General features: G+C 40.0%; 55 protein-coding genes, 4 tRNA genes, 2 pseudogenes, 1 riboswitch and 1 other annotated feature. Of the genes and pseudogenes, 48 read left to right on the top strand and 13 right to left on the bottom strand.

All coding sequences use genetic code 11. The features are described 5' to 3' along the window. Nucleotides 1–112 precede the first annotated feature (112 nt). From dnaB to MHB41_RS18630, 5 genes are all read left to right on the top strand, one after another. Nucleotides 113–1,477 (top strand): replicative DNA helicase, encoded by a 1,365-nt coding sequence (gene dnaB / locus MHB41_RS18650; protein ID WP_003214779.1) that lies wholly within the window; start codon nt 113–115, stop codon nt 1,475–1,477. A gap of 129 nt (nt 1,478–1,606) precedes the next feature. Beyond that, nucleotides 1,607–2,020, top strand: coding sequence for a VOC family protein (locus MHB41_RS18645; protein WP_065215020.1), 414 nt, complete (start codon nt 1,607–1,609; stop codon nt 2,018–2,020). Between the two features lie 255 nt (nt 2,021–2,275). Further along, a complete protein-coding gene (locus tag MHB41_RS18640; RefSeq protein WP_024424032.1) occupies nt 2,276–3,565 on the top strand; it encodes an adenylosuccinate synthase in 1,290 nt (429 codons plus the stop codon). Nucleotides 3,566–3,702: 137 nt separating this feature from the next. Beyond that, the gene (locus MHB41_RS18635) at nt 3,703–4,836 is read left to right on the top strand and encodes a DUF418 domain-containing protein (RefSeq protein ID WP_144496500.1); all 1,134 of its coding nucleotides are present in this window, start codon (nt 3,703–3,705) and stop codon (nt 4,834–4,836) included. Between the two features lie 13 nt (nt 4,837–4,849). Next, nucleotides 4,850–5,059 (top strand): hypothetical protein, encoded by a 210-nt coding sequence (locus MHB41_RS18630; protein WP_024427623.1) that lies wholly within the window; start codon nt 4,850–4,852, stop codon nt 5,057–5,059. Nucleotides 5,060–5,087: 28 nt separating this feature from the next. Here the strand turns inward: MHB41_RS18630 and MHB41_RS18625 are convergent, their stop codons facing one another. Further along, a complete protein-coding gene (locus tag MHB41_RS18625) occupies nt 5,088–5,612 on the bottom strand; it encodes a peroxiredoxin family protein (protein ID WP_120208928.1) in 525 nt (174 codons plus the stop codon). A 343-nt stretch (nt 5,613–5,955) separates the two neighbouring features. On the opposite strand from MHB41_RS18625, the gene MHB41_RS18620 reads away from it, so the two are divergent. The 11 genes from MHB41_RS18620 (at nt 5,956) to MHB41_RS18570 (ending at nt 14,091) form a co-directional block, all read left to right on the top strand. After that, nucleotides 5,956–6,031, top strand: a tRNA-Lys gene (locus tag MHB41_RS18620). Nucleotides 6,032–6,037: 6 nt separating this feature from the next. Next, nucleotides 6,038–6,109: transfer RNA gene (locus MHB41_RS18615), tRNA-Glu, on the top strand. Nucleotides 6,110–6,191: 82 nt separating this feature from the next. Further along, nucleotides 6,192–6,268: transfer RNA gene (locus MHB41_RS18610), tRNA-Asp, on the top strand. A gap of 27 nt (nt 6,269–6,295) precedes the next feature. Further along, nucleotides 6,296–6,368: transfer RNA gene (locus MHB41_RS18605), tRNA-Phe, on the top strand. A gap of 347 nt (nt 6,369–6,715) precedes the next feature. Then, nucleotides 6,716–7,423 (top strand): response regulator YycF, encoded by a 708-nt coding sequence (gene yycF / locus MHB41_RS18600; RefSeq protein ID WP_024424030.1) that lies wholly within the window; start codon nt 6,716–6,718, stop codon nt 7,421–7,423. Nucleotides 7,424–7,430: 7 nt separating this feature from the next. Then, a complete protein-coding gene (gene walK, locus MHB41_RS18595) occupies nt 7,431–9,269 on the top strand; it encodes a cell wall metabolism sensor histidine kinase WalK (protein ID WP_024424029.1) in 1,839 nt (612 codons plus the stop codon). Next, nucleotides 9,259–10,638, top strand: coding sequence for a two-component system activity regulator YycH (gene yycH, locus MHB41_RS18590; RefSeq protein ID WP_340899602.1), 1,380 nt, complete (start codon nt 9,259–9,261; stop codon nt 10,636–10,638). Before walK ends, yycH begins: the two co-directional genes overlap by 11 nt. Beyond that, complete coding sequence (gene yycI / locus MHB41_RS18585; RefSeq protein ID WP_046312602.1) at nt 10,625–11,488, top strand: two-component system regulatory protein YycI; 864 nt, start codon at nt 10,625–10,627, stop codon at nt 11,486–11,488. Before yycH ends, yycI begins: the two co-directional genes overlap by 14 nt. A 6-nt stretch (nt 11,489–11,494) precedes the next feature. After that, nucleotides 11,495–12,289: an MBL fold metallo-hydrolase gene (locus tag MHB41_RS18580; RefSeq protein ID WP_034283589.1), complete on the top strand. Its 795-nt coding sequence runs from the start codon at nt 11,495–11,497 to the stop codon at nt 12,287–12,289. Nucleotides 12,290–12,370: 81 nt separating this feature from the next. Further along, on the top strand, nt 12,371–13,558 hold the full coding sequence (locus MHB41_RS18575; protein WP_251232337.1) for a trypsin-like peptidase domain-containing protein: 1,188 nt from the start codon (nt 12,371–12,373) through the stop codon (nt 13,556–13,558). Nucleotides 13,559–13,626: 68 nt separating this feature from the next. Beyond that, nucleotides 13,627–14,091 (top strand): GNAT family N-acetyltransferase, encoded by a 465-nt coding sequence (locus tag MHB41_RS18570; protein WP_197173051.1) that lies wholly within the window; start codon nt 13,627–13,629, stop codon nt 14,089–14,091. A 39-nt stretch (nt 14,092–14,130) separates the two neighbouring features. On the opposite strand, the gene MHB41_RS18565 is transcribed toward MHB41_RS18570, so the two are convergent. Together MHB41_RS18565 and MHB41_RS18560 are read right to left on the bottom strand one after the other, a co-directional pair. Further along, on the bottom strand, nt 14,131–15,012 hold the full coding sequence (locus MHB41_RS18565) for an ABC transporter ATP-binding protein (RefSeq protein ID WP_101677481.1): 882 nt from the start codon (nt 15,010–15,012) through the stop codon (nt 14,131–14,133). Further along, complete coding sequence (locus tag MHB41_RS18560) at nt 15,013–15,702, bottom strand: ABC transporter permease subunit (RefSeq protein WP_025093692.1); 690 nt, start codon at nt 15,700–15,702, stop codon at nt 15,013–15,015. Nucleotides 15,703–15,894: 192 nt separating this feature from the next. Next, nucleotides 15,895–16,165, top strand: a binding site (T-box leader). A 110-nt stretch (nt 16,166–16,275) separates the two neighbouring features. Between MHB41_RS18560 and MHB41_RS18555 the strand changes: the two genes are divergently transcribed. The 20 genes from MHB41_RS18555 to MHB41_RS18460 all read left to right on the top strand — a co-directional run bounded on the left by MHB41_RS18555 (nt 16,276) and on the right by MHB41_RS18460 (nt 34,875). Then, nucleotides 16,276–17,136, top strand: a complete 861-nt coding sequence (locus tag MHB41_RS18555) for an S-adenosyl-l-methionine hydroxide adenosyltransferase family protein (protein WP_024427616.1) — start codon at nt 16,276–16,278, stop codon at nt 17,134–17,136. Nucleotides 17,137–17,150: 14 nt separating this feature from the next. Next, nucleotides 17,151–17,708 carry an ECF-type riboflavin transporter substrate-binding protein gene (locus MHB41_RS18550; protein WP_024424020.1) on the top strand — a complete coding sequence of 186 codons (558 nt, stop codon included), beginning with the start codon at nt 17,151–17,153 and terminating at the stop codon, nt 17,706–17,708. Between the two features lie 19 nt (nt 17,709–17,727). Next, a complete protein-coding gene (locus MHB41_RS18545) occupies nt 17,728–19,443 on the top strand; it encodes an ABC transporter ATP-binding protein (protein WP_340899611.1) in 1,716 nt (571 codons plus the stop codon). After that, the gene (locus MHB41_RS18540; protein WP_007497370.1) at nt 19,434–20,261 is read left to right on the top strand and encodes an energy-coupling factor transporter transmembrane component T; all 828 of its coding nucleotides are present in this window, start codon (nt 19,434–19,436) and stop codon (nt 20,259–20,261) included. The genes MHB41_RS18545 and MHB41_RS18540 overlap by 10 nt, the downstream gene beginning before the upstream one ends. A gap of 164 nt (nt 20,262–20,425) precedes the next feature. Further along, nucleotides 20,426–20,596, top strand: coding sequence for a CxxH/CxxC protein (locus MHB41_RS18535; protein ID WP_065215011.1), 171 nt, complete (start codon nt 20,426–20,428; stop codon nt 20,594–20,596). Between the two features lie 80 nt (nt 20,597–20,676). Continuing rightward, entirely contained in the window at nt 20,677–21,156 is a 480-nt protein-coding gene (gene rlmH / locus MHB41_RS18530) for a 23S rRNA (pseudouridine(1915)-N(3))-methyltransferase RlmH (RefSeq protein ID WP_111927717.1), read from the top strand. A gap of 31 nt (nt 21,157–21,187) precedes the next feature. Next, nucleotides 21,188–22,282: a hypothetical protein gene (locus MHB41_RS18525; protein WP_340899615.1), complete on the top strand. Its 1,095-nt coding sequence runs from the start codon at nt 21,188–21,190 to the stop codon at nt 22,280–22,282. A 338-nt stretch (nt 22,283–22,620) separates the two neighbouring features. Continuing rightward, nucleotides 22,621–25,107: a BsuBI/PstI family type II restriction endonuclease gene (locus tag MHB41_RS18520; protein ID WP_340899616.1), complete on the top strand. Its 2,487-nt coding sequence runs from the start codon at nt 22,621–22,623 to the stop codon at nt 25,105–25,107. A gap of 11 nt (nt 25,108–25,118) precedes the next feature. Then, nucleotides 25,119–26,219: a DUF262 domain-containing protein gene (locus tag MHB41_RS18515; RefSeq protein ID WP_340899617.1), complete on the top strand. Its 1,101-nt coding sequence runs from the start codon at nt 25,119–25,121 to the stop codon at nt 26,217–26,219. Then, on the top strand, nt 26,220–26,882 hold the full coding sequence (locus MHB41_RS18510) for an MAE_28990/MAE_18760 family HEPN-like nuclease (RefSeq protein ID WP_340899618.1): 663 nt from the start codon (nt 26,220–26,222) through the stop codon (nt 26,880–26,882). Nucleotides 26,883–27,045: 163 nt separating this feature from the next. Continuing rightward, nucleotides 27,046–27,531, top strand: coding sequence for a hypothetical protein (locus MHB41_RS18505; RefSeq protein WP_340899621.1), 486 nt, complete (start codon nt 27,046–27,048; stop codon nt 27,529–27,531). A 611-nt stretch (nt 27,532–28,142) separates the two neighbouring features. After that, nucleotides 28,143–28,445 (top strand): metalloregulator ArsR/SmtB family transcription factor, encoded by a 303-nt coding sequence (locus MHB41_RS18500; protein ID WP_098677238.1) that lies wholly within the window; start codon nt 28,143–28,145, stop codon nt 28,443–28,445. 137 nt (nt 28,446–28,582) lie between these two features. Continuing rightward, nucleotides 28,583–29,749 (top strand): MFS transporter, encoded by a 1,167-nt coding sequence (locus MHB41_RS18495; protein WP_025093702.1) that lies wholly within the window; start codon nt 28,583–28,585, stop codon nt 29,747–29,749. 66 nt (nt 29,750–29,815) lie between these two features. Then, nucleotides 29,816–30,664 (top strand): MBL fold metallo-hydrolase, encoded by an 849-nt coding sequence (locus MHB41_RS18490; RefSeq protein WP_340899624.1) that lies wholly within the window; start codon nt 29,816–29,818, stop codon nt 30,662–30,664. 287 nt (nt 30,665–30,951) lie between these two features. Beyond that, complete coding sequence (locus tag MHB41_RS18485; protein WP_180951440.1) at nt 30,952–31,389, top strand: helix-turn-helix domain-containing protein; 438 nt, start codon at nt 30,952–30,954, stop codon at nt 31,387–31,389. Beyond that, nucleotides 31,386–32,120, top strand: coding sequence for an ABC transporter A family member (locus tag MHB41_RS18480; RefSeq protein ID WP_070326239.1), 735 nt, complete (start codon nt 31,386–31,388; stop codon nt 32,118–32,120). The genes MHB41_RS18485 and MHB41_RS18480 overlap by 4 nt, the downstream gene beginning before the upstream one ends. Continuing rightward, nucleotides 32,117–32,854 carry an ABC transporter permease gene (locus MHB41_RS18475; protein WP_101677493.1) on the top strand — a complete coding sequence of 246 codons (738 nt, stop codon included), beginning with the start codon at nt 32,117–32,119 and terminating at the stop codon, nt 32,852–32,854. The genes MHB41_RS18480 and MHB41_RS18475 overlap by 4 nt, the downstream gene beginning before the upstream one ends. A 103-nt stretch (nt 32,855–32,957) precedes the next feature. Then, complete coding sequence (locus tag MHB41_RS18470; RefSeq protein ID WP_101677494.1) at nt 32,958–33,467, top strand: LURP-one-related family protein; 510 nt, start codon at nt 32,958–32,960, stop codon at nt 33,465–33,467. Between the two features lie 16 nt (nt 33,468–33,483). Then, a complete protein-coding gene (locus MHB41_RS18465) occupies nt 33,484–33,990 on the top strand; it encodes a hypothetical protein (RefSeq protein WP_101677495.1) in 507 nt (168 codons plus the stop codon). Nucleotides 33,991–33,999: 9 nt separating this feature from the next. Then, nucleotides 34,000–34,875, top strand: coding sequence for a LysR family transcriptional regulator (locus MHB41_RS18460; protein WP_227001689.1), 876 nt, complete (start codon nt 34,000–34,002; stop codon nt 34,873–34,875). A 39-nt stretch (nt 34,876–34,914) separates the two neighbouring features. Here the strand turns inward: MHB41_RS18460 and MHB41_RS18455 are convergent. Beyond that, a pseudogene (locus MHB41_RS18455) lies at nt 34,915–35,801 on the bottom strand (PhzF family phenazine biosynthesis protein). A gap of 250 nt (nt 35,802–36,051) precedes the next feature. Between MHB41_RS18455 and MHB41_RS18450 the strand changes: the two are divergent. Next, nucleotides 36,052–36,570 (top strand): Imm64 family immunity protein, encoded by a 519-nt coding sequence (locus tag MHB41_RS18450; RefSeq protein ID WP_101677497.1) that lies wholly within the window; start codon nt 36,052–36,054, stop codon nt 36,568–36,570. Nucleotides 36,571–36,612: 42 nt separating this feature from the next. On the opposite strand, the gene MHB41_RS18445 is transcribed toward MHB41_RS18450, so the two are convergent. Continuing rightward, nucleotides 36,613–37,323: a GntR family transcriptional regulator gene (locus MHB41_RS18445; protein WP_041118390.1), complete on the bottom strand. Its 711-nt coding sequence runs from the start codon at nt 37,321–37,323 to the stop codon at nt 36,613–36,615. Between the two features lie 155 nt (nt 37,324–37,478). Here MHB41_RS18445 and MHB41_RS18440 point away from each other — a divergent pair, with 155 nt between their 5' ends. Next, a complete protein-coding gene (locus MHB41_RS18440; RefSeq protein WP_340899631.1) occupies nt 37,479–39,377 on the top strand; it encodes a beta-glucoside-specific PTS transporter subunit IIABC in 1,899 nt (632 codons plus the stop codon). 9 nt (nt 39,378–39,386) lie between these two features. Then, nucleotides 39,387–40,826, top strand: coding sequence for a 6-phospho-beta-glucosidase BglA (gene bglA, locus MHB41_RS18435; protein WP_139142196.1), 1,440 nt, complete (start codon nt 39,387–39,389; stop codon nt 40,824–40,826). A gap of 51 nt (nt 40,827–40,877) precedes the next feature. Here bglA and MHB41_RS18430 read toward each other — a convergent pair whose 3' ends face one another. Then, nucleotides 40,878–41,039, bottom strand: a complete 162-nt coding sequence (locus tag MHB41_RS18430) for a hypothetical protein (RefSeq protein ID WP_340899634.1) — start codon at nt 41,037–41,039, stop codon at nt 40,878–40,880. Nucleotides 41,040–41,199: 160 nt separating this feature from the next. On the opposite strand from MHB41_RS18430, the gene MHB41_RS18425 reads away from it, so the two are divergent. The 6 genes and pseudogenes from MHB41_RS18425 to MHB41_RS18400 all read left to right on the top strand — a co-directional run bounded on the left by MHB41_RS18425 (nt 41,200) and on the right by MHB41_RS18400 (nt 48,174). After that, entirely contained in the window at nt 41,200–42,435 is a 1,236-nt protein-coding gene (locus MHB41_RS18425; RefSeq protein ID WP_034283549.1) for a TerD family protein, read from the top strand. Nucleotides 42,436–42,599: 164 nt separating this feature from the next. After that, on the top strand, nt 42,600–44,318 hold the full coding sequence (locus MHB41_RS18420; protein WP_260983468.1) for a T7SS effector LXG polymorphic toxin: 1,719 nt from the start codon (nt 42,600–42,602) through the stop codon (nt 44,316–44,318). A 10-nt stretch (nt 44,319–44,328) separates the two neighbouring features. After that, nucleotides 44,329–44,658: a hypothetical protein gene (locus tag MHB41_RS18415; RefSeq protein WP_120208028.1), complete on the top strand. Its 330-nt coding sequence runs from the start codon at nt 44,329–44,331 to the stop codon at nt 44,656–44,658. A 333-nt stretch (nt 44,659–44,991) separates the two neighbouring features. Continuing rightward, nucleotides 44,992–45,531: pseudogene (locus MHB41_RS18410) on the top strand (DUF2247 family protein). A 21-nt stretch (nt 45,532–45,552) separates the two neighbouring features. Beyond that, nucleotides 45,553–46,218 carry a hypothetical protein gene (locus tag MHB41_RS18405; RefSeq protein ID WP_254001507.1) on the top strand — a complete coding sequence of 222 codons (666 nt, stop codon included), beginning with the start codon at nt 45,553–45,555 and terminating at the stop codon, nt 46,216–46,218. A gap of 762 nt (nt 46,219–46,980) precedes the next feature. Beyond that, nucleotides 46,981–48,174, top strand: a complete 1,194-nt coding sequence (locus tag MHB41_RS18400; RefSeq protein ID WP_034281432.1) for an MFS transporter — start codon at nt 46,981–46,983, stop codon at nt 48,172–48,174. 94 nt (nt 48,175–48,268) lie between these two features. On the opposite strand, the gene MHB41_RS18395 is transcribed toward MHB41_RS18400, so the two are convergent. The 3 genes from MHB41_RS18395 to MHB41_RS18385 all read right to left on the bottom strand — a co-directional run bounded on the left by MHB41_RS18395 (nt 48,269) and on the right by MHB41_RS18385 (nt 51,838). Further along, nucleotides 48,269–49,171, bottom strand: coding sequence for a shikimate dehydrogenase (locus MHB41_RS18395; RefSeq protein WP_046312639.1), 903 nt, complete (start codon nt 49,169–49,171; stop codon nt 48,269–48,271). Between the two features lie 18 nt (nt 49,172–49,189). Then, on the bottom strand, nt 49,190–50,371 hold the full coding sequence (locus MHB41_RS18390; RefSeq protein ID WP_034281431.1) for an MFS transporter: 1,182 nt from the start codon (nt 50,369–50,371) through the stop codon (nt 49,190–49,192). A 447-nt stretch (nt 50,372–50,818) separates the two neighbouring features. Then, nucleotides 50,819–51,838, bottom strand: a complete 1,020-nt coding sequence (locus MHB41_RS18385; RefSeq protein WP_101676620.1) for a LacI family DNA-binding transcriptional regulator — start codon at nt 51,836–51,838, stop codon at nt 50,819–50,821. Nucleotides 51,839–52,101: 263 nt separating this feature from the next. After that, nucleotides 52,102–52,181, top strand: a riboswitch (glycine riboswitch). A 164-nt stretch (nt 52,182–52,345) separates the two neighbouring features. Here MHB41_RS18385 and MHB41_RS18380 point away from each other — a divergent pair. Continuing rightward, nucleotides 52,346–53,692 carry an amino acid permease gene (locus tag MHB41_RS18380; protein WP_041105802.1) on the top strand — a complete coding sequence of 449 codons (1,347 nt, stop codon included), beginning with the start codon at nt 52,346–52,348 and terminating at the stop codon, nt 53,690–53,692. A 47-nt stretch (nt 53,693–53,739) separates the two neighbouring features. Here the strand turns inward: MHB41_RS18380 and MHB41_RS18375 are convergent, their stop codons facing one another. Then, nucleotides 53,740–54,420, bottom strand: coding sequence for a DUF3169 family protein (locus tag MHB41_RS18375; protein ID WP_101676619.1), 681 nt, complete (start codon nt 54,418–54,420; stop codon nt 53,740–53,742). Further along, a complete protein-coding gene (locus tag MHB41_RS18370; RefSeq protein WP_003215336.1) occupies nt 54,417–54,623 on the bottom strand; it encodes a helix-turn-helix transcriptional regulator in 207 nt (68 codons plus the stop codon). The genes MHB41_RS18375 and MHB41_RS18370 overlap by 4 nt, the downstream gene beginning before the upstream one ends. Nucleotides 54,624–54,793: 170 nt before the next feature. On the opposite strand from MHB41_RS18370, the gene MHB41_RS18365 reads away from it, so the two are divergent. Then, a complete protein-coding gene (locus tag MHB41_RS18365; protein WP_046312645.1) occupies nt 54,794–55,417 on the top strand; it encodes a CoA pyrophosphatase in 624 nt (207 codons plus the stop codon). Nucleotides 55,418–55,428: 11 nt separating this feature from the next. Here MHB41_RS18365 and MHB41_RS18360 read toward each other — a convergent pair whose 3' ends face one another. Together MHB41_RS18360 and MHB41_RS18355 are read right to left on the bottom strand one after the other, a co-directional pair. Continuing rightward, nucleotides 55,429–55,911: a DUF4188 domain-containing protein gene (locus MHB41_RS18360; RefSeq protein WP_061110314.1), complete on the bottom strand. Its 483-nt coding sequence runs from the start codon at nt 55,909–55,911 to the stop codon at nt 55,429–55,431. A 4-nt stretch (nt 55,912–55,915) separates the two neighbouring features. Then, the gene (locus MHB41_RS18355; protein ID WP_061110313.1) at nt 55,916–56,467 is read right to left on the bottom strand and encodes a PadR family transcriptional regulator; all 552 of its coding nucleotides are present in this window, start codon (nt 56,465–56,467) and stop codon (nt 55,916–55,918) included. Nucleotides 56,468–56,658: 191 nt separating this feature from the next. Here MHB41_RS18355 and MHB41_RS18350 point away from each other — a divergent pair, with 191 nt between their 5' ends. Then, the gene (locus tag MHB41_RS18350; protein ID WP_120208007.1) at nt 56,659–57,561 is read left to right on the top strand and encodes a hypothetical protein; all 903 of its coding nucleotides are present in this window, start codon (nt 56,659–56,661) and stop codon (nt 57,559–57,561) included. The last annotated feature ends 110 nt before the right edge of the window (nt 57,562–57,671 follow it).

The following is a 57,671-nucleotide window of genomic DNA, read 5'->3' as shown; positions in this document are numbered from 1 at the left end:
ACAAAATATCAACATGGTAATTTTGACTATAGTCAATGTTTTTCACTTTTTTATTGATGAAAATGTTAAAATGATGAGTAGCGTATTTTTTTATGAAAGGACGGTGCTTGGCATGACGGAACTTCTCGATGACCGGCTGCCGCCGCAAAATATAGAAGCCGAGCAGGCCGTATTAGGTGCTGTTTTTTTAGAACCATCTGCGCTAACGCTCGCTTCTGAGGTATTAATTCCAGAGGATTTCTATAGAATGTCGCATCAAAAGATTTACAATGCGATGCTTGTACTTGGCGATAGAGGAGAACCGGTCGATCTTGTCACGGTGACATCTGAGCTTGCCAATACAGATTTACTAGAAGAGGTAGGCGGGATTTCGTATTTAACCGACATTGCGAACTCTGTCCCAACTGCCGCAAACATTGAATACTATGCAAAAATTGTAGAAGAGAAATCCATTTTAAGACGTCTGATCCGAACGGCGACAACCATTGCACAAGATGGATACACGCGTGAGGATGAAGTAGAGGACCTGTTGAGCGATGCGGAAAAGACCATTATGGAAGTGGCGCAGCGTAAAAACTCAGGAGCCTTTCAAAACATTAAGGACGTGCTTGTTCAAACATACGATAATATTGAACAGCTTCATAACCGTAAAGGCGATATCACAGGGATTCCAACAGGTTTCTCTGAGCTTGACCGGATGACAGCTGGATTCCAGCGAAATGATTTAATCATTGTAGCGGCTCGTCCATCAGTAGGGAAAACCGCCTTCGCATTGAACATTGCCCAAAATGTCGCGACCAAAACGGACGAAAGTGTTGCTATCTTTAGTTTAGAGATGGGTGCTGAGCAGCTCGTTATGCGTATGCTTTGTGCAGAGGGGAATATCAATGCACAAAACCTAAGAACCGGTAATCTGACAGAAGAGGACTGGGGCAAGCTGACAATGGCGATGGGGTCGCTGTCAAACAGCGGAATTTTCATTGACGATACACCTGGAATCAGAGTAAGTGAAATTCGCTCGAAATGCCGCCGATTGAAGCAAGAAAATGGTCTTGGCATGATCTTGATTGACTACTTGCAGCTCATTCAAGGGAGCGGGCGATCAAGCGATAACCGTCAGCAGGAGGTTTCTGAAATCTCTAGGGCATTAAAATCGCTGGCAAGGGAGCTTGAAGTTCCGGTTATTGCCTTGTCTCAGCTTTCCCGTGGGGTAGAGCAGCGTCAGGACAAACGTCCGATGATGTCTGATATTCGTGAATCAGGAAGTATCGAGCAGGATGCCGATATCGTGGCATTCCTTTATCGTGATGATTACTATGACAAAGAATCAGAGAATAAAAACATTATCGAAATCATTATTGCCAAACAGCGTAACGGTCCAGTTGGTACAGTATCACTGGCGTTCGTCAAAGAATATAACAAATTCGTCAATCTGGAAAGAAGATTTGATGATGCGGGTGTTCCGCCCGGTGCTTAAAGCCCAGCTCAAGAAGCTGGGCTTTTTTGGTTGATCTACATCGAAAGAATGATTGAAAAAACAATCAAAATGAGGAGGAGAGAGAAAAAGAGAGAGCGTATACTAAAAGGAGAAAAGGAGTGAAGACTGATGAAATTTCAACAGTTTGAAGCCGCTCAATTACGTATCGCACGCCCAACTGTCAACATGAAAGAGGTTGTTTCCTTTTATGAAGAAGGCTTAGGGCTCAAACGAATAGGCTCATTTGATCGGCATGAAGGGTACGATGGTGTGATGCTCGGGCTGCCTCACCAGCATGTTCATTTAGAAATCACCAAACATGAAGAAGAAGACAGCCTGCCCGTCCCGCATCCAGAACAGCTGCTTGTTTTCTATATTCCAGATGCAGAAGAATTTCAGCAAATGAAAGAGAGATTGCTCTCATTTGGCGGACGCCATGTCACCTCTACGAATCCATACTGGGACCGGGGAGGAGCAACCATTGAAGACCCAGATGGGTATCGAGTTGTGCTGATGAACACAGATGGTATTACACCTGTTTAAAAAAGACGCCCATTGTTGGGGGTCTTTTTTATGTTGATGAACAGCTGGAAACGGTAAAAAGTTGTTTTTGCTCAAAATCTCCATTTTTAAGCACTGGAAAAGTGATTAAAGCGCTTTTCTTTATATTTAAAACGAACAAAATTTGATTTCGAGATATTAATGTTCGGATTTCGCGTTGACTTTTTCGTTGTGCATTGATAAAATAAATGTGTTTGAAAGAGATAACGTTTTGAAAGGTTAACGGAGGTGCACGATATGTCTTCAGTAGTCGTAGTAGGTACGCAGTGGGGTGACGAAGGGAAAGGGAAAATTACCGATTTCCTTTCAGAAAATGCAGAGGTGATTGCCCGTTATCAAGGGGGAAACAATGCAGGTCACACGATCAAATTTGATGGAGTGACATACAAGCTACACCTCATTCCATCCGGTATTTTTTATAAAGAGAAAACTTGTGTCATCGGTAATGGAATGGTGGTTGATCCTAAAGCGTTGGTCACTGAGCTTGCGTATCTTCACGAACGGAATGTGAGTACAGATAACCTCAGAATCAGCAATAGAGCCCATGTTATTCTGCCTTACCATTTAAAATTGGACGAGGTAGAAGAAGAGCGGAAAGGGGCTAATAAGATCGGTACGACGAAAAAAGGAATCGGACCAGCTTATATGGATAAAGCTGCCCGCGTTGGTATCCGTGTCGCAGATCTATTAGATCGTGAAGTATTTGAAGAGAAGCTTGCACGCAATCTAGAAGAGAAAAATCGTCTTTTAGAGAAAATGTATGACACAGAAGGCTTCAAGATTGAAGATATTTTAGACGAGTATTATGAATATGGCCAGCAAGTGAAAAAATATGTCGTAGACACATCTGTTGTTTTGAATGATGCACTAGATGAAGGCCGCCGCGTGCTATTTGAAGGAGCACAAGGGGTCATGCTTGATATCGATCAAGGGACATACCCATTTGTGACGTCATCTAACCCGGTAGCTGGAGGCGTGACGATTGGTTCTGGCGTAGGACCAACGAAAATTCAACATGTAGTCGGCGTGTCAAAAGCGTACACAACACGTGTTGGAGATGGCCCATTTCCGACAGAACTCCACGATGAAATTGGTGATCAAATTCGTGAGGTTGGCCGTGAATATGGTACGACAACTGGACGCCCGCGCCGTGTCGGCTGGTTTGACAGCGTTGTTGTCCGCCATGCACGCCGTGTGAGCGGAATTACAGATTTATCTCTTAACTCAATTGATGTACTAACAGGGATTGAAAAATTGAAAATCTGTGTCGCCTATAAATTGAATGGAGAAATCACAGAGGAATTCCCAGCAAGCCTAAATGAATTAGCGAAATGTGAGCCTGTCTACGAAGAAATGCCAGGATGGACAGAGGATATTACAGGTGTGAAGAACTTAAGTGAGCTGCCTGCAAATGCCCGCCATTATTTAGAGCGCATTTCACAATTAACAGGTATTCCACTTTCCATTTTCTCAGTCGGACCAGATCGTTCACAAACGAACGTTGTCCGCAGCGTGTACCGTCCATAAGAATAGATTGATGAAGCGCCAGTAAAATCTCGCATTTTGCTGGTGTTTTTTTGTTTAAATATTCCTTAATTTCACTAGAACGGACTTCCGGTCATTACCAAAATATGATAACTGTATAGGAGGGAAGGAGCGTTCTAGTGGAAAAAAGAATACGATTATTAGATATTTTACGAGGTTTTGCCATACTAGGCACCTTGGGAACGAACGTCTGGTTTTTTGCGTATGCAGGGGATACCTTTGCGACAGATCAGATTGCGGATGAATATGAAAATGGCAGTTTTCTAGAAAGTCTTGTCTCCATGTTCGTTTATGGAAAAATGCTCTCGCTGCTCACGATCATGTTTGGTGTTGGATTGGAGCTGAAATACCAGCAGGCAAAAAGGAAGGACATGCCTTGGCCGGGTACTTATTTGTGGATTCTTTTATTTTTATTTATCGAAGGCTTTGTCCATTTTACGCTTGTGATGGAATATGATGTGCTCATGAGCTATGCCGTTACGGGGCTGCTTGTGGCTTACATTGTACGGGGAGGAAGCAGGCGCATCAAAAAGGGCATGGTTTTCTCAGGTGTGATTCATCTGCTCGTGATGTCATGTCTGATGCTGTACTCCCTCTCTGAAATGGAGTCAGCGACTGATGATCAAAGCGGTGAAACGGCGCTGGAAGAGCAGCTGCCAGAGACATGGATCTCGCAGATTCAAGAACGGTTACAATACTTCTTCATGTATCGAGAAGAAGCGGTCTTTATTATTCCAATGAACACATTTCTGTTTTTATTGGGTGTGCGGATGATGAGAGCCGGTGTATTTTATGCAAATGAACGCGGGCAATCTCTCCGGAAAATATTGTTCCGAATCGGACTGTGGATTGGTCTGCCGCTGAATGCACTAGTTTTCGTATCGAACGATTTAGTGGAATTTGTGGTTCGCTACGCCTTTTCACCATTTCTCTCTATTTTCTATATAGCTGTCATTGCGAAGCTCCTCGCACGCAAGGAGTCTTGGTTCATGTGGACTTGGTTTGAATATGTAGGGAAAATGGCGCTTAGCTGCTACATCCTGCAAAATGTCATCTGTTCCATTCTTTTTTATAGCTGGGGATTGGGTCTTGGCGGTCAAATCAATGCGCCCCTTATTGTATTGGCATGGCTGTTGATTTCACTTCTGCAAATCGCGATTTCAGCAGTTTGCCTAAAGGTTTGGAGAATTGGACCAATGGAATATATCCGTTCACGGGCACTTCGCCGGGTGACGATGAAACAAGCTTCATAAAGGGGAGAGCACAATGTTTTTTAAAAAAATGACGAAAAGAGAACAAGCGAATGCACATAAAGCTGCTGTGCCGGCATTTGTCTTTTATCTTCTGGCATTAGGAGGGCATGCGCTGTACGCGTTTTTCCAAGGTGACAGACCACCGGTTACTTTTATCATTTTAATGGCGGGACTCCTTGTCTTTTTCTCCGCTGACTGGCTATTTAACAAAAAACGTTCATAAAAAAGCCCTCATCACGAGGGCTTTTCCCTTACTTCAGGCTTTTATATTGGCCTTTTAAATTTTTACGGATGTACTGAATGATTTTACGTAGTTCGTTGGCATGCGGTCTGCCAAACGGACTTGTTTGTCTTTGCTGATAGAGCACTTGACCTTTTTCATTTAATAAGAAATAGGCGGGTTCACCGTGCACCCCGTGGTCTTCATATGGGGCATCTTCCCCGTGATAGTGGACTTCATATGCTTTTAATGACGTGAGATCATGGTCATACATGATCGGGAAGGACAGTTCCTCTTTATCCGCAAATGCCTTCAAGTCATCAGGGTTATCCGTTGAAATCGCCATCAAGTGAATATCCTTGTCCTGAAAGTATGATTGCTGCTGTTCGAGTTCTTTTAATTCTTCGACACATACTGGGCACCAAGATCCTCTAAAGAAAACGATCAGGTGCCAGCTTTGATGCTCCTCTAAATGTTTGTCGAAATCAATGTGTTCGCCCTGTATTGTTGGAAGTGAAAAGTTGGGCATTTTATCTCCTAATTTGAATGAACTCATACTGTTTCCTCCTTTTTCAATGACAATGTCACTTGTTTCATGTATAGCCATTTTTGAGCGGCCTGAAACGTGTCTATGTGTTTGAGTAGGCAGAAGACATCCGAAAAGGGCTATCTAATGAAGGCGGTTGCAGAAGTGGGAGCTTTGATAGAAGATATTTCAATCCGACACTTTTTTTAAAAAAATGTCGAAAAACGTATTGCCATATGTATTTACTCTATGATATTATAAATCTCGTTGTTGCAAAGGTCTCTGAAACTTGTTAGGATGCGATGTTCCAGCTTTTTTAAAGCGATTGGTTTGGCGCAATACAGCTTCTTCAGATTCACTTTTCACAAGCCGAGAGCCATTAGCTCAGTTGGTAGAGCATCTGACTTTTAATCAGAGGGTCGAAGGTTCGAGTCCTTCATGGCTCACCATGTATTGGCCCGTTGGTCAAGCGGTTAAGACACCGCCCTTTCACGGCGGTAACACGGGTTCGAATCCCGTACGGGTCATTGATTTACTTTAGCGTTAAGCTAATTTTTTCCTCACTTGCTTGAAGGAGCACCACGATTGCTTTTTCGGGCAAGTTACTGAGGTCCGGTAGTTCAGTTGGTTAGAATGCCTGCCTGTCACGCAGGAGGTCGCGGGTTCGAGTCCCGTCCGGACCGCCATTTATACATATTCATCTTTTTGATGATGGCTCGGTAGCTCAGTTGGTAGAGCAACGGACTGAAAATCCGTGTGTCGGCGGTTCGATTCCGTCCCGAGCCACTTCCAAACGCATCTGCAATCGCAGGTGCGTTTTTATTATGAAAAGAAGGCATAAAAAGGGAGAAGCCGGACCTAGGTAGGGCCCGGCTCCATAAGAAGAAGACGTTACATCTATATAGACGTCTGGTGATTGGAAAAGTTTCAATAAAAAAGGAAAAAGTCATCAATTTTTTCGAGCGGCGCCTTCCTATCCAACGTTTACTAGAAAAGAAAGCCGTTATTATTTTTATCTTTGCCTCGTAAAACGTTATAATAGACAGTGAGCCTTTTTTTCATAAATGGAAAAGGTGTAATGATACATGCAAAATGGAATGACATAGATTCTAAAAATGCAGGAGGAAATCACAATGGAAAAAAAGATTCTTGTCGTAGATGATGAAAAACCGATTGCTGATATATTGGAATTTAATTTAAGGAAAGAGGGCTATGAGGTTCATTGTGCATATGATGGAAACGAAGCCCTTGAAATGGTAGAAGAAATCAAGCCGGACATTATTCTGCTCGACATTATGCTGCCGAATAAAGATGGTGTTGAAGTATGCCGTGAAGTGAGAAAGAAATATGATATGCCGATTATCATGCTGACAGCAAAAGACTCTGAAATTGATAAAGTCATCGGCCTTGAGCTTGGCGCAGATGATTATGTGACAAAGCCTTTCAGCACACGTGAGCTGCTTGCCCGCGTGAAAGCGAATTTGAGAAGACAAACCGCTGCTCCGCAGACGGAGGAAGAATCTGAATCAAATGATATTGAGGTTGGATCACTTGTTATTTATCCAGATGCGTATGTGGTGTCTAAGCGCGAGGAAACGATTGAATTGACGCACCGTGAGTTCGAACTGCTTCATTATTTAGCGAAACATATCGGACAAGTCATGACACGTGAGCACTTGCTGCAAACCGTATGGGGCTATGATTACTTCGGAGATGTCCGTACAGTAGACGTCACAGTCCGCCGTCTTCGTGAAAAGATTGAAGACAACCCTAGCCACCCGAGCTGGATCGTGACAAGACGAGGCGTCGGCTATTATTTAAGAAACCCAGAGCAGGACTAAGATTCTTATGAGTAAAGTAGGTTTTTTTCGCTCGATTCACTTCAAATTGACCTTGATTTACGTGCTGCTGATCATCGTTGCCATGCAGATCATTGGCGTGTACTTTGTGAAGCAGCTAGAGCAGTCCTTAATTAATTCATATGATAATTCCTTGAATCAGCGAATCTACTCGTTATCGTATTATCTAGAACAAGATTCATCGAAAAGCAAGGCAGAATTAAAAGAGGATGCTCAAAAGATATTAAACGATTTTAACAACAAAGATGAGTCTAATGAAATTTCTGAAGTCAGCTATATTGACGAAAGCAGAGAGGTGATTGCCTCTGTGAATAACGGTAGTCAGGAGATTGCCGGCAAGAAAATCACAGATCAAATCATTAGCAGGATTTTCGCAGTAGGCAAAGACTATGAAAAGAAATTCTATGACCCAGAATCAAACAAACGGGTGCGTATTTCTGCGACAGCCGTGAAAAATGAAAACCAAGAAACTGTCGGTGTGATTTATGTTGTGTCTTCGATGGAGAGCGTGTTTAACCAAATGCGAACCATTAACACCATTTTAGCGACTGGGACACTGATTGCACTTGGGACGACTGCTCTACTTGGTATCTTCATTTTTAGAACGATCACTCATCCTATTTCAGATATGAGAAAGCAGGCGATCGAGCTTGCCAAAGGGAACTTCTCCAGAAAGGTCCGGAAGTATGGACATGACGAGATTGGCCAGCTTGCGACAACCTTTAACCATCTGACGAGAGAGCTGGAGGAAGCTCAGCTGATGACGGAGGGGGAGCGGAAAAAGCTTTCTTCTGTTATTGCCTATATGACGGACGGTGTCATCGCAACGAATCAAAACGGTGCAATTATTCTATTAAACAGCCCTGCATTAGAGCTGTTAAATGTTTCACGTGAAACAGCACTAGAGATGCCGATCACGTCTTTGCTTGGCTTAGAGGAAACTCATACATTTGAAGATTTAGTCGAAAATCAAGATTCCATGCTGATAGAAATTGAGCGCGAAGATCAGCTGTCTGTATTGCGTGTGAATTTCTCCGTCATTCAGAAAGAGCATGGGAAAATTGATGGCTTAATTGCGGTCATTTATGACGTCACAGAGCAGGAGAAAATTGATGCGGAACGCCGTGAATTCGTCGCGAACGTATCGCATGAGCTGCGCACACCGCTGACGACGATGCGAAGCTATCTTGAGGCACTGGCTGAAGGTGCGATTGGTGATAAAGAGCTTGCGCCAAGATTTCTCAGTGTCACGCAAAATGAAACTGAGCGGATGATCCGGCTTGTCAATGACCTGCTGCAGCTGTCTAAGTTCGACAGCAAGGATTATCAATTCAACCGTGAGTGGACGAACTTTATCAGGTTTATCTCGCTCGTCATTGATCGTTTTGAAATGACGAAGGAGCAGCATGTCGATTTTATCCGCAACCTGCCGCAGCGTGAAGTATATGTGGAAATCGACCAAGATAAAATTACTCAGGTGCTCGATAATATCATTTCCAATGCCATGAAATACTCACCAGAGGGTGGACACATCACGTTTACCGTCGATCTGGATGAAGAGAAAGGCCTTGTGTTATTCAGCGTGAAAGATGAAGGAATCGGTATTCCGAAGAAGGATATGGATAAAATCTTTGAACGTTTTTATCGGGTAGATAAAGCAAGAACAAGAAAGCTTGGCGGAACCGGCCTCGGTCTTGCGATTGCAAAAGAAATGGTTCAGGCTCATGGCGGAGATATTTGGGCTGACAGCATTGAAGGAAAAGGGACAACGGTGACCTTTACCCTTCCGTACAATGAAGAACAAGAGGATGATTGGGATGAAGCGTGAGACCTTTAAAACCATAATATTGACAATCCTAATTGCGATCAGTCTTGTATTTACGTGGAATATCTGGATGTTCCAGCCCGTCATGCAGGATCAGGCAGATACCGGCACAAAGGTCGTGGAAACGAAGAAGATTTCAAGCGATGAGCCTAGAAGTCTCATTGATGTCGTGAAGCCGCGTGAGATGTTTATCCATTCAAATGGGGAGCATTTTAAAGTAGATCAAAAGGAACTCTTTCAAAACTTTTGGAATGATGTGAGCCTTTGGGATGTCAAAGAGATTAATGATGTGTCAGATCAATATTCCGAGCAGAAATTTAAGAATTTCTTCTATGGACGCGAAGGCCAAGGGAAGACATTGGATCTTGTCTTCAATGATCCGATTCCGATTGATATTTTCCAAGCGCTCTTTAAATGGCCGAACAAGTCCATTGAATACAACTCGTTTGATCGGATGATTGTGCCGTTCGCTCAGCAGGATAAGGCCAATAAGAAAGTGTATTTGGTCTCATACAGTAAGGAAACGGTGCTTGAGCTGACAATTGAGTCCGCCAATTACCGTAATCTAATGAACAGTATCGCAGCCGCTCAAAACGAGATGCCGCGCTATGATCTTTATACATTCTCAACGAATTCTAAACGAGATTTCCTTCTTCCGAGAAAGCAAAAGCAGCTTGAAGCGAAGATGTTCTTTATCGAAACGATTAAGACAAACAAGTTCAAAGATGCTTTGTTTACGGACCCGAGCCTTGTCGGTGAGGAATCTAATTTAAACCGGACGGTGTACACAGATGGCACAAGCCGCCTTGAAGCCAATCAAAAAGACCACCGCATTCAATATCAGCATCGCAATATCAATTCCAGCACTGTTTTCCAAACGGGGGATTTGATTAAGCGAAGTGTGAAATATTTCAATGATACGGGAAGCTTTACTGATGACTATCAATATTTTGGCATCAACAGCAACCAGCAGCTGTCCTTTAATATGTTTATGGACGGTCTGCCGATCGTGAACAGTACAAAGCATCCATTTGGGATGACCTCCCTTGAAGTACAATGGGCGAATGATGACATTTTGAATTACAAGCGCCCAAACTATATTCTTGGCAATAAAGCGAGTCAAAGTGAACAGGTCAAGCTGATGAACGGGACAGAGCTGAAGGACTTGATCATCAAGCAGACGAAATATGATGATCTGGAGAAAATTGAACAGATTTTCCCTGCATATCAAGCTGCTTCAACCCTATCAGATCAAGATCAAGCGATGTTTGTCTGGCTGGAGCCTGTATGGTGTATGAAGTATAACGGCAAAACCGTGATTCTATCGAATGATCTTTTGACAGAGGGGAGCGAGAATCATGGAGTGGAATAAGACCAAAACGATCTTTATCCTAGCCTTTCTCGTTCTCGATATCTTTCTAGGTTTTCAATACTTTGAAAAACGGTCAACCGATCATTTTGCGATTATCGAAAAAACGGATACGCTGGAAGAAATGAAGGCAGACGGGATCAAATATGGTAATCTATCAGATGAAGCGAAAATTGGATACCGCATTACAGCTGAAAAGAAGCAATATACAAAAAAGGATGTCGACGGATTAGCTGATCAAAAGGCGAAAAGCACATTCCCGAAAACAGAAAAAGATGATCCTGTCACGCTGCTTGAAATGACCTTCAACAAACCCGTTGCCTTGCCGAAAAAGGATATCAAAACAGCGGCGACGAACCTTGTGAACCAGCGTTTGCTGGATGGGAAGAATTATAAGCTGTGGAGTATAGATGAAGAGACAGGGAAAATCGTCTTTTTCCAAACGTATAAAGGGAAATACATCTTCCAAGAAGGCCTTGATGACACCGAAACCATCGGGCAAATCACCTTAAATCTCAACGATCAAAACGAAATCGTCTCATATGAGCAATCAATGGTGACATCGATTAATGAAGTGAGAAAAGAAACCCTTGTCCCGGCACTTGAAACCGTGAAGGACTTATATACGCAAAATATGCTGAGCCAAAACACGACCGTGAAAAAGGTAGAGCTTGGCTACTATACGCAATACCCGGGGGCAAGCACGCAAGTCATGGTACCTGTATGGCGGGTGGAGCTTGAAGGCGTATCAGCAGGTTCAAAGAAAAAGACAGAAGAAGAATATTTGATCAATGCCATTGATGGCTCAACACTTGATCATATAGAGAAAGATGACAAATCTTCAATGGAGTGAGAGAACATGAGCTTGCAGTTCAGTGTACTAGCGAGCGGAAGTACGGGGAACGCTTTTTATTTAGAAACAGACGAGCATGCCTTTTTGGTGGATGCTGGTTTAAGCGGCAAACAGATGGTCGAGCTGCTTAGCCAAATCGACCGCAAGCCTGAGGACTTGGACGGCATTTTTGTGACACACGAGCACTCCGATCATATTAAAGGGCTTGGTGTCATGGCAAGAAAGTACAAGCTTCCTGTCTATGCAAATGCGAAAACATGGAAGGCAATGGAGTCTCATATCGGAAAGATTGACACAGAGCAGAAATTCCATTTTGATATGGAGACCGTTCAATCCTTTGGCGGCCTTGATGTCGAGTCATTTGGCGTCTCACACGATGCGGCAGAGCCTATGTTTTACGTGTTCCATTATGGAGGGCGCAAACTTGCCCTCATGACAGATACAGGCTATGTGAGTGACCGCATGAAAGGCATTATTAAGTCAGCCAATACGTTTGTGTTTGAGAGCAATCATGATGTCGGGATGCTGCAAATGGGCCGCTACCCATGGAGCATTAAGCGCAGAATTCTGAGTGATGTCGGACATGTATCAAATGAAGATGCTGCTCTCGCGATGACAGATGTCATTGGAGATGCCACCTCACGCATTTATTTGGCTCACTTGAGTCAAGATAACAACATGAAGGATTTAGCCCGTATGGCGGTCCAGCAGACGCTTGAAATGAAGGGCTTTGTTGTGGGGGACGGCTTTGATTTATTTGATACGGACCCGAAAAAAGCAACCCCGCTTTGCGCCGTATGATTTTTATAATCGTATGATTAAGATAAGAGCTTCTTACCAACACTATATACATCATCTATTCACTGAAAGGAAGGAAACATAGTGGATTATCGCGATGTAGAGTGGAAGCCGAGACGAAGCAGAAAAGGATATTTTCTTTCTGGTTTGATCGGTGTATTGGTAGGAGCTTTTTTAATGGGGTTCTTTTTCCCCTATGTATCTGGACAGAGCGGCAGTCCCTTTGGATGGCAGCAGAACGGTGATGGACAAGCATCTCAGGGCCCTTTAAAAACTGTGAATGTAAACGTCAATGATGCAGTCACGAAAGTGGTGTCTAATATGTCAGATACGGTGGTCGGCGTCATTAATATCCAAAAGTCGAGCTTTTGGGAGGAAGGCGGAGAAGCAGGCAGCGGGTCAGGTGTGATTTATAAAAAAAAGGGTGACACGTTTTATATTGTCACAAACCATCACGTCATCAAAGGCGCCAACCAGCTTGAAGTGAGCCTCCATGACGGGACAAGAATTAGTGCCAATCTTGTCGGCAGCGATCAGCTCATGGATTTAGCAGTTCTCACTGTCAAAAGTAATAAAATTAAGAAAACGGCAGCCTTCGGTAACTCAGATCATGTGAAACCGGGTGAGCCAGTCATTGCCATTGGAAATCCATTAGGGCTTGAATTCGCAGGCTCTGTCACACAAGGAGTCATATCAGGCACAGAGCGTGCGATCCCTGTTGACTCAAATGGAGACGGACAGACGGATTGGAATGCAGAGGTACTGCAAACAGATGCCGCCATCAATCCTGGAAACAGCGGTGGTGCCTTGATCAATATGGATGGAAAGGTGATCGGCATCAACTCAATGAAGATTGCTGAATCAGAGGTAGAAGGAATCGGGCTGTCTATTCCAGCGAATCTGGTCATCCCTGTCATAGAGGATTTAGAGCGTTATGGAGAGGTAAAGCGTCCGTATCTTGGCGTCGGCATGAAATCATTAGCGGATATTGCGAGCTACCACTGGCAGGAAACGTTGAAACTGCCATCTAAGGTTACATCTGGGGTCGTTGTTATGAGTGTTGAGCCGTTATCTCCAGCAGGAAAAGCGAGACTAAAAGAGCTGGATGTCGTGACCTCCTTCGATGGTAAGAGTGTTCAAAATATCGTAGATCTTCGTAAGTATTTATATCAAAGGAAGGTCGGCGACAAGGTAAAGGTGCAATTTTACCGAAGCGGGAAGAAAAAGTCAGCAGAGATCAAACTTTCTCAAACCGACCGATATGGCGGCTAACCAGTTCCAGTAAGGGACTGGTTTTTTTGGCATGACTGACATATGATGAAGGAAAGGGGGCGGTACGATTGGTTACACTACAACGGATGTCACAAACTGATTACGATGTATTGATAGAGAAGGCCATTCAGCGGTACGCGGAAGAAAAGGTACTCGCAGGAACATGGAAGAAGGAAGAATCACTTGCGAACGCAGAAGAACAATTTGACAGGCTTCTTCCAGAAGGACTTCAGACAGAGCATCATGAGCTGTGGAATTTCTTAAACGAAGATGAAGCGATTGGCTGGGTTTGGCTTTGTTATGACCCGAATCACCCGCAACACGAAGGATTTATTTATAACTTTATTTTGTTTGAAGCTTATCGAGGAAAAGGCTTTGCAAAGCAGGCCATTGCTGCATTAGAGGAGCAGGCAAAGTCATTAGGTGTGCAAAAACTCTCGCTCCATGTCTTTGCTCACAATCAAATCGCCCGTTCGCTGTACGAGAAAACGGGATTTGCAGAAACCGGTATCTATATGAGTAAACCTTTATAAAAAAGAAGAAGTACCGTGCAGAAAGCGTACGGTACTTTTTTATGAGGACGTCATGGCATCCTGAGCCGTGACTCTGTATAAATCGACTTTACACTTCACGAAAGCGCGAATGATCGCTGGAACTTGAGCTTCTGAACGAATTAACAATGAGGTCTCGTCATCACTGATCACAAGATCTGTTCCGACAGTTTGTAGGTACTGCGTGAGAACAGGTTTCACCTCATCATCAATCCATGCATGCTTGAAGGTTGCACGTATGTTTGAGGATGTGATGGTTTTCTCTTGAGGATGAGTATGTGGGGACACTAATTTTCCTTCAGAAATGAACGCCGTTTTGGTACAAATACTATTGGTGAACCTTGGGCGGTCAGCTGTTAAAAAGACGGTTTTCCCTTCATCCTTTAATGTTTCAATGACCCGCTGAATGTGCAAGATCGAATCTGCATCAATATCGGCAAAAGGTTCGTCAAGTAAAATAAATTCCGGCTGATGGGCGATGGCCTGCGCCATTCCAAGCCGTTTCTTCATACCAGGTGTGAAGGCACCGACCTTCTCCTGATGATCATGATGTAAACCGACAAATTCGAGCAGTTCTTCATAATCACTCGTTCTCTGGCGTGTTCCAGTGATTTTTGATAAATAGGCAATATGCTCAAGAGCCGTAAGACCTTCATATAAATCCGTATATTCTGGCAGAACACCGATATGCTGTCTCACTTTTTTTAGCGAAGGCATATTCATCACTGTAAACGTACCAGAGGTAGGGCGGGAGATCCCGGTAATGATATTGAAAAACGTCGTCTTACCAGATCCCTTTGGTCCAATGAGACCGAAGATATCGCCCTGATTGACATCAAGATTAATATGATCTATTGCGACTTTTGTACGATATTTTTTTGTGAGCCCTTTTGTATGAAGCATCTACACATCCCTCCTTTGAAACAGCAGTGCAGTTCCAATGAGTAAGATAACGGTCAATGCCGTGTTCATTAGGACGTAGGTCAGCGGTTCACTCCAGCGCGCATAATAATAAGGCGTCATATATTGGAACCAATGAATCATTCGTTCTGAAGAAAGAACAGAAATCATACTGACGATTGGGAAAAGAAAGGAAAATAACATACCGACAAACATTGATTTCTGCGGTGTTGGAAAGAGCATGGACAAAAATAAAGCACATGAGATACCGACACTGATAAAGGTTAAGATTTTTAAGGCATCTGAGAACAGAAAACGGTGTGAAATCACCATATTCAGCACATATGTCGTCATAATACAGCTAAGCCAAAACAGCATCAGTCCAAGATATTTCCCGATGATAATGTTCAAACGGGTTGTTTTACTGACGAGAAAACGAATGGTTTTCAAATGAATTTCGCGGCTTAAAATATCATGAGACAACAAAAAAATAAGGAAGAAACCAAATAAAGACATCACCAGTTCATTCCCAATAGAATAAGGATCCTTTGCCAGTTCCCATTTTTCCTGATGAGCAGCGATAAACGGAAGACTTGAAACAAAAGTAGATAAAATGAAAATAATAACAATTGTTAAAATAGATTTTGTGCTTTTGAAGAGCTGCTTAAACTCATTCATACAGATGGTCCACACACGCTGTACCTCCCTTCACCTTTATTATACCCCTAGAAAAGAAAGACACCATATCTCGCTCTTTAACATTTGTTTAAATTTCATAAAAAGAAGACTCTTCCAGCACCAGTTGACTCATTTTTAAAAATGTTCAGAAAAATATCTTGATTTATCAAAAAACATCATGTATGATAGCTTTAATTCAAGATAACTATACAGGCAATGACGAGAGAAAGTACAATCATCAATTTTTCCACAGAGAGCTTCGGCAGCTGAAAAGAAGCAAAAATAATGATTCGAAAAATGGTCTCTGAGCCTCGTGCTGAACATATCTATGATATTAGTAGGTGACGACGAGAGTTGGTACTCGTTATCAAAACCACAGTATATGAGCCAGATTGGAGCTTTGTACTTGTAGAGGCTGTTTAGCGCGAGCAAACAGTAAATAAAGGTGGTACCACGAGACAAATACCTCGTCCTTATGATTCAAAGATAAGGATGGGGTATTTTTTATTGTCCACTTTTTTCATACAATTGTTCAAATGTTCCACGTGAAACACCACATCCATTTTTTCAAATGAAAGGGAGATTGACATGAGTGAACATGCATTGGTTTTACAATCAGATTTCGGCATTGATGATGGAGCTGTCAGTGCAATGTATGGAGTGGCAAATACGGTCAGCAGCAGCATCCGCATTTTCGATTTAACACACAATATTCCGCAGTATGACATTTGGGAGGCATCTTATCGTCTGCTTCAAACCGTCACATACTGGCCGGAAGAGACGGTATTCGTTTCCGTCGTTGACCCGGGCGTTGGATCAGAGAGAAAAAGTCTTGTCGTCAAAACGACAAGTTCACACTATATTATTACCCCAGATAACGGGACACTCACGCACGTTGCCCAGGATATTGGCATTGTGGAAGCCCGTTATTTAGATGAAACCATTAACCGGCTGCCAAAGTCGGGAAAATCACATACTTTCCATGGGAGAGATATTTACGCTTATACAGGGGCGAGGATTGCATCAGGTGTGATTTCTTTTGAAGAGGTTGGGCCAAAGGCGAATATTGATGATATTATCCATCTTCCAGTCGTACAGGCTTATGCGGAAGAAGATGTGATCACAGGGACGATTGATATTTTAGATGTGAGATTCGGAAACCTATGGACAAACATTCATCACACGCTATTTGAACAGCTTTCAATTAATTATGGGGATGCAATAGAAGTTACCATTGCCAACGGGCCGAAAAATGTGTATAAAAATATCATGACCTATGGACGATCTTTTGCCGACTTAAAGGTAGGCGAACCACTCGTATATGTCAATTCACTCGACCATTTAGGCGTGGCGATCAATCAAGGGTCATTTGCAAAGGCTTATAACATCGGTACAGGCACAGGCTGGCGCCTTTCGATTCGCAAAGCTCCGCGCATTATATACGAATAAGAGGAGGATACATCATGGCAGGAAAACAACTTTCAACGAAAACTGTCGTTGCCATTGGAATTGGCGCAGCCGTCTTTGTGATTCTAGGACGATTCGTCTCCATTCCAACTGGTATTCCGAATACACAAATTGAAACCTCATACGCATTCCTTGCATTAATGGCCGTGCTATTTGGTCCTGTTGCAGGCGCACTGATTGGTTTTATTGGCCATCTCATTAAAGATGCGACCACATTTGGCCCTTGGTGGAGCTGGATTATTGTATCGGGTGTGGTTGGTTTATTGATCGGCTTTATTTCTAACCGTTTAAAAGTAGAAGAGGGAGACTTCGGCTGGAAGAAAATCACGCTCTTTAACGCCGTACAAGCAGGTGCACAGGCATTAGGCTGGTTTATCATTGCTCCTGTACTCGACATTGTGATCTATGCAGAACCTGCGAACAAAGTGTTTGTTCAAGGCATTGTGGCAGGAATTTCAAACATCATCACAGTTGGTGTACTAGGAACCATCATCATTGCAGCTTATGCGAAAACGAGAAGCAAAAGCGGCAGCCTATCGAAAGAAACATCATGAAGCAAGGTGGAACACATAAATGAAGAAACCGATGATTCAATTCGAACATTTCGGATTCAAGTATCGCAGTCAGGCAGAACCAACATTAAAGGATATCAACCTGACCATCTATGAAGGAGAAAAAGTTCTCATCGCAGGCCCGTCTGGATCGGGAAAAAGCACACTAGCCCATTGTATCAATGGGCTAGTTCCTGCGTCTTATAAAGGTTCTATGGAAGGAAGTCTTCACATCGGCGGGAAAAATGCAGAGAAAGAGAACATTTTCTCCCTCTCACAGCTTGTCGGAACGGTGCTTCAGGACCCTGATGGACAATTCATCGGGCTGACCGTTGGAGAAGATATCGCGTTCACGCTTGAAAATGATCAAGTCACACGCGAAGAAATGAACACACGTGTCGAGGAAGCTGCCAGATTAACAGAGGTAGACGGCAAGCTGGCATCGTCCGTGCATGAGCTGTCAGGCGGACAAAAACAACGTGTCGCCATTGCGGGCGTACTTGTCAATGATGTCGACATTCTGCTGTTTGATGAACCACTTGCAAGCCTAGACCCCGCAACAGGTAAAGAAGTCATCGACCTCATTGATCGGCTGCAAAAACAAACGAAAAAAACCATCGTGATGGTTGAGCACCGATTAGAGGACGTCCTCTTCCGTCATGTGGACCGCATTATCGTTGTCAATGAAGGAACGATTGTAGCGGATATGACACCAGATGAATTGCTCGCCTCAAACGTATTAGAAGCGGCGTATTTACGTGAGCCTTTATATGTAAAGGCGATGAAATATGCAGGCATACCGGTCGCGCCAGGAGATCAAATCGCTGATTTACAGCGTCTCACCTTAGACGACGAGGCAAAAGAGAAAATCGAGCAATGGATGGAAGCATCTGAGCCATCAGTAGAGCAGATTGCAGCACAGGATTTACTAGAAGTGCGCGAGCTGTGCTTTGACTATCCAACAAGACCAAACACGCTGAGCAACATCTCTTTTACCGTCAAAAAAGGAGAAATGATCAGCATCGCAGGAGCCAATGGAGCAGGCAAGACAACATTGTCTAAGGTGCTTTGTGCATTTGAAAAGCCAACGAAAGGGTCAATTCTTTTAAATGGTGATGACATCACAGGAGATACGATCAAACAGCGCTCCGAACGAATCGGTGTTGTTATGCAAAACCCCAATCAAATGATTTCAAAACAAATGATCTTTGATGAGGTGGCACTCGGGCTCGTTTTAAGAGGCGTAAAGGAAGAAGAGATCAAAGAACGGGTGGAGCGGGTCCTGAAAGTGTGCGGGCTGTACCCATTTCGGAAGTGGCCGGTCTCAGCCCTCAGCTTTGGACAGAAAAAACGCGTCACCATCGCGTCAATTCTTGTATTAGAACCAGAAATCCTCATCTTAGATGAACCAACAGCAGGACAGGATTTTAAACATTACACAGAGATGATGACGTTTTTAGAGCAATTAAACCAGCAGGGTGTCACGATTTTCATGATCACCCATGATATGCACTTGATGCTCGAATACACAACAAGAACCATTGTCATTTCAGATGGAGAAAAAATCGCAGATGATACACCAGCCAAAGTGCTGACAGATCAGCTGCTTGTCCAAAAGGCGAGCTTAAAGGAAACATCGCTGTATGAACTGGCGCTGAAAGCTGATTGGCCGAATCCAAATGAACTCGTAGATCGCTTCATTGAGGTTGACAGAAAGGAACGAATGACATGGCTGTAGACATGCTGTCCTATATCGATCGCCCGTCACCGATTCACCGATTGACAGGTGCAACCAAACTCATTTGCTTTATCCTCTGGTCATCCGCAGCGATGCTCACGTATGATACAGGCGTTTTAGTGTTTATGCTAGTTGCTAGTATCGTGTTCTTTCAATTGTCTAACGTGCGATTTCGTGATATTTCCTTCGTGGTGATCGTCCTGGCGATTTTCCTAGTGATCAATAACATCGCCATTTACATCTTTGCGCCCCAGCAAGGTGTCGCCATCTACGGAGCAAAGCACGAGCTGTTTCATATTGCAGGCTGGTACAATGTCACACTTGAACAGCTTTTCTATCAATTGAACATTACGCTAAAATATGTGACCGTGATGCCAGCAGCGCTTTTATTTATTGTGACAACAAATCCAAGTGAATTTGCCTCATCCCTCAGCCGAATTGGGGTCAGCTACCGGATTTCGTATGCTGTAGCGATTGCTCTTCGCTATATACCAGATATTCAGCGGGATTTTCGCACGATTGCGATTTCTCAGCAAGCAAGAGGCATTGATTTATCGAAGAATGAAAAATTGGGGAAACGAATCAAAAATGCACTGTCGATTGTCATGCCGCTGATTTTCTCCAGCTTGGAGCGGATCGAAACGATCAGCAATGCGATGGAGCTGCGGGGGTTTGGGAAACATAAAAAGCGTACATGGTTTACGGCAAAAGACTTTCAAAAAGCAGATTATGCTGCGTTATTGTTTGTTGGTGTGGTGCTGATCGTGTCGTTAGTGATTACATTTGTTAGAGGAACGAGATTTTATAATCCGTTTTGATAGAAGGAAGCCTTCACAGGAGTGGAGGCTTTTTTATTTGGTTTGTGGATAAAAGGTGTGGGAAATGGTAAAAGACTATTAACATGTGAATAAATCGGTTATATTGGACAATGAGCGAAACACTTGTGAATAACCAGAGAACCTATTGGAGGAATCAGAAACTTATGAACAAAACATTTTATGCGTGTGCAGAACACATAGAAACCGTATTAGACATGTACATAGATGATCATGAAACGCCGCCGGAATTCAGAAAAATCGAACATACACACAGTTTATCCACAACCTGTGAATTGTGCGATGAACCTGCAATATATATAGTGGGGAACGAATGATCGGACACAAAATACACAAATTTTATCCACAATTGTTGATAACTTATATGAATAACTTGTTCTTAAGGTGGGGATGACCTGTGAATATATCAATTATCACAGTAGGAAAATTAAAAGAGAAATATTTAAAGCAAGGCATAGCCGAATACACAAAACGATTACAAGCTTACGCAAAAATCGAGATCATTGAGCTCGCGGACGAAAAAGCACCCGAGAATCTCAGCGATCAAGACATGAAAATCATCAAAGACAAAGAAGGCGAACGCATCCTAAGCAAAATCAACCCAGACGCCCACGTCATCGCCCTCGCCATCGAAGGAAAAATGAAAACTTCCGAAGAATTAGCCGATACAATAGATAAGCTGGCAACATACGGAAAAAGCAAAGTATGTTTCGTCATAGGCGGATCCCTTGGCTTAAGCGACGCCGTCATGCAGCGCGCAAATGAGAAACTGTCATTTTCGAAAATGACGTTCCCGCATCAGTTGATGAGGCTGGTGTTGGTGGAGCAGGTTTATCGTGCGTTTCGGATTGTGCGGGGGGAGCCTTATCATAAGTAATTGAAGAGTATGAAATTAATGAGGTGTTAATTTGAGAAATAAAGAAGATTTTTACGTTGATATTAAAAAGAGAGCCTTGGCTATTTACGAACAGTATCAATTTATTATGAAAGAAATTTCAAAGAATGAAACCAACATCTGTAAATATAAACTGAATTTTCACCTTGAGGAAGATTTAAGTTTAGGTGGAAAAGCATGGTCTGAAGAATTTACTGATAATATTATAATAAATAAAGGTGTTATAGATAATTTTTTTGATTATTTTTATAGTATTACAAAGATGAGAAGTGACCTTTTAATAAAACAACTACATTTAAAGAATGAGGAGGTCACTGATGATTTATCTTACGAAATGGTTAAATTTGATGATAACGGAAAAGCTAATGTTTTTGATAGTAAAGTTATAGATATTAAATTAGCTGGATTGCTTACTATATTTGTATCAAGGTTTATAATAACTCATGAATTAGGACATTTACTTAATGGACATTGCGAATTCCTAAATTCAAAAGATAAAAATTCCATACAATTTATTTCGATGTTTGAAAAAAATAACAATAAAAAATCACGAAGTATCTCTCCATTAGACTTAAGAACTTTAGAAATGGATGCAGATGCTTTTGCTGCCACAGATAATTTTAGAAATTTAATATTACTTTACGACCTTTTTGAAGAAAGGATAGATAGTGACTTAAATATTAAACCGATTGAGCTATTTTATTGGTGGTCATTTGCGATAAGAAGCAATTTTTTAATCACGCAAAGAATTTTAAAAGATGAAGAATATGAAGTCGATAAAACTCATTTACCAAGTGTAGCACGCTGGATTCTAATAATAGGGTCAATTTTAGATAGTATAGAAAATGATATATATAAGATAAATTATAGGGATGGAGACAGTAAAGAGAAATTATTACAATCTTTAATGAGTGGGTTTAGTTATGCTGAGAAGTGCTATAATGAAAGTTTTTATACAAATTATAATTGTATAGAAGAAACTATTAATAGTGAAGATTACAAACAATTTGTAACATCAACTCAAAAAAACTGGGAAAAACTCCGTAATGAATTGGATATATTCTCAAGATTACCTCTCTTCATAAATAATGTGCATAAATATGGATAAACACTTGTTATCTATTGAAGGAAAGCAGATGTATAGTCTATACTTAATTAATAATAACACAATATCAAAGATAATCTTTTTATAAGAAAATTATAGATTTTATTCTAAATTTACTATTTTTATCAATTTAAGAGTAAGTTAAATTACATTTTAGTTATACGAATTATAAAATATTATGAATTTGTAATTCGTTGAAATAATTGAAATTCCACTTCGAATTTTTATGTTATAAATACAAAATTTGTAGGACAAGATATTAATGACGAAAGGTGGGATACAATATTGAAATTACTATAATGCTGTTCTAACTGCAAAAAATCATACAAGGTGTGTTCATTATGGATGAAATCATGGTATATATTGAAAATCTAACAAGTGAAGTTAACTTGTCTCTTTCTTCATCAGAAAAAAAAGAAAAAGGTCAATATTTTACTTCTAGCTCTATAGCAACTTTTATAGCTTCTAACGTTAATATTAAAAAGGATAAGTTACGAGTGTTAGATCCTGGTAGTGGATTAGGAGCATTGAGTGGGGCTTTAATTCAAAGAATTATCACTCAGAGAATAAGAGTAGATATTGATTTAGTGTTATACGAAAAAGATAAGAAAGTAACTCCACATTTAAGATCAGTTATGGAATTATGTAAAAAAAGGATGCATGAATGTGGCAATGAATTTGAATATACAATCCTAGAAGAGGATTTTATTCTTGATAATAGACTTACGGTTGAAAATGACTTATTTAATGAATCATTGAATTATGAAAAATATGATGTAATCATTAGTAATCCTCCATACTACAAAGTTAAGAAAGACCACGTATATTCAAGGATTTTAGCAGATTATATACATGGTCAACCTAATGTGTATTTCATGTTTATGATTATTGCGTCAAAACTTTTAATTAACGAAGGACAACTTATATTTATTACTCCACGTAGTTATTGTTCAGGAGCCTACTTTGAAAGGTTCCGCACAAAATTTTTTGATGATATTGATCCAGATCACTTTCATCTATTCAATAAACGTAAAGGTAATTTCAAGGGTGAAAGTGTACTTCAAGAAAGTATAATTTTGAGTGGTTTCAAACGTGATAGAAGGCCTCTGTTTATAACAATAAGTTCATCGGATGATTTAAATATAATTGATAGTTATCAGCATCAGTCTTTTGAAAAAGAATTAATTATTGACTCATCGGATCAAATTAATCTTATACGTCTTCCTATAAATGAAGAAGACGAGGAGATTCTCCGCATGTTTGATAGTTGGAATAATAATCTTACATTAATGGACATGGAAATTTCCACAGGCCGTGTAGTTACATTCAGAAATAAAGATAATATCGAGGAATACAATCCTAAAAGAAATCATCCTTTAATCTTTATGCAGCATTTGAAAAATCAAAAAGTGCATTTCCCTTCCGATAATGGTAAAGATTTAGGTGTTAAGGATAGTGGATATAATGTTCTGGTTCCATCAAAAAACTATGTGTTATTGAAACGGTTTACTTCTAAAGAACAGACTAAACGTATAGTTTGTGCAACTTATCTTAAAAAGCATTATGATTACAAATTTTTAGGGATTGAAAATCACTTGAATTATATACACAAATATAATGACGGTTTAAGTGAGGAAGAGGCTATGGGAATTTGTGCTTTTTTAAACTCTTCTTATGTAGATAAATTCTTTCGTATAATTAATGGTAATACTCAAGTCAATGCTTCTGATATTAGACCGTTACCTTTTCCTAACTACGAATTTATATTGGAAATAGGTAGAAAAATTCTTGAGGAAGAAATAAAATACAGTGACATAGATTCTCTAATAAAGGAAACGTATGAAGGTGAGAAAATGGGAAAAGCAGATATATCTGAAAAAGGAAATAAAAATAAAGAACAACAAGCTATACAAGCATTAAAAGATTTAGGTTTACCTGTTAAGCAGCAGAATACTCGCTCAGCATTAACATTATTGGCTCTATTAGGAGTAAAAGAGGAAGATTCGTGGGAAGATGCAGGTAAGTATCACTTAAGAATTGTAGACATCATGGAGTTTATGGCTAATCAGTATGGTAAGGTTTATGCACCCAATAGTCGCGAAACTATCAGAAGACAAACAATTCATCAATTTGAACAAGCGAGAATTATTGATCGAAATCCCGATGATCCCACACGCCCTACTAATAGTGGAAATACTGTATATGCAGTAACCGATGAATTTCTTCACCTTATTAAATCATATAATACAGAAAAGTGGGCAGAGAATTTATCTGTATTTAAAAATCAATTTTCTACACTGATCGATAGATATAAAAAGACAAAAGAGATCCACAGGGTTCCAGTGAAAATTTCTAGAAATAATACTTTATACCTGTCATCAGGAGAACATAATATACTACAAAAACATATTGTAGAAGATTTTGCTGCAATTTTTGCTCCTGGATCAGAACTGTTGTATGTAGGAGATACCAGTAACAAAAAGTTGTACTTAGATGAGCAAAGATTGGAACAATTAAATATCCCCACATTATTACATGATAAGCTACCAGATGTTGTCTTGTATTCTCAATCTAAAGATTGGATATATCTTATTGAAGCCGTTACTTCTCATGGTCCTATTTCTAACAAAAGGGTTTACGAATTGGAAAAAATATTGGAAAACTGTAAATCTGGTCGTATATATGTTACTGCTTTTCCTGATATGTCTGTTTTTAAAAAGTATGCAACAGATATTGCCTGGGAGACAGAGGTATGGTTTGCTGATAATCCAGAGCATATGATGCATTTAAATGGTGACAGATTTTTTGGACCTAGAAACAATAATTAAGGGGTGACAATATGACTCTTAAAGATGAGATAGAAAAAAAATCAAAAGAGATTCAAACGGATAGTTATTCTATGTCTATCGGTGAGCTAATAAATATGTACAAGGACAACGAACTACAAGTTCAACCTGATTTCCAAAGATTTTTTAGATGGAATGATAATCAAAAGACTAGATTAATTGAATCAATATTATTGGGTATTCCTATTCCACCTATTTTTGTAGCACAAGGAGAAGGTGGAATCTGGGATGTGATAGATGGGCTTCAGAGACTGTCTACAATATTAGAGTTTGTAGGTGTCTTAAAAAATGAAGATGGTATTCTAGAACCTCCCAATGTGTTAGGAAAAACTAAGTTTCTCCCATCACTTGAAGGGAAAATGTGGAACAATACTGAAGTATCAGAGAACTCTTTTACAAGTGAACAAAGAATAGACTTTAAAAGAGCAAAGTTGGATATAAATATTATAAAACGTAGCAGTGATGCAGATGCTAAGTATGAGTTATTTCAAAGATTGAATACAGGTGGAACAGCTTTAAGTCCTCAAGAGATTCGAAATTGTTTAATGATTATGTTAGACAAAGAGTTTTATGAATGGGTAACGGGTTTAAAAGAGGATGAGAACTTTAAAACTTGTTTACCTCTTACAGAAAAGCAAGCTTCACAACAAGAGTATATGGAATATGTTATTAGATTCTTAGTATACAGACATTGTGATGTTACCTTAATAAACGGTCAAGATGATATCGGAGAATATCTTACCGAACAAATGATTGAGATTATTGAAGATAGCACTTTTGATAGAGAGTTAGAAGGAAAAGTATTTAAAGAGACTTTCAGTTATTTGAACAGTTTATTAGCTGATGATGTATTTAAGAAATATGATATAAACAAACAAAAATTTGTAGGACCATTATTAATTGGATCTTTCGAGCTTTTAATTACAAGTATTAGTGATAAACTTGAACATATTAAAGCTAAACCAGATGCAGATGTTATAGAGATATTAAAAGGCATTTATGAAAAAGAAGAATTTGCTCAAGCAACAAGACCAGGTACCAAACCTCTAAATAGATTCAAAAAAATGGTTGACTTCGGTAGGAAAATTTTCTAAATGACGGAATCTAAATTGGAGAAACTTCAAGATGAGTTAAATAAGAATATATTTTGGAGGAAACAAGAACTTACTATGTTGCAGAGCCAGATACAGAGTTCTAATGGGGCAATGTTAAAAATCTTACTTAGGTCAGGAATAACCTTGCTATATGCTCATTGGGAAGGGTATATAAAAATGGCAGCTAGAGATTATTTGAAATATTTAAATGGTCTAGAATATAGACTAGTAGATTTAAAACAAAATTTTGTTGTCTTACATCATAAAAAAGCTATTATAGACGCAAGATCCTCGAATAACACAACTAAATTTGGTTTGTTATTTGAAAAAATAACAAACGAAGAGCAAATTTTTAAAGTTAAGGAAAAAGATAAAGCTATTATTACAACGGAGAGTAATCTTAAGTATGAAGTATTAGAAGAGATACTTTATAGTTTAGCGCTTCCAAAACAAAATTTTGAGTTGAAAAAAGCATTTATAAATCAAAAACTATTAGAGCGGAGAAACAAGATTTCACATGGAGAATATCTTGAATTATATAAAGATAATGAACAGGATGCTAAAAATGAATTCAAAGAATTATACCATATTGTTCTCGAACTAATGGATGAATTCAAAGAAGAAATTATAGAAGCTGGTCGTAATAAAGCCTATTTAAAATAAGTTTGAGATTCAATATAAACTCAAGCTGATACTTAATGCAAAAAGAAAACATTTATCAATTAAAAATATACTTATCTTTCTTACATTAAAAGTTAATTTTTTAGAATAGATATTTATATCTTAATAAAAAATCTAATGCGCAATATTAGAAAGCAGGCACACCATGCACACAATCAAAAAAATAGAACAAACCTTCTCCTACATCACACCAGTATCACTCACCGACCGCCCCATCCTAGGCATGGTCGAAGGCACTAACAAAACATTAATGATCGATGCTGGTAACTCAGAAGATCATGCGACTGATTCAGTGATCGTGTATGTGAAAGAAGAGAAAATTCTGTTTCTTGGTGATTGTATTTATCCGAAAATGTATGCCGAAAAAGTCCATTATACGGTGAAAGAAACATTGCGTCTTTTAGAGGAGTTAGAAGCTTTTGATGCCGATACGTATATTCCTTCATACCAAAGACCGTGGACAAAAGAGGAGTTTTGTCAGGAAAGAAATAAGCTTCGAATGATTGCGAAATTCACTGGTCTATGTGGTGGAGATCACCAGAGAATCGGGAGTGAATATCAAGCACATGTGAACAGAGAATTGAAAGAAGATGAATTAGAAACCATTGTTTACTTTGTAAATGGTTATTAAATAATCACTAAAAAAGTCTCATTTGAGTGATTTCCCTCAAACGGGACTTTTTTTGCATCACGGATTGTGACAGACTTATTTTTGGCATTGATAATAAAAACAATCCCAAGTAGGCTTAATTTTCAGATCGTTGTTTTCGTCCAGCAAAATCAAATCGCTTCATGCAATTGATGGTTCTAAAATGACAATTTTTCATTGTTTCTCCTTTCATTATCACTTATATTGCAATTATAACTTGAGTGTTTGATGAGCAATTTCTAATTTAAATGTAGTTCTAGAGGTCTTCCAACATAAAATAATATTTTAAGAACCTTGGTAGAGATTGGTCTCCACCAAGGTTTTTGAATAACCTCATTAAAAGGCATCACGGTGAGCCATCATAAGTTAGTGAGGGGTGAGATGGCTAAATTTAGCTGTACAAGCAGCAAAAAAGTACTCTAATCCTTTTCCATCAAACATCTCCATTGCACCAGAATAGAAGATATAACCACCCCGCATAAAACCATGATTAAGCCTAAAGCGAAGAGAAATTACCTAGGAAAACAGAAAGTTGTAAGGGCTCTCAAACAACACACGTTGACATATCGTTATTTATCGATATAATGGTTTGTATGGAGCCAATAGAAGTTTTTAAAGCCTTATCCAATGAATCAAGATTGCAAATTTTACAATGGCTAAAGGAACCTGATCGTCATTTTACACCCCATGAAGGGATTGATATGAATACTACAGGGGTATGTGTTAGTCAAATAACAGATAAATTGAAAATGACGCAATCAACAGCATCTCAATATCTCTCAATTTTACTACGAGCTGGATTAATTACGACAGAGCGTATAGGTAAATACACGTATTATAAAAGAGATGAAAATGCCATAAAAAAAATTGCTAAGATTTTAGAACAAAATATTTAATAAATGAACTGAATTCATACATCAGAATTCAGTTTCATTTATTAAATACAAATCGACTTATCGTAATATGTTTTTTTGTCCATACATATTAACAATTCTAGATATGTAAATGTATTATATATAAGGAGTGATCTACATTGTCAAACACTGTAAAGATTTACATTTTAGCTATTGTAAGTTTTTTAGTTGGTACATCAGAGTATATCATCTCTGGTATTTTGGATAATATTTCTGAATCATTAGGGATTACGATAGCTGCAGCTGGCCAGTTAATTACGATTTTTTCTCTTGTGTATGCCATCTTCACCCCAGTATTAATGGCTTTAACATCGGGAATGAATAAACGCAAGTTAATGTTATTTTCACTTAGCGTTTTTATTCTAGGTAATATTCTGGCATTCGTCCTCCCTGGGTATCAATTATTTATTGTGTCAAGAATTATTATGGCTCTTGGAGCGGGGATGGTCGTAGTTACTGCATTAACAATTGCTGAAAAAATTGCACCAAAAGGTAAGCAAGGTACCGCTATTGCTACAGTAGTAATGGGATTTACAGCATCATTGATCATTGGAGTCCCACTGGGGAGAATGACTAGTGATTTCTTTGGTTGGAAAGCTGTATTTGGAGGAATAGCCTTACTCGGATTATTAGCCATGGTGATCATTTCTCTTACGATTCCAAAAATCCAAGGGGATAAACCTGTACCTTTAATTCAACAACTCGCTCTTTTTAAAAAACCAAAAGTAGTGTTGGGATTAGCCATCACCTTTTTCTGGCTTGGTGGTTATTCAATTGCCTATACCTATTTATCCCCTTACCTTTTAAATATATCGGGTGTAAGCAGCAAATTGCTGAGTGGAGTTCTCCTCGTATTCGGGATTGCTAGTCTAGTTGGGTCAAAGTTTGGTGGATTTAGTACCGATCGCTGGGGTGTGAATTTTACGCTGATTAGTGGAATGACATTACATGTCATCATGCTCATATTGCTCTCACTAGTTACGCATTCTTATGTTGGAGTATTGCTCATTTTAATATTATGGTCATTTGCTGCATGGTCTTCTGGCCCGACTCAACAATACCACTTAGCTACAATGGAGCCAGAGTCATCAGGTATACTATTAGGTCTCAATCAGTCAATGATGCAATTGGCGATGGCCGCAGGTGCAGCTATTGGAGGTATCTTTGTAGAGAGGGTTTCTCTATCTTCCGTTACTTGGGCAGGTGCTTTAGGCGTTGCAATCGCGATCATTGTAACAATATTGGCTTCGCGTGCTACTTCGAGTAATGAAATTCGATATACTTAAACAGTAGAACGATGGGAAAAAACGTGATTCAATTTAAAAAATAATGACAGAAAGTAGGAAGCACCTTTGCACTCAATTAAAAAAATAGGTCAGAGTTTTTGGTACATCACACCAGTATCACTCACCGACCGCCCCATCCTAGGCATGGTCGTTGGCAATAACAAAACATTAATGATCGATGCGGGTAACTCAGAAGATCATGCCAGATACTTTATCAAAGAAACCTTAAAACACGAGAACGCCAAGCCCGATCTCGTTGTCCTCACGCATTGGCATTGGGATCATATTTTTGGTCTGCCTGCGCTGCCTGATACGGTTTCAATTGCTTCTGCACAGACAAGAAAGGAAATGGAGGAGCTTGTTCCGTTTTCGTGGTCAGATGAGGCGATTGATGAGCGGGTGAGGGAAGGAACGGAGATTGAGTTCTGCGCGAAGGCCATTAAGGAAGAATATCAGGGTCATCGAGATATTCAGGTGGTTTTACCGGATATCACGTTTGACCGTCGGATAGAGATTGATCTTGGCGGGGTCACTTGCATTGTGCAGCATGTTGGAGGCGATCATGCGGCTGATTCCGTGATCGTGTATGTGAAAGAAGAGAAAATCCTGTTTCTTGGTGATTGCATTTATCCGAAAATGTATGCCGAAAAAGTTCATTATACAGTGAAGGAAACGTTGCGTCTTTTAGATGAGTTAGATGCTTTTGATGCCGATACGTATATTCCTTCACACCAAAGACCATGGACAAAAGAGGAGTTTCGTCAGGAAACAGACAAACTTCGGATGATAGCGAAATTCACTGATCAATGTGGTGGAGATCGGCAGAGAATCGTGATTGAATATCAAGCACATGTGAACAGAAAACTAAAAGAAGATGAGTTAGAGACAATCGCTTATTTTGTAAATGGTTATTAAGTGATTCAGGTTATTCACTGATAACATTACCTATTTTCTAAGCCAGCTATATTTAAGCAACAAAATCTGTCTTCCTTCCCTTATTAGCTTTAGCAAAAGGTATTGTAGCAGAAGAAAAAATGATTATAAATACTACAACAAGTCCCCTCCACTAAGTTTGAGGGGGCTTTTTTTGTTAAACTTAGGCATTTAACCAAATGTAAGTTGAAGATAACTTCTGATGTCATGTTTAGTTGGTAGATGAATGGAATAAATTTAATATAATAATGATGAAGGGTGTGAAAAGTATGATCAATATGAATTTGAAAAAAATGCGAAAAATACACAGATTTACACAAGAAGAAGTAGCTGAGAAAATTGGTGTTTCAAGGCAAGCTGTTGCGAAATGGGAATCGGGGGAAACTGTGCCGGATATCAACAATTGCAAGGCTTTGGCTGAATTATATGGCATTGCTTTGGATGATCTCGTGAATAATTTGGATGGTACAGAAGTGGCAGGGGTGAAACCAAAAGGAAAACACATATTTGGACTTGTAAAGGTTGGCGAACGCGGGCAAATTGTCATTCCTAAAAAAGCGAGGGAGATATTCAGCATCTTTCCTGGAGACAGCTTGTTGATGTTGGGCGATGAAGCTCAAGGAATTGCCATTGTAAGAAATGAGGACTTCCTGCAGTTTGCTGACGAGATATATAAGGCACAGGAAGGTCAGGAGGATGAGGAATGATTGCGATTCAAACAAAGAATCTAACAAAGAAATTCGAAGAACAGATTGCAGTCGATTCTCTTAATCTTTCAATTGAACAAGGCGAACTTTTTACTTTACTTGGAGTGAATGGTGCAGGTAAAACGACAACGATCAAGATGTTGACCTGTCTTAGCACCCCTACAACCGGTGATGCGTCGATTTTGGGTAACAGTATTGTTTCTAATCCCTACGCAGTAAAAGAACAGATTAATGTTTCACCACAGGAAACGGCAGTAGCTCCTAATTTATCCGTGAAAGAGAATCTTGAATTAATCGCTCAAATATACGGGTTCCACAAAACAACGATCGATATAAAAGTCGAGGAAATGCTCCGTACGTTTAGTCTGACGGAAGTATCTAAAATGAAGGCTAAAACCCTATCCGGAGGGATGCAAAGAAGACTTAGTATTGCAATGGCACTCATTACAGACCCCAAAATCCTTTTTCTTGATGAACCTACTCTTGGTCTTGATGTCATCGCAAGACGTGAGCTATGGAGTGCTATTGAGAAATTAAAGGGGAGTATGACCATCATTCTCACGACACATTATATGGAGGAAGCAGAAGCCCTTTCGGATCGAATAGGCACGATGGCGAAAGGAAAATTAAAGGCAGTTGGAACAGCAGCCGAATTGAAGGAAAGCACCAACACCAAATCACTTGAGGAGGCGTTTGTGTCAATTGCTACCAAAGAGGAGGTCGTAAGATGAAATCACTCGCTTTTGCTTCACGTAATGGTAAAGAGATTTTAAGAGATCCTTTAAACGTAGCTTTTGGTATAGGCTTTCCGTTAGTTATCTTATTATTGCTTCATGCTATTCAAACGAATATTCCATCTGATGTATTTGCTATTGATCAACTTATTCCTGGCATAGCTGTTTTTGGTCTTTCTTTTATCTCACTATTCGCTGGAATGTTAATAGCTAAAGATCGAAGTACCTCATTCTTGATGCGATTGTTTACTGCACCCCTTTCTGCCTCAGACTACATTGTAGGGTATATTGTGCCACTCCTACCTATTGCGATTGTTCAAGTTATCATTAGTTTTATCACAGCTTTTTTCTTAGGTTTACCTTTCAATGCCAATGTTTTGTTATCTATTCTTGTCCTTTTACCAACATCTTTACTATTTATCGGCATAGGGCTCTTAGTGGGGAGTATATTTAACGACAAGCAGGTTGGTGGTATTTGTGGAGCGCTACTAACGAATATGAGTGCATGGTTAAGTGGTACATGGTTTGATTTGAATTTAGTTGGAGGCTGGTTCAAAGATATTGCATACGCACTTCCATTTGCTCACGCAGTAGACGCTAGCAGAGCTGCCTTATCTGGAGACTATGCATCAATTTTACTGCATTTTTGGTGGGTGATTGGATATACAGGTATTATTGTAGCTATCGCCATTTTTGCTTTTAAAAAGAAAATGAATGGGGAAAACGATTAGTTTGGTACAGTTTTTGATGAAGAAGTTTACAGCTGGGTTATCTGCGCCTTTTTTTGTATGATAAACTTTAATGAAGTTGTCATTTGAGTAGAGGGAGGTACATATGAAACAGCTTTACATGAAGCAAAAAGTATTTAGTTTAAGCGGCAGGTTTACAGTCAAGGACCAGCAGGAAAACGATGTGTATGTGGTCGAGGGCAGCTTTATGAAGATGCCGAAGACATTTACCATTCTGAATACAGAACGAGAAGAAATCGCTGTGATTACGAAGAAAATATTTACCTTTTTACCGAAGTTTTTAGTAGAAGTTGATGGTCAAGAGGTATTGACGATCAAAAAAGAGTTTACGTTCTTTAAAGCAAAATATTCAATTGATGCCGCGGGTATAGAAGTGCAAGGTAACTGGTGGGATATGAATTTCCAGGTTCTCCAGAACGGCGAAGTGATTGGTCAGGTGAAGAAGGAATGGTTTACTTGGGGTGACAGCTATAAGGTTGATATTTTGAAAGAAGAGATGGAGCCTGTGATGATTGCCCTCGTTGTTGCGATTGATTGTGTAAAAGCTGATGAAGCAGCGTCTAGGTCTTCGTCGTCGCCGACGACGAATAATTAATTGGAGGGTTAAAAAATTGGCCAATCTTACCCGCATTTTAAGATTAAGAGATGCAGAAATATGGGGGTATGAATTTCTCGATAATAAAGACATCATCATTTATTTCTCCATTACAGATGTAAATAGAAAAGCAATGACTCACGATAATCCCCTTGCTACCCAAGAAGAATTGGATGAAAGAGATAATTACGTTTCAATAGATGTTCATAGTAATCTTGATCTAAAAAAAACGCTTGAAGAAGATACATTTGATGATTTTATCACCGAAATTTCTTTTTTAGTAGAACATATGCATGATTTTCACAATGCTCATGTTTTTATGAAAATACATGTTCATGACAACATAGATTTAACTGATTTTCAGTTAGAGGAAGATGAAGATTTGCATGGTGATGAAAAAGAACAGCTCTTTACATTTCAACGTTTATGGATTCAGAAGACTTGCTTTCAATTGATAGAACAACATTTAAATCGAAAAATCAAAGAAATATCTAACAGTAGATTTTGCCAAGATCTAATATGAGCTTGTGAGGTGAGCACACTGATCACATTCCAATACAAAGTATTTCTAACAGTCGTCGAGTGCGGCAGTTTTACAAAAGCAGGGGAGAAGCTTGGGCTGACGCAATCTGGGGTGAGTCATAATATTGCGAAGCTTGAGTCGGAACTCGGGATTGTGCTGCTTCGGCGGAATCGAAACGGGCTTTCGTTAACGGACGCAGGTGAGCGGGTGATGCCGCATATCCGGCAAATCATGCATCATGCGGCATTGCTTGAGCAGGAGGCGGCGCTCATTCAAGGGATGGAAGTGGGGAGTATCAAGATAGGGACATTCCCTAGTTTTTCTTCAAATGTCCTTCCACGCCTTATTCATCGTTTTACGCAAATCTATCCGCATATCAAGCTGGAGTTATATGAAGGCGGTTATGAGGAGATTGAGGAATGGATCACTTCTGGCACGGTTGATGTTGGTTTTTTAACGCAGTCATCGAGGGAATTTGAGACCGTTCCACTTTTTCAGGATGAATTGGTGGTGCTCATACAAGAGAATCATCGCTTTCATACGAAGAAAGTGATTGAAGTGGACTCGTTACATGATGAAGCCTTTATCATGCCGAAAGCGGGCTGTGACATACTCGTCAAGAAGCTGTTAAAAGAAAGAGGCGGCGTGAAGCCTCATGTTTTGTTTGAAATTGAAGACAACAATACGCTTATTTCTATGGTTCAAGAAGGACTTGGGGTCACGATCATTCCAAAATTGGTTTTGCCGCCGCACATACCTCATACGAAAGTCATTCCACTGGAGACAAGTGTCTTTCGTGAGGTCAACCTGGCGCTCAAATCATTCAAAGCAGCTTCCCCATCGGCCAAAAGATGGATCGAAACGGTCAAAAATCATTTTAAATAGAATCAGCTTGAACAGGAAGTCCCCATTCAAGCTGATGTTTTATAAAGTTAACACGCCGCGGATCGTGATGACAGCTGCGCCTGCCACTTTAATCACCGGCTTTGATTCATTCGGAATGACTGTGATACGAAGCATGCCAGGTCTGCCGATGGCATCCCCTTGGGCAATGTTCAGGCGAGTGATTTCTTGCTGAGAAATGATACCCTCCAAATAAAGATATCCAGCCAACGCCCCGTTTGCTGCCCCCGTCACAGGATCTTCCGGTATACCAATCCCAGGTGCAAAATCCCTCGTATAAAGATCGCATTCTTTTGAAGTGTGGAACGTATAAAGGTGGGTTGTCGAGATGCCATGCTCTTTATTCATTTTAGCTAAAGCCGCTAAGTTCGGTGCCGCTTGATCAATGTCCTGTTGGTGCTTCATTGGAACAAGAAGATGCCAGTTTCCGGTGTTTGCTAATTTGATAGGATAGGAAGAATCAAGGCGGTCACTGCTCACACCAAGCATGTCACTAAGCTCTTCTAAATCGATGACAAAATCTCGCGTCCGCGGTGGCACCTGCGTCATTTCCACATCAACGACCTTTCCATTTTCTTCGTGCCATTCAACAGGCACATGGCCGATCTTTGTTTCTAACACGATCCCTGATCTCTCTTTAGCCAGCCCTAGCTCCGTTGCTAGAAGCCAAGTCAATCCAACAGTCGCATGCCCGCAAAAATTGACCTCTTCCGTCGGTGTGAAGTATTTGACGCGATAATCGGCTTTCTTATCATGGGCAGGAAGCAAGAAGACGGATTCCGGTAAATTCAACTCCTTGGCGATGCTCTGCATGTCATCTTCTGTTAAAAACTCACCACCCCAGCGGCATTTCCTCCAAATTTCTCAGTTGTAAACGCATCGACATGATACACTCTAATGTCTGTCATCTGACGAACCCTCCTATACACTCTTGTTACGTTAATCATAAGTTTGTTTGATGCATTCGTAAAATGAATCTTTTTGATGGTTTAAATCGGAAGTGTTCATGTAAGAGAGGGAGTTTTCATAGAATAATAGTTTAAGTAAAGTATAATGAAAGAAAAAATGAAGCGAAGGATGTGACATAACTACAGGTGGGTTTATCAATATCGGACTCGTTTTTTATGAAGACATTCATATACCAAATACTTTCGCCAATTGATTGATTATCTAGTTCAAAAAGACATGTCTATCACGAAAGTAAAATTTAGTCAGAACCCTGACGGTGAAACATGGATTGAGCACAGAGTTAAAGAAAATATCCTCAAAGACGATGATTTTTCAGGTTATTATACAGAGTTTGAATTGTCAGGCATAAGTTCAGATCGAAAAGGAAGTACAATCAACATACAAAAAGAAACGGGTTTCGTAGGATTCGTTCTCAGTTTAAATTGGACAGAGGTTGTTTCTCATGATGTCATTCATCTTCAGCAGAAGATCATACGCTGTCTTGTGGATCTTTATCATACGATGACGTTTGAATATGCGTTCATTGGACATGAAATTGAAGTCGAAATTCATCCAGATGAGTTTGAAAAGTGTCTGCAAGACCAGCATGCTTTTCCAGTTGCACTAATTGGCAAAGGAAATCACATAGACATTTATTATGGTGATGTTGGGATTGATGGCCTATCTTCTCAAGAAAGAAGGATGGAATGTTTAAAGGTTAAAAGATAATAGTAAGAAAGCCTCCTGACACCAGGAGGCTTTTTCCATCCATCACCCATAATAATTATTCGCTTGAATAAAAAATTGGGATTGCATGTAGTTATACGTGATTTTCGAAAAATCGAAGGGCTGGCCATTGGTGAGATGAAAGACTGTCTCGACGCGGAGAGCGGGATCATCTTGCTTAAGGCCGAGGTGCGTCGCTTCGGTTTCATTCAATTTGCCTACTTGTAAGTACATATCGGAAAAACCGACTTTGAGCCCCAAACCTTCACTGATGAATTTAAAAACAGAGTCGGCAGCAATTTCTGTGTTGAGATAAGGAATGATCGTTTTTCGGTAATAGGATTCTTCTAAACATAACGTTTGCCCATTGATGTAACGAATGCGTTTTAGATAAAAGACATCTTCATCTTGTTCAATGTTCAAATTAAGTGCAGCTTCTTCGGACGGCTTGATGGTGTCTAGCATTAAAACCTCTGATGTCAGTTGAAATTCCTCTAAATCTTTTTTAAACCCTTGGTTGGATAAAAGGCTGATGTAGCCCTTACGGCGGTGTCTTCGAACAAAGATGCCGCTGCCCCTCACTTGATAGATAATTCCTTTTCTTTCGAGTAAGTCTAATGATTTGATAATGGTACTTTTGCTCACAGCAAATTGGCTCATGAGTGTTTCGAGTACAGGGAGCTTATCCCCTTGCTGCAGCTCATGGGTGACAATATATTTTTCAATATCGCTCGCAATTTGTTGATACTTTAACATGGCCATTCCTCTTTGTTTTCACGATTTATTGTTCTTGTATTATAGCACATACCAAATTTCCTTTGATATGCCAATTGAAATTATATATGTATTGATATATTGTACCGGTATAATTATAATGTACATATACTAGTAGTGATAAAGGGGGGGTTTATATGTCAAAAGTGAGGGATTATCAAAAGCTTGCAGAAGACATCTTAGAGGCAGTTGGCGGAGAAGAAAATGTGGTGAGTGCCGCAAGATGCGCCACGCGGCTGCGTTTGGTCTTGAAACGTTCGAATCCAAAAGCAAAGGAAGCAGTCAATGCGATGCCTGGCGTCATTACCGTGGTGGAAAACGGCGGTCAATTTCAGGTCGTCATCGGTCAGCATGTTGGTGAGGTCTATGAGCATTTTTCCAGCCTTGTTCAGCTGCCGCCGTCTGAAGATGACCAGGTAAATGAAAACAAGGGAACGGTGCTGAATCGTGTCATCGCGACCATGTCTGCTGTGTTTGCACCATTTGTGTATATTTTGGCGGCAGCTGGTATTTTACAAGGTGCACTTATCCTCATTAATTTATTATTTCCAAGCTTCTCGAAAACGGGAACGTATGAAGTCTTTAGCTTTATTTCTTGGGCGCCGTTTACGTTCTTGCCTATCTTTATTGCCATTACAGCTGCCAAGCATTTTAAAACGAATATGTATATCGCAGTAGCGTGTACAGCAGCGCTTGTCAGTCCGGCTTGGACGGAGATTGCTGGACGCGTGGCATCAGGGGAAGGCGTTACCTTTTTAGGCATAGCGCTATCTGAAACGGTTTATACGTCATCTGTTTTGCCGCCGCTATTCTTGGTATGGATCCTTTCATATGTAGAGAGATTTTTAAACAAACGCATTCACGAGGTGGTCAAACCGTTATTTGTCCCATTTATCTGTATGGTTGTCATGGTTCCGTTAACCATTCTATTAATTGGTCCACTTTCGACAGCAGGCGCAAATGGAATTGCAAACGGATACAATGTCTTAGCAGAAAATGTCCCAGCTTTAGCAGGCGCCATTATCGGAGGTTTCTGGCAAGTGCTTGTCATTTTCGGTGTTCACTGGGGCATCACACCAATGGTGCTCGCCAACTTTGAACAATATGGACGTGACTCCTTCCAGGCATATCAAACCATCGCTGTTATCGCTCAGGTCGGCGCAGTGTTAGGGGTTATTTTAAAAGCAAGAAACCGCGAAACACGAAAAGTCGGGGTGTCAGCGGGAATCACGGGTCTCTTTGGAATTACCGAGCCTGCGATCTATGGGGTCACCCTTCGTTTTAAGAAACCATTTATTTTCGGATGTATATCTGGAGCGGTCGGTGCCATTGCTGCCAGCATCTTTACGCCTTATTACTTTGCGTATGCAGGGTTGCCTGGTCCACTGACGATTGTAAACGGAATTAGTTCAGACTTTCCAACATCGATCATCGGCATATTGATTGGTGTCGCAATTGCGCTGATCTTACCAGTTGTGCTCATTCAAATGTTTGGTTATGGGGAAGATACAGTGGAACAGACAGCCGGTGCAACGTCTGATAAAGATCAAGTTGGAGAAAAAATGAATGCTTCGATGAACAATGAAGAAACCATTCCTGCACCGCTTGCAGGGAAAGTACTCCCGTTATCTGAAGTGCCGGATGCCGTATTTAGCTCTGGGGCAATGGGCAAAGGATTTGCGATTGAACCGACAGACAATAAGCTGTATGCACCGTTTGATGGCAGTGTCGTCATGCTTGCGCCGACAAAGCATGCAATTGGACTGCGTTCAGAATTTGGTGTGGAGTTACTTGTTCATGTAGGAATTGATACGGTTTCCCTAGATGGCTCAGCATTTACTCTTCATATCAAAGAAGGCAGCAAGGTGAAGAAGGGTGACTTGTTGATGACATTTGATCAAGAAGCCATTGAAAGCAAGGGATTAAACACAATCACACCTGTCATCATCACCAATACACAAGCGTACGAAGATGTGATTATAGAAGAACAATCGACATGCCAGTCAACAGACGTCATGATCACAATTGTGAAATAGGAGGAATGAATAATGACATTACCAAAAGATTTTCTATGGGGCGGAGCATTAGCTGCACATCAATTTGAAGGTGGATGGAATGAAGCTGGAAAAGGCCCAAGTGTTGTAGATGTGATGACAGCAGGTGCTCATGGAATACCGAGACAAATAACTGAAACGATAGAAGAAGATAAATTTTATCCGAACCATGAAGCGATTGATTTCTATCATCGTTATAAGGAAGATATCGCAATGTTTGCCGAAATGGGTCTAAAATGTTTACGTACATCAATTGGCTGGAGCCGGATTTTCCCTAAGGGAGATGAAGCGGAACCGAATGAAGCAGGCTTACAATTCTATGATGATGTATTTGATGAACTGCTCAAGCATGGCATCGAGCCTGTGATTACGCTATCTCACTTTGAGATGCCGCTTCATTTGGCAAGAGAGTACGGCGGGTTCCGCAGCCGAAAAGTCGCTGAGTATTTCGCGAAATTCGCAGAAGTATGCTTCAATCGATACAAAGACAAGGTCACATACTGGATGACATTTAATGAAATCAATAACAAAATGGATGTCAACAACCCACTATTCCTTTGGACAAATTCAGGCGTATCAGTCAAAGAAGGCGAAAATGCCAAAGAAGTCATGTATCAAGCAGGACACCATGAATTACTTGCAAGTGCATGGGCAGTAGCCAAAGGAAAAGAGATCAATCCTGCTTTCCAAATTGGAGCGATGGTGTCTCACGTGCCAATCTATCCGTATTCCTCAAATCCAGAGGATGTCATGCTTGCAGAGGAGTATATGAGACAGCGCTATTTCTTCCCAGATGTACAGGTTCGCGGCTACTATCCGAGCTATGCATTAAAAGAATTCGAACGCGAAGGGTATCATATTCCATTTGAAGAAGGCGATGAAGAAAGCTTAAGAAAAGGGAAAGTGGATTATCTAGGCTTTAGCTACTACATGTCGACAACGGTTAAAAGTGATACTGTGTCTGATCACAACGGAGACATTGTCAACGGAGCCCTGCCGCATGGTGTAGATAACCCTTATATCAAATCAAGTGACTGGGGCTGGTCCATTGACCCGACAGGCTTAAGATATACATTGAATCGTTTTTACGATCGCTATCAAATCCCGCTGTTCATCGTAGAGAATGGATTTGGTGCAATAGATCAAGTAGAAGAAGACGGTTCTATTCACGATCCAGAAAGAATTCAATATCTCGCTTCTCATATCGAAGCACTGAAAAAAGCGATTGAATACGACGGTGTGGACCTTATTGGCTACACACCTTGGGGCATCATTGATATCGTGTCATTCACAACAGGTGAAATGAAAAAACGCTACGGCATGATCTACGTTGACCGCGACAACGAAGGTAACGGCTCGATGAAGCGCCTTAAAAAAGATTCGTTTACTTGGTATCAAAACGTCATCGCAACGAACGGTGAAGAAGTGTAATAAAGGAAAATAGAAGCCCGGATGAGCGTGGTATATGCTTGTTCGGGTTTTTCATCGTTTATGTTTTAATAGAGCCTGAACACAAAGGAAGAAGAGGGTAATAGGGATAAAATAGTTCATTGGATTGTGAAAGATCTTGATGTTCAAGTATATTTGAAGAAGAATCCAAAAGCCGAATATCACCATAACAGCAGGAATGATTTTTTTATACATATTGATTCTCCTTTCGAGAGTAGTTTGTTTTAGTTGGCATTTTCTCATATCATTGCAGAAATTGAAAAGAGATAAAGATATTCATAGGTTCTATTACACAATTTGGTATAATTGATCTATAAAAACGATAAATGGTAGATGAGGAATAGGAGTTGTTGAAATGAATCAAACTCTGCAAATGGGTGCCAATACCGTACTAAATTCTCCAAAGGGGCAAGTATCCATCAGTTATGAAGTGTCATCTGCAATTGATATTTCTTTAACTGCGTTTCTTTTAACAGATTCAGATCTAGTTCAAGGAGATAATGGCATTATTTTTTACAATCAGCCGGAGAGTGCCACGGGTGTCGCGACACTTTTACCAGCAGAGATATCAGATCAGTTGAAAAGGCATCAATTGAATTTTGATATGAGTAAAGTGCCTGTTGGAATCACAAAGATGGCGATTACACTAACAGAGGATCAAGGAATTGGCTTTTCTCAAGTGAAGAATCTGCAAGCAGAAATTCGAACAGGTGATGAGGTGCTATACCTAACACCAGTAAAATTTACAAATGAAAAAGGGATTGTCGTAGTAGAGCTGTATATCAGAAATAGTGAAACGAAAGCACGATCCATCTGGCGTGGCTTCAATTCTGGATTGGAAGGGCTATGCAAGCTTTATGGGGTGGAGGTTGAACCTGTTGTACAAGATGTTTCTTCACCTCCTCAAATGGCTTCTGAAAAACAAATTGATGAGCCTGCTCCAATGAAGACAGCCGCTAAAGAGAAAGTGGCTGCACCTATTAGCTTAGAGAAAGTTCAAGGTAAAATTAGTCTAGACAAAGGTCATAAACCGATCATCATTGAAAAAACGCCTGAGATTACAGCTACAGTATCCTGGGAGTCTGGAACGGATTATGATATTTATGCATTGGTCTATACGAAGGCAGGAAAACAAATAGATGTGGCCATGTTTGGCGCAAAAGGTGTTCCAGCTCTCAAAAGTTACGGTAACGGAGCTGTAGAGCATATGGGAGATGTCGGTAGAGACCGTGATTCGCTGAAAACAGAAGTCATTAAATTACGGTTAAATGACGATATCCTTGCTATTGTTCCGGTTGTTTATTCTGCTCAATCAAACGGAACAGGTTCCTTTTATAGATATAGGGTATCTATGAGTATCGATAATCACCAAGGAACGTCTGTGACAATTCATGCCAAACATGCGAATGATAATGATCGGATTTATTCTTGTGTGCCGGGGATGCTTCAAAATACAAATGATGGTGTGATCATCCGTCCGCTAGAGCTTTACAGCAAACCCAATTCCGAGCGCAGACCTAAATTAAAAATGAAGTCATCTAATGAAATTGATGTTTTGATGGATAAAGGACCGATCAATGATTATAAATAAAATAAATGTATGGCTGGACAAAGCAAAGTGCATTGTCTAGCTTATTTTATTTGACCTTTAAATAGAGAGTCTATTCCATTTTTTAAATCATTTAGCCTATTTTTCCGTTTTGAAGGTCACGGTAAAATAGACTTTATGATCAATAATGGAGGGAGTGACTTCTTCTGGGCAAGATACTTGATGCAAAAGCACTAACCAGTGCCATGGACACAAGGGCAAAACACTATCAGGAACTCCGCGAACAAATGATAGATTTAAAAAAGGCATTACAAGGTGTTGCCAACCTCGGAGATGACTTCACTGGGAAAGGTGCCGATAACATTAAAAGTTTCTATAAAGAGCTGTCTGGAAATGTAGACATGTTTATCAGCTTCATTGATAAGCAAAAAGCCTTTCATGAAGGTGTTTCTGGGACACTGGATGATACAAACTTTGGCGGCGATACCTTTGTAGAAGAACACTTTTTAGACAATGCGGTACATATGGGTATCAAGAATGCCAAAAGCATTGTGAAGGATCAAAAAAAGGCACTCAAAACCATTTTTCAAGACATTGATGACCTCATTTCCCTAGAGGTATTTGATAGCCAAACCTTTGATGAAAAAATAGAAGATGCGGAAGATGAACGAAAAAAGACGGTCAAAGATCTGAGAGAACTTGATCAAAATTTAAAAGATGAATATGCTTTGTCAGAGACGGAACAGCAAGCTACAATGGCATTGTATGCTGAAATGATGAATGCGACAAATGACGGAACAGCGATTTCACCTATGAATTTTGATAAGAAAGCGTATCAAAATAGCGACATCTACAAGGCAAAAAGCGATATTGAGAAGCAAACTTCTGAATATCTGAAAATCAAAAAAGAACAAGAAGAAGCCCGAAAGATTGCGAAGGAACAAGAAGCCCTCGCCAACCGCCCTTGGTATGAAAAAGCCCTCGATTATGGTGGAAACATCGTGAATGAACTGACCGGCGTGAACGATGCAAAACGTGCCGCAACAGGCGTTGATCCAATCACAGGCGAGGAACTCACCGCAGGACAGCGAGTCGCGGCAGGCGGCATGGCAGCGGCCGGCTACATCCCAATCGTCGGCTGGGCAGGCCGCATTTTCAAAGGCGGAAAAGCCGTCTATAAAACGACCCAAGCCACATCAGTTGCAGTCAGGGCAGTCGACATTTACAAGACATCACAAAAATCCTTTGACGCCTTAAAAACATCGCAAAAAGGACTATATGGCCTCACCGCCACCAACGGCTTCAGCGAAGCGATCACAGGCCGAGACATGTTTGGAAATAAGATCTCGAAAGAACAGCAGGAAGCAAGTATGAACGCGGCACTGGGGATGCTTTTGCCGATCGGGGTGAAAGGGTTTCATGGGAAGATGGGGGTGAAGGATAGTGCTGGTAAAGGTGGATTTAAACATAAGTATTCTGACAATAGCAAAAATCATCTAATACGGCCAGAAGGTGTTAGTAAGACAGGTGTAAGTGGTGGTCATAATGAAAAGGAATTTTTTAATTATTTAAATGAAAAGGAAATTCCCTATAAATTGGAGAGAAAAGAAAGCCATCCTTCGGTACATGGAATAAAAGATGTGTACTATAAAATAGCAAAACAAGAACGTGGTATGTATACAAAAGAATTTAAAGCATCTACTCATAAGAAGACTGTTTATGATGATAATGTATTTACTGATGAGCAAATTTATAAATATGGCCAAGAGGCAATGGAAAATGGTACTGAGTATGTAACTAGAGGCGGTCAACATGTAATACAAGGTACATCAAATGGTATAAAATTTGAAGGGTGGAAAAATCCAAAAACAGGGGAAATTGAAAGCTTGTACCCAGTATTAGAATGGAAGAAATATAGTAATTAGGAGGATCTTGATGTTAAAAAAAATGCAGCCGATTGTTCAAGACTTTTTTTCTTTTTTGAAGAATGATTTAGTTGAGGTGTTAGAGTGTTTGTCCCACAGAGAACCTTGGCAAGATCATATGATGGGATATGAACTTCCAGAGCATTCAGAGGATGTTGAATTTAATAATGGAGTAATGATATTTATGGACACAGCATCTTATCATGAAATTGTGATGGATAATCTAGATTTCTATAGTTGCTTAGAAGAGATTTGTATGGAGTATGTTGCTGAAACTCCAGAACAGAAGGCACAAGTTTATTTACTTTTGGACAAGGTAAAGACTACTTTAAATTTGTGAAAATTAAACCTAACTGAGTAAACCTTTAATACGAAGGTGATTACTTATATGAGGTATTCATTGAATTTAAGGAAGATCAAATTGATGATTTAGCAATAATACTACCAGAAGAAATAAGTATTTTTTATGCAAGATATTTCAACAATAGAAGAAGTAGATGAGTATATAAGATAAAGTATATGAAACCCTTGACATTTACCAGAAACACAGGAAGTTGAGGGGGAGAGATGAAAACCTTTAAAGTCAATTAATAAAATCATAATGTGTAATGTTAATGGGTAAAGCTTGGAGGAGACAATAGAGTTTGTCAAATCACAAAAGGTGTATTAAATTATGAATTTTTCATTAGAGCATTTAAAACATCACAAAATAAAAGTTAATTGGAAAACTATATATGTAGGAATTAGGCTAGATTTGATTTCATACAAAGAAATAAGCAAGTATGCTGTGGAATATTTATCTAATCATACTGAATGTGAAAATTCTTTAATCCTAGAATTAGCTTGGGGAGATGGCGACCCAGATGAGGATTAAAGAAAACTTCAAATGGTTTTGGTAGAATTATATAATGATTTGGTAGAAGAAGAATCCAGTCAATGGGACGTTGAAAAAAGGAAATGGAGATATGGTATAACGTCTCACTTAAAAGAAAAAAATAAGAATTCACCTGAAGAGTTGTTGGATGGGCTTTCTGAAGTATACGCAGATTTTGGCTATCCTGAGGATATGGAACCGTTTATTCATTATATGCCTTCTTCAGATGGTTATAATCCGTTACTGTATTCAAAAGAAGAGAATATAAATAGGTTAGTCTCTCTTTTTGAGGAGTTTTTACAAAAAGAAAAAGAAGTTGTTCAATTCGAGCAATTTTAATTACTGATCAAAAGATGCCTAATGAAATTAGAACTTGAATTCGAACAAGAAGTGACAAACTACTATAAGTGGTTAGATCAAAAAATAAATGAACTTAAACAGTTAAGTGTATATAGTATTAATGGTTATTACTTTTTAGATAATGGTGGAATTAAGACTTTTCAAAGTTATTGTCAAAATGAACTAATAGAAATTTTTAGCGATCAATTGACTAATTACCATTTTTATATCTTTCTGAGTAAGAAAGTAAGTGATGCACATTCGCGAATAGAGAGATTCCGAAAAGTATGGAAATCTATTGATTCAGACATAAATACTTCAGGTTTTGAAAAGGGGCCAGAATTACTTTTAGATGAACATGAAAAACATTTTTATGTCAGTGTGGCCAAGGTTCCTCAACATGATTTAGATAAAGCATTGCGAATAATGGATCAGTATCAATCTAGTTTCATGATTGCCAGTAGAAGGGATTCTATGCTCTCAGAGGAATCTATAAAGGATTTGTTTTACTCAGGATTGGATAAGAATAGTCATGAAATAGATTATCAAGCGCTTTTTTTGAAGTATGGTTTGAATAGTGAAATTATCTTTAGATGGGGATCTGTTCTAAATGAGGCCGAATTGGCAATGATTTTAAATCAAGATCATACCCAGAAAATACGGGAGCAAATACAAAGCCATTCATAGTATCTTCAAAATGATCCCGTAATATTTTAAACAATCACCATATTCGGGACTGATCCCCGATTTTTGAGAGACTGGGATCAAAACACCGTATGAAACAGCCAGTTGTCGAAACTCTTTCGAGGACTGGTTGTTTAATTTCTATAGAATTCGAATAGTGGTATATGGATTTTATAAAATCGCTGAGTAGTGTTTGTCAGAAGGTATTTGCTTTCCTTCAATCGAGAGAACATAAAATCCAAATACATGGAGAATACTATCGAGAGCATGAAATTGAAGCACTTAAAGTGAATGTGTATGAAGTCTTTATTCATTTAAATCACCTTCTTGAGCAAACAAAATTTTCAAGTGGGTATGGGGATTTTATTTTTGGAAGAATATTTCCGTTTTGGATTACGCATCGAGAGAACGGAATATTTTTATGAGCTAAGTATTTGGGGGCTGCGATGAACAGAATTGAGACATCATTTAAGGAGTGGAATGAACCACTCCTTTTTTCTATCGATGGTGTCATACGCTTGATCGATGAATTCCCTTCAAATTTAAGCAATTCACTATCTTTACCTTTCGCATTCGTATAAAATAAGAGCAGTGAAAAATTGAAGAAATGCTTGATACATGAAGGGCGTGTAAGCTGTGAGCTGCATGACATGATGAGATGTATGAACGTGAAGGCTGAAAAGCTGTTCTTCCTCACATATGAGATCTTGTAAGCGTAACCATTATTTGTCACTTCATTGCGATGGTGTTGAGGGGTGTGTCAGGATGAGGAATCCGTATGTGAGAACGGCTTCTAGTCTGTATATTAATTATTTTTTATTAGGTATGGTCAATATTATTTTGGCTTCAAATATGCCATTTTTAATCAAACAGTTAGATACCAATAGTGCGGGAATTAGTTATATGATATCGGCGCTTGGCATTGGCAGGGTGCTCACGTATGGTTTATCAGGCGTACTGTCAGATCGTTTTGGGCGAAAGCCGGTCATTTTGGTTTCTGGTGTGCTGATGGCGGTGTTCCTCATCGGAATCCCATTGTCTCCGAATTATCAAATCGCGTTTGCATTTGCGATTTTGGCAGGCGTCGCGAATTCGGCAATGGATGCAGGAACATATCCTGCGTTAATGGAGGCTTTTCCGCAAAACTCGGGATCTGCGAATGTGATGGTGAAGGCCTTTATCTCCATTGGGGCAACCATTTTGCCACTGGCGATTTTCTTTTTAGCAGAGCATGATTTGTTTTATGGAATTTCATTTTTTGTCCCTGCTCTGATCTATCTTGTGAATGTCTTGATGCTGTGGACCTTGCCATTTCCGAATCATCGTAAGGTGGAGCAAGTCCAGGTAACGGAGTATGACGGACTTCCGCGCTTCTCGACAGAGCCTACATTTTGGAGGGAAGGGATCGCACTCATTTTGATCAGCTTTACGTCAAATGGACTGTATGCGCTGCCGCAAATTTGGCTTCCTACGTACGGTGAGGCCATCTTGGGGATGGCATCGGGCAGTGCTGTAAAACTGCTCAGTTACTATAGCATGGGCGGGCTGCTGTCTGTCGTGATGCTCGCGTTTCTTTTGCGCCGTTTTGTCCGTCCGGTCACTGTACTACTGATCTATCCAATCATTACACTTGTTTCCATTTGTGTGCTCTTGGTCGTGAAATCCCCAGTTATAGGAACCGTCAATGCGTTTGTATTGGGATTTTCAACGGCAGGAGTTTTTCAGCTGACGTTAACTGTGATGGCTGAATTCTTCTGGAAAAACAAAGGGACGATGACAGGGATTATCTCTACAGCGGGCGGCGTGTCGGCTATCGTCATCCCGGTCGTAACAGGTTTAATTCAGAGTCACGCGTCCATTTTACAAATCTTTATGTTCGATGCAGTGGTGGCTGTTGCGGCCATTATCGGCGCACTGTATATCCTGTATCGATACCGTCAAATCATGATACATGATTAAAAAAAGACGACCTCCGCAGGAAGTCGTCTCAGCGTGTAGAGCTGAAAACAAAGGGCTAAAATGATGATCATTTTAGCCCTTTGTCTTTTTTATTTTAGAAACGGTCATTTTCAAAAAGAATTTGTTTTACTTGATCAACTGGCATATCTTCACCAGTAAAGAGTTTGTAAGCAAGTGCACCTTGCCACAGCATCATTCCAAGACCGTTAATGGTTTTGGCGCCAGCTTCCTGTGCTTGCGCAAGAAGCTTTGTTTTTTGCGGGTTGTATACGACATCTGTCACGATCAAATCTTCACGAAGTACATCAAGTGTATCATCGATAATGCTGAGTTGATCCAGTGGTTTCATGCCAAGGCTTGTCCCATTTGCCAGGATCGCACTTTCTGCTACTTCACGGCGGAACGCGTCTTTGTCTTCAAGTGGGAAAATGTTTGCTTTGACACCGAATGATTTCATTTCGTTGTTGATGTAATTTACATTTTCTTCTGCTTGAACAAAGTATTGATCATTACGAGCAAAAATACTAATTTCACGAATGCCGGACTGTGCAAGCTGAATCGCAATCGGAGTCGCAGCACCGCCAGAGCCAACGAGAGTGACCTTCTTACCAGCTAATTCAACACCATGTTCAATCAAATTTCTTACATATCCAAGACCATCTGTGTTGTAGCCGATGAGCTTACCATCCTTGTTCACTACAGTGTTACTTGCACGTGTATATCTTGCAGAATCATCTAGTACGTCTAAGTAATCCAATACTTTCATTTTGTTCGGCATAGAGACGTTAAATCCAGCTGCACCCATTGCTTTCATACCATTTACGGCTGCTTCTAGTTCATCATTCCCTACTTCAAATGCAAGGTAAGCATAGTTGAGACCTGTTAGTGTATAGCCAAGGTTATGCATACGTGGTGAAAGGCTGTGCCCGATTGGTGTAGCAAGAAGACCAACTAATTTTGTTTTCCCATCAATATTACGTTCATGTATGTTTGTCATGATTGACATCTCCTTTAATTATCTAAATAATTTTTTCATGCGTCCAAGAACAAAGACCGCTAGTAATATGCTAATAACTGCGATGATCATATCGAAAAATAACGTCATTTTAATATCGTACGTGCTGACCAATCCACTTGTAATGAGCGGCACGAGTATAAATGCTGAGCTTGCCGCAATGTTGACATAGGATGAAGCCGTTGCTTTGTTTGTCGGGAACAATTTCATCATAATACTCATCGCCAGCTGGAAGATTCCCGCTGTAAATAGTCCTAAGAAGAAGGTGCTGACAATGACAATGCTGTAAGTTTCAACTTGGAATAGTGCAAGCATCGCAAGGAACGCCCCAATTGGATAAATGATCGCGACCATAATCGGTGAAATGAATTTATCTAAGACGATCGAAAGCAATAGAACAGATACCAGTGCACCAATACTAAAATAAGATAGAAGCTGTGTAGCTTGTTCTGTGCCAAGTCCGATTAATTTTAACCCGAGCTGCGGAAGCCATGTCTGCCATACGACAAACAATGCAGTCGATGTGAATCCCATCAGTACAACAGCTAAACCTTCGCCAAGCATTTTTGGTTCTTCTTTCAGCTGGTCCTGTACTGGAAGAGCGTCTTGTGAAGAAACTTGCTTATGGTTCGGGAATGGCATAAAGAGTAAGTAAATCCCTACGAGTAAATAAAGAAGCCCTAGTCCAAAGAACGCCCAGCCCCAGAAGATGTCATGTGCCACTAGGAAGGCCAAGATAAATGGAAGAACAGTCGCCCCAATGGATACAGACGCTTTTACTAAAACAGAAGCCGAACTTGCTTTTTTCGGAAATGACTCTGACAAAGCAGGATAGGTTCCTGAATCAAGCAGTGAGTTGGCAATACCTGCTGATATCGCAAAGATAAATGCCAGTGTATAACTTGTTGTCGTTGGAATACCGATTAAGAATAATAAGTAAAGAAAATTTCCTGTAATAATGACAGGCTTACGTCCCCAGCTGTCGGCTAACCGGCCTGAGAAAAAGAGCGCAATGAGTTTACCAATTCCGATCGCCGATACAAGCAAGCTGATTTTCGGAATATCTACATGGTAGCGTTCAGATAAGCTGTCCATGTTGGAAGCTACAATAATATTGATCATGCCAAGCATGAAGTAGTTTAAATACATGCCAAGTGACGATTTTATATAAGGATTTTTCATGTTCCCACTCCTATATTTGAAACCCCATTTAAGGTCAAATTCTTTGTATACCCTTTGTTATTGTTTCCTTCAAAATGAATAATATGAAGCCCATCACAACACCCCTTATGTGATTGATGAAAAAATAATGAATATTCATCTGTTCTTCAATCAAGTACATCGTTCTACTAAAATGTAAAAAATAATAACAGCCTTGATTAGGAAGTGAAACTTCATGATTTGATCAGAATCATAAAAAACCACTTTTAACTGTTTTTTGATAGAAATGATGATATGACGAAATAGGTATAACGATATACTAAAAGAAGCAACGAGATAAATATACTCCTGCATTTTAAATGTGTCAAGTTTATGACTTTGTGATTTAAAAAAAGAAAAATGAAACAAAGAAATAGTTGACTTGATCAATAAAAAAAAGAGAATTGCTGCACACAATTCTCTTTTTCATCATGATGGAGAGGTTTCTCTAATATGAAGTAGAGGCTTTAAAATCAATCGCTGCAGCTCTTCATCCTGTTCGTTCATTTTATGATATAAAAGGTTCGCTGCTTTTACCCCGATGGATCGTGGGAAGGAGGAAACAGTGGTGAGCGGCGGATGATACATTTCTGCTTCAGGAACATTATCGAATCCAACGACATCGATATCTTCACCAGGCTTGATGCCCCGTGCTGACAGGGCTTGAATGACCCCAAAAGCGAATAAGTCACTAAAACAAAAAATAGCAGTAGGGGGCTCAGGCTGATCCATCACTTGGGCAAGTGCTTCTTTCCCGCCTTCACGAGTAGGTTCTATATCAATAATAAGAGAATCATCAATCGTCACATTTTCTTCGTCATGAGCTCTTTTGAAACCTTTCATCCGCTCAATCCAAGTCGAAGAAGTCTTGATGCCGCCTAAAAAAGCGATGCGGCGATGCCCTTTTTGAAGAAGATGATGAATCGCCATCCAAGTACCTTGTTCATAATCAACACCGACATAGTCACATTGCACATCTGATAATTCACGATTTGCCAGTACTTTTGGGGTGCGAATTTGATTTAATTGTTTGACCGTTCGAGCAGAGCTTTTCGAAGCTGGGTTTAAAATAATCCCGCCCACTCGGTGCTCTACCATGGTGGAAATGAGCCGCTCCTGTTTATCGACACTGTCAAAGGTCGTACCAAGTAAAACAGTATAGCCCAGTGACTCAAGCGTGGTTTGCACGCCAATTAAAAACTCCGAAATAAAGGTGTTAGAAATATCCGTCACAATCACACCCACGATATTTGAGCTTTTTGACCGCATGTTGGCAGCAACGCGGTCGTATACGTATCCTAATTCCTCCATGGATTGCAGTACTTTGTTTCGAGTGGCTTCAGAGATTCTAGGATTATTTCGAACAACGAGTGATGCCGTTGAAGTCGAGACACCGGCATGCTTGGCGACTTCCTGTAATGTGACACGCTGCTTGTTCATTTTTTTCATTTATCTTCACCAACTTCAATGGATTGCCTAACTTTGTTCATCATCAAGAGGGATTTCTCTATCAGACGAGCCGAACATCTTTTGATTTATTATACATGAATCAGGGGGGGTGATGAAGTGAAGACATATGAGTAACGCCGTAAATCATAAAAGATTACCATTGACAGCTTTCTGATTGAGGCGTAAAATATGAAATTATTCAGAAATAGCAACATTTTAATTAAATAACGAAGGCTATGAATGCTGTGGGTCACACTATAGCAGGAGCAGCTTCTGGAGAGACCGCATGTATGTGCGGCGCCGAAGGGTTCACAATCTCAGGCAAAAGGACAGAAGAGTACGAAATATTGTATTTGTGGTGCATGGATGATGCCGTGTATGACTTTTCTCTATTTTGCTATTCTTTTATGACCGTGAGATTGGAGCGCATCCAATCTCTTTTTTTATGGACTTTTTTAAAGGGTTCATTATTTCAGGATAAGATCGTGTCGTAGGAGGGTGTTAGCATTGGCACAACAAGAATTAAAACGTGATTTATCAAACCGTCATGTACAATTGATTGCCATTGGCGGAACCATTGGAACAGGACTGTTTTTAGGATCTGGAAAAGCTATTCAATTGGCAGGTCCTTCAATTATTTTTGCTTATTTAATTGTCGGGATGGCCATCTTTTTTGTCATGAGGGCACTCGGAGAATTGCTTTTATCGAAGGCAGGCTATCAGTCATTAACCGATATTGCGGAGGACTATCTCGGCCCGTGGGCTTCCTTTGTGACAGGGTGGACCTATTGGTTTTGCTGGATTATGACAGCGATGGCGGATGTCATTGCGGTCGGTGTGTACGTGCAGTATTGGTTTGACATCCCGCAGTGGATTCCTGCCATCATTTGTTTATTGATTTTACTAGGATTGAATCTATTAACGGTGAAGCTTTTCGGAGAAATGGAATTTTGGTTTGCACTCATTAAAGTAATTACGATTCTATTATTGATCGGGGTTGGAATTGTTCTTTTAATCATTGGTTTTCAAACAGATGCCGGACCGGTGACAGTAACGAATTTATGGTCTCATGGCGGGTTATTCCCGAATGGTGTCACAGGTTTCTTATTGTCATTCCAGATGGTGATTTTTGCGTATGTGGGAGTTGAACTGGTCGGTGTGTCCGCAGCAGAAACAGCCAATCCGCAAAAAAACATCCCTTCTGCGATTAATAAGATTCCATTAAGAATTCTATTTTTCTATGTGGGAGCGATCTTTGTCTTACTATGTATCAACCCATGGACTGAACTCAGCGCATCAGAAAGTCCTTTTGTGAAAACCTTTGGACTCATTGGGATACCAGTAGCAGCAGGGCTCATTAATTTTGTTGTGTTGACGTCTGCGGCATCAGCTTGTAATAGCGGCATGTTCTCGACGAGCCGTATTCTGTATAATCTTAGTCATCAAAAGCAGGGTCCAGCTTCCTTCGGACGTCTGAACAAGCATGCTGTCCCAAGCAATGCCCTGTTTGTTTCGACGATTGTGGTATCGGTTGGAGCTCTTTTAAGCAAGCTGATTCCCGAACAAGCCTTTGGTATTGTGACAACGATCAGTGCCATTTGTTTCATTTGGGTATGGAGTATTATTTTAATTAGCCATTTGAAATATAAAAAAACACGGCCTGAATTGCATGAAGCATCTACCTTTAAAGCACCTTTCACACCTTTTGTGAATATATGTGTTTTGGTTCTCTTCGCTGCGATTCTAGTGATCATGCTGTTTGCAGATGCAACACGCCCCGCGCTCTTATTAACGCCGGTCTGGTTTGGTTTCTTACTATTGATTTATGCACGAAAGAAACGCCGCGCGTCATAATGAACGGAAAAAGCACAGCCTTTGCATTAGGCTGTGCTTTTGTTCATTTAACGATTTCTAATCTTTAGCACATAATTTGCATTCAAAATGATCAAAACAACACCAATGACCATGATTGAGAAAAGCTGAGAGTGATTGGCTCCAAGGGAATACACAATCAAAATAAACATGGCGCCGGTCAATAGAACATTCATCATTTGATACGTGTGAAACAGTCCGCCAAGCATCACATGCTTTTCGCCTTCGTCTGAAATAGCGAGCAGCTTTTTACTATAATCTTTGTCAGATGGACTTGGCAGGTTGCGATTAGGGTAGACAAGCTTTAGAACAGATATCGCTATATATGAACTGATAATGGAGACAATAAATAAAGCAGCATTGACGAGAATCAACCAAATGGGCTGATCGGTGACGATCGCGATACCGATGGCAACAATGGAAAAAATGGTACTTACCGTATTGGCTAAAGTCAAATCAGTAAAGGTCCGATATTGTTTTGCCTCCAGTTCATCCTCTTCATCTCCAGAAACCGAAAGAGATACTCTTTTTTTCATACGTGAAATCCCTGAAAAACAATAAATAATCAATAAAATCGTCAATCCACTGATGACAAGAGTGGCTTCAAATGCAACATCAAGAAGTGTCATTTCAAATTCGGCTGCCAGCAGACAGTAAGCGCCGAGAAAGCCAAGGAGAGCACCTAAGAGCATTTTGTATACAGTTTTCATGAGAGTTCATCCTCCTCGAATAGAAAAATACGTTCAATGGGTTCCTGAAAAATTCGTGAAAGCTTAACAGCGAGCAATAGAGACGGCATTAACTCATCTCGTTCCATTAAGCTGATGGTTTGACGAGAGACCTTTGCACGCTTTGCAAGTTCAGTTTGGTTTAAACCATCTCGCGCACGAAGCTCTTTTAACCGATTTTTCATTCTGTCACCTCAATTTTGGTTGAAATCTTTCCTTGATTGTAAAGCATTATATTCATTTTGACAAGTAAAGTTGTCAAAATGATAAAAATAATTGTCAGAAAGATCATCTTTATTGAAAAGGTGAACCATGATACGCTAAAGGAAAGAGAAACAGAAAACAGGTGATGTCCGTGTTCATTGATCAATTAAAAAATGACTTACATCAATCACAACCGTTGTTCATTGGAGAAGAGACAGCGTTCAAAGCAGCAGTCCTTATCCCTTTGGTGCAAGTAAATGGAGATTGGCATATATTATTTGAGGTCCGATCGTTGACCATGAGAAAACAGCCGGGGGATATTAGCTTTCCTGGGGGCAAGCTTGACGGCAGCGAAACTGCACAGGAAGCTGCACTGCGAGAAACACATGAAGAGCTGGGCATTCCGCCAGAATCGGTCGAGATCCTTGGACAGCTCAGTCCTTATATCGCTTCTCCATCTTTTGTGGTATACCCATATGTCGGTATCATTGATGAGCAAAAAGTGAAACACTCCTTTAATCAAGAAGAAGTAGAGGAGACTTTTACCGTGCCTCTATCATGGCTCAGCCAATATGAGCCATACTTACATCATGTATCCGTTCAGCCAACACCAGGAGAGGACTTCCCTTATGAAAAAATCATGAATGGTGAAAAATACAGCTGGGGAAGCCGTTCGATTGAGGAATGGTTTTATGATTACGAAAACTACACCATATGGGGATTAACAGCCCGCATATTAAAGCATTTTGTGACCGTTACAAAAAGAAATTCCTAGAGAATCGCTCTCTAGGAATTTGTTGTATTCAGACGGTCCTTCGCTGTTTGTTGACCTTTACTTATTGAAATAGGGGATTTTGCTTGGCTCAGTCCGTAGGAAGGCATGTTCACGTAGATGGATTCATACGAGCCGGCTTGAATTTGGTACGTTTCATGATAAATTCCGACGGCGTCATTATTTCGTGTTCTTTGGTTAAATTCTTTCCAAGCAGCCAAATGCTTCTCCATCTTGGCATAGGCAAGGAGGTCATCTGTTGATTTCCAATATTGAATCATCGCTGTCGTGCGTAATCCAAAGTAATTCTCTGTCCCAAGAAAGCCAAGCTCATCTTGATGGGTATACAGCTCCTTGATCATGCCAGGCATCGCCATGAACACAGGCAGCCATTGATGAATGGCCCAGCGTTTGTTGATCCTCATTCCGATGATGAACACAACAATCGAATCAGAATTGTCCGTTGTAAATCTACCCGCACGTATGTCTTTTTTCATTCATTTACCCTTCCTTCTTCATCGAATGGAATGTGTCCACGCACCAATCAATTCCTGCTTGAGCCACTCTTTTTCCATAATCTAAAGTAAACAGCCAATACTTCGCATCCGCTTCATCTGGATAAAGCTCTTGAATGTTTTGTTCAATTGAAACATAAGTTTCATAACGAATACGAAGCTGCCGCTCATAATCCTGTAAAAGCACTAGTTTCTTCTCAAACGAAAGATATTGACCAAAGAATAACTTTAATAACACCTCATTACGCTCTGTTGGTAACTGATCGAGCGGCTGCGCCAGCCACTCTCTTAACGTATTCAGTCCTTTTTCAGTCAAATGATATTCCCGCTTGTCTGAGCGGCCAGAAGCAGCAGCAGGTGAAACTTCCGCAAGGCCTTCCTCGACTATTAACTTTAAAGCTGGATAAATTTGTCCATAACTGATTTTCCAAAAATGATGCAGGCTTCTATCAATTAATTGCTTCACTTCATACCCTGACTTACAATCAGTCGTTAAAATACCTAAAATCGCATACGTCGTATCATTGTATTTTTTCATATCAGCACACCTATCTAAGTGATATATCTTTTAGATATATAATAAATGATGTGAAGTGGCAGATACAAGGGGTTGTTGAAAAATAAATTCGATAAAGGGAGTGGATATTTACCTGATTTTGCTAATCAGAGAGGTGAATCACTCATATATATGGATGATCTTTCATCAGATTATATATTGGAGGGGTACGTATGAGTAAATCGAAAATCTGGTTTGTGGCTGTCCTGACGGTATTAGTCCTTGGTGCAGTCAGCTGGTCAGCCTATCAAGCAATCGGAAAAAAGAGTGCATTGAATCAATCCTACGCCTTTGCGCAGAAAACAAAAGAGGGCGTGAATTGGTTTAAGGTAACGGAGAGAAAAGGGAAAGTAACCGGTCACTTGAATGAAACCATTTTAGAAGAAAGTCCGGAAATGCATTTTGATCCGAATTTATTTAAACATAAATATCAATTAACTGGAAAAGCAATTGAAAACGGTTATGAATTTGAAGTGAAGCGAGGAAAAGATTCGGTGATGTATGAAGTACATGTTGCTGGAAAAGATCTCTCTGTGAAAAAACAAGGTGAAAACAAAAGCATCACATACAAAGCAGTTGATCAAAAAAAATTAAATGCGTATCAAAAAGCCATTCAAGATCGATATGATGAGTTAATTGATGACTCAGAAACTAGATTTTATGATTATTTAAGAGACTACATCAAGAAAGTAACAGGTGCTTATGGTTATCTGTATACTGCGGAGGATGGTACATACCAACTATTTCTACAAGTAAAGCACATGCATATTGAGTCTGAATGGTCAGGGGCCTTTCTAATGAGAACAGTTCCAGGGGATGGTGGTGAACCTTATAAAGAGACGAAACATAAAGCGGGTGGTGTTTCTGATGGAATCATGTTTGATATCAGTACCTATCCTCAAATCGAAGAGCACAAAACTGGTATTATCGTAGGTTCAACGAATCGAGGTGCAAAATCAATAAAACTTCCTCTGAAAATAGCAGGCGGCATCGTAGAATTTAAACCAGTCTCAAAGCAGGAATATCAAAAACAATCTGAAGCATTTAAAAAGCAGGCAGAAGAAAAGAAAAAATAGATGATGATAACCAGATGAATGAATAAATTTATCTGGTTTTTTATAATGAAGATAGTTATTGGTGAAAAAAAGAGAGGAAGGCAAACGCTTCAACTAATTAAGGAAAATGA

Origin of the sequence: Bacillus sp. FSL H7-0578 (assembly GCF_038630855.1) — a bacterium.
GTDB lineage: Bacteria > Bacillota > Bacilli > Bacillales > Bacillaceae > Bacillus > Bacillus safensis.
The sequence above is the reverse complement of the archived record's forward strand: the minus strand, read 5'-3'. Positions and strand labels throughout refer to the sequence as shown.

Coding starts and splice junctions, on each gene's coding strand:
- dnaB (WP_003214779.1), top strand. CDS start 113: ATGACGGAACTTCTCGATGACCGGCTGCCGCCGCAAAATATAGAAGCC.
- MHB41_RS18645 (WP_065215020.1), top strand. CDS start 1,607: ATGAAATTTCAACAGTTTGAAGCCGCTCAATTACGTATCGCACGCCCA.
- MHB41_RS18640 (WP_024424032.1), top strand. CDS start 2,276: ATGTCTTCAGTAGTCGTAGTAGGTACGCAGTGGGGTGACGAAGGGAAA.
- MHB41_RS18630 (WP_024427623.1), top strand. CDS start 4,850: ATGTTTTTTAAAAAAATGACGAAAAGAGAACAAGCGAATGCACATAAA.
- MHB41_RS18625 (WP_120208928.1), bottom strand. CDS start 5,612: ATGAGTTCATTCAAATTAGGAGATAAAATGCCCAACTTTTCACTTCCA.
- yycF (WP_024424030.1), top strand. CDS start 6,716: ATGGAAAAAAAGATTCTTGTCGTAGATGATGAAAAACCGATTGCTGAT.
- walK (WP_024424029.1), top strand. CDS start 7,431: ATGAGTAAAGTAGGTTTTTTTCGCTCGATTCACTTCAAATTGACCTTG.
- yycH (WP_340899602.1), top strand. CDS start 9,259: ATGAAGCGTGAGACCTTTAAAACCATAATATTGACAATCCTAATTGCG.
- yycI (WP_046312602.1), top strand. CDS start 10,625: ATGGAGTGGAATAAGACCAAAACGATCTTTATCCTAGCCTTTCTCGTT.
- MHB41_RS18580 (WP_034283589.1), top strand. CDS start 11,495: ATGAGCTTGCAGTTCAGTGTACTAGCGAGCGGAAGTACGGGGAACGCT.
- MHB41_RS18565 (WP_101677481.1), bottom strand. CDS start 15,012: ATGCTTCATACAAAAGGGCTCACAAAAAAATATCGTACAAAAGTCGCA.
- MHB41_RS18555 (WP_024427616.1), top strand. CDS start 16,276: ATGAGTGAACATGCATTGGTTTTACAATCAGATTTCGGCATTGATGAT.
- MHB41_RS18550 (WP_024424020.1), top strand. CDS start 17,151: ATGGCAGGAAAACAACTTTCAACGAAAACTGTCGTTGCCATTGGAATT.
- MHB41_RS18545 (WP_340899611.1), top strand. CDS start 17,728: ATGAAGAAACCGATGATTCAATTCGAACATTTCGGATTCAAGTATCGC.
- MHB41_RS18540 (WP_007497370.1), top strand. CDS start 19,434: ATGGCTGTAGACATGCTGTCCTATATCGATCGCCCGTCACCGATTCAC.
- MHB41_RS18535 (WP_065215011.1), top strand. CDS start 20,426: ATGAACAAAACATTTTATGCGTGTGCAGAACACATAGAAACCGTATTA.
- MHB41_RS18520 (WP_340899616.1), top strand. CDS start 22,621: ATGGATGAAATCATGGTATATATTGAAAATCTAACAAGTGAAGTTAAC.
- MHB41_RS18515 (WP_340899617.1), top strand. CDS start 25,119: ATGACTCTTAAAGATGAGATAGAAAAAAAATCAAAAGAGATTCAAACG.
- MHB41_RS18510 (WP_340899618.1), top strand. CDS start 26,220: ATGACGGAATCTAAATTGGAGAAACTTCAAGATGAGTTAAATAAGAAT.
- MHB41_RS18505 (WP_340899621.1), top strand. CDS start 27,046: ATGCACACAATCAAAAAAATAGAACAAACCTTCTCCTACATCACACCA.
- MHB41_RS18500 (WP_098677238.1), top strand. CDS start 28,143: ATGGAGCCAATAGAAGTTTTTAAAGCCTTATCCAATGAATCAAGATTG.
- MHB41_RS18485 (WP_180951440.1), top strand. CDS start 30,952: ATGATCAATATGAATTTGAAAAAAATGCGAAAAATACACAGATTTACA.
- MHB41_RS18480 (WP_070326239.1), top strand. CDS start 31,386: ATGATTGCGATTCAAACAAAGAATCTAACAAAGAAATTCGAAGAACAG.
- MHB41_RS18475 (WP_101677493.1), top strand. CDS start 32,117: ATGAAATCACTCGCTTTTGCTTCACGTAATGGTAAAGAGATTTTAAGA.
- MHB41_RS18470 (WP_101677494.1), top strand. CDS start 32,958: ATGAAACAGCTTTACATGAAGCAAAAAGTATTTAGTTTAAGCGGCAGG.
- MHB41_RS18445 (WP_041118390.1), bottom strand. CDS start 37,323: ATGTTAAAGTATCAACAAATTGCGAGCGATATTGAAAAATATATTGTC.
- MHB41_RS18440 (WP_340899631.1), top strand. CDS start 37,479: ATGTCAAAAGTGAGGGATTATCAAAAGCTTGCAGAAGACATCTTAGAG.
- MHB41_RS18430 (WP_340899634.1), bottom strand. CDS start 41,039: ATGTATAAAAAAATCATTCCTGCTGTTATGGTGATATTCGGCTTTTGG.
- MHB41_RS18425 (WP_034283549.1), top strand. CDS start 41,200: ATGAATCAAACTCTGCAAATGGGTGCCAATACCGTACTAAATTCTCCA.
- MHB41_RS18415 (WP_120208028.1), top strand. CDS start 44,329: ATGTTAAAAAAAATGCAGCCGATTGTTCAAGACTTTTTTTCTTTTTTG.
- MHB41_RS18405 (WP_254001507.1), top strand. CDS start 45,553: ATGAAATTAGAACTTGAATTCGAACAAGAAGTGACAAACTACTATAAG.
- MHB41_RS18400 (WP_034281432.1), top strand. CDS start 46,981: ATGAGGAATCCGTATGTGAGAACGGCTTCTAGTCTGTATATTAATTAT.
- MHB41_RS18395 (WP_046312639.1), bottom strand. CDS start 49,171: ATGACAAACATACATGAACGTAATATTGATGGGAAAACAAAATTAGTT.
- MHB41_RS18390 (WP_034281431.1), bottom strand. CDS start 50,371: ATGAAAAATCCTTATATAAAATCGTCACTTGGCATGTATTTAAACTAC.
- MHB41_RS18385 (WP_101676620.1), bottom strand. CDS start 51,838: ATGAAAAAAATGAACAAGCAGCGTGTCACATTACAGGAAGTCGCCAAG.
- MHB41_RS18375 (WP_101676619.1), bottom strand. CDS start 54,420: ATGAAAACTGTATACAAAATGCTCTTAGGTGCTCTCCTTGGCTTTCTC.
- MHB41_RS18370 (WP_003215336.1), bottom strand. CDS start 54,623: ATGAAAAATCGGTTAAAAGAGCTTCGTGCGCGAGATGGTTTAAACCAA.
- MHB41_RS18360 (WP_061110314.1), bottom strand. CDS start 55,911: ATGAAAAAAGACATACGTGCGGGTAGATTTACAACGGACAATTCTGAT.
- MHB41_RS18355 (WP_061110313.1), bottom strand. CDS start 56,467: ATGAAAAAATACAATGATACGACGTATGCGATTTTAGGTATTTTAACG.
- MHB41_RS18350 (WP_120208007.1), top strand. CDS start 56,659: ATGAGTAAATCGAAAATCTGGTTTGTGGCTGTCCTGACGGTATTAGTC.